The organism is Natrinema longum (assembly GCF_017352095.1).
GTDB lineage: Archaea > Halobacteriota > Halobacteria > Halobacteriales > Natrialbaceae > Natrinema > Natrinema longum.
This window is the reverse complement of the sequence record NZ_CP071463.1, coordinates 2417629-2474017: the sequence shown is the minus strand read 5'-3', so window position 1 is coordinate 2474017 and position 56389 is coordinate 2417629. Positions and strand designations below refer to the sequence as shown.

The window sequence follows — 56389 nt, the reverse complement described above, 5'->3', positions numbered from 1 at the left end:
TCAGTAACGAGGGGAGCTACCGCATCAGGAACGGACCGCAGCACCGGCGACGCCGGCAATCGCACTCTCGAGGGCCATGATCAGCGAGACCGCGACGGCGAACGCGACGATTCCGAGCCCGGCAGCCCCGGAGATCGCCCCGCCGATCGGACCGAGCGCGAGGCCGGCGACGCCGACGGTGATGCCGACGAGCAGTCCGCCGATGATGCCGCCGAGCGAGCCGGCGAGCAATCCGTGCCAGAAGCCGCTCCCGAGGCCGCCGCCGGCCATGTAGCCGGCGACGAAGCCGCCGATCAGCCCCGCGACGAGCTGGCCGATTCCGGGCACGACGAGGCCGACGATTCCGAGCACCGTCGCGACGAGAAAGCCCACGAAGACGGCACGCCAGTTTGTCATACGGGATCGGACGACGGCGACGGCAATAAGCCCGCGGTGGACACTTGCCGCCCGAGCTGACGGACTGCTCCCGGAGACACACCGCCGGGATCGACACACCGACCCATAACGAACGCCCTTTATGATCGGGGGCTCTAGTCCGGGACATGATTTTCGAAGACCTTCCGACGACGCCCACGTCGGAAGAGCTGATCGACAAGGCGTTTTCGCGGGCAGCGCGGGCCGGCAAGGCCAAAGGCGGCCTCGAGGCCCAGCAGTCGATGCTCCAGACGGCGGCCAACATCATCTCCGACAACCTCGAGAACGTGGTCACGGCGTGGCCGGACTTCGAGTACGAGGACGACGTCCATCCGTTCTACTACGAGCTGGCGGACGCGATCGTCGACGTCGACCGGCTCCGACAGGCGCTGTCGGAAGTCATGTGGGCCAGCCGGAAGGCCCGCGAGATCCACGAGGAGTACCAGCCCCGCCTCCGGAAGACCGACGTGGACACCGCGCGCAAGCACCGCAAGCAGGCCTTCGCCCGACTGGCCGACATCGTCGAGCAGGTCGACGACCACCTGCTGTACATCAACGAGTCGCGCAACGATCTACGCGACCTGCCCGAGATCAACCCCGACGAGCCGACGATCGTCGTCGCCGGCTACCCCAACGTCGGCAAGTCCTCGTTCGTCAACGACGTCACCAACGCGCGCGGCGAGACCGCCTCCTATCCCTTCACGACGAAGGGGATCGGCGTCGGCCACTTCGAACGAGACCACATCCGCTACCAGATCGTCGACACCCCCGGCCTGCTCGATCGCCCGCCGGCGGACCGAAACGAGATCGAATCCCAGGCCGTCAGTGCCATCGAGCACCTCGCCGACTGCATGCTCGTGATGGTCGATCCCACCGGCGAATGCGGGTATCCGATCGGCCCCCAACTCGAGCTCCGGGACTCGATCGCGGCCCAGTTCGACGCCGTTCCCGTGTACACGATCGCGAACAAGTCCGACCGCTTCGAGGAGGACCTCGACGAGGCCGTCGCGGCCGACTACACCATGAGCGTCGAAACCGGCGCGAACGTCGAGACGGTACTCGATGCCGCCGTCGAGGCGATCGGATACGAGCCCGAATTGCCGTTCGACGGCTAACGTGCGTGCGAGCCGATGAGAGGGGCCGGTCTCCGCTGGATGCGCCAGACGGCCGCGGGACTGTCGACGACGGGACCGATCTTCGTCGTCGGCGTCGGATTCCTCCGGAGCGGACGGCGCGTGGCCGGACCAGGGTTTTGTTGCTCGGTGTCGAGACGCGCTCTTTCCCGACCTCTCTCGACCGTGTTCGCCGATAACGGACCCCCAGCACAACCCACCCCATCTCGAGCACCCGGTCGCAGTCTCCCCGTCACTGCGAACGCCCGACTCACGATCGGCCCGTGGGAGTCAGCCGTCGACGGGACCGGTGGCTCCGCTCGTCCTACTGGTTCCCCCGCTCGAGGACCCCGACGTACCTGACCTCGACGTTGATCGGCTGGTCGGCGTGGCCGTTGATCCGCTCGTGGAAGGTGTCGGCCAGTTCGGGTGCCGATTGATCAGGCGGGCCGCCGATCGTCACGATCACCCGCTCGGCGTTCCGGAACGGGTAGTTGTCGTCCATCACGACCTGGAACTCGAGGAGCTGATAGTTCTCGTACCGGTCCTGTGAGAGGACCGTCTCCACTTCCTCGCGAGCGTCCTGTTCGAAGTTCCCCGACTCGTAGGAGGCGTACGTGATCCCGCCGAGGAACACCGCGAAGATCAGGACGATGACGACGAGGCCGACGATCCGCTGGCGAAGGCGCTGTTCCGTTTCGCCGAGGTCGAACAGGTTCTCCGGGCGATACCCGGCGTACCACAGCGTCAACAGGCCCGCGAGGTTCACGGAGAGCAGGTTGACGAGGACGAGTACCGTCGCGCCGATCGCGGCCGTCGGCTGGCCCCACGCGAGCGTGATACCCGCGACGCCGGCGGGCGGAATCAACGCTGCCGCGATCATCACGCCGACGAGCGCAACGGACGTTCCCGTCGCGATGCTCACGACCCCCGCGACACCGGCACCGAGGGCGATCGCGAGCGAAAGCAAGTCCGGCGCGAGCCGTTCGGATATCTCGCCGACGCTCGAGAGGACGAGGTCCGGCGGGACGATGTTCAGGGACCGAACTAGCACCGCGAAGATCGCCGCCGCCGCGATCGCGACCACGACGCCGACGATCTGGTACGTGACGCTTTCGACGAACAGTTCCTCGTCGTCGATCACCGTGCCGACGCTCGCCCCCAGCGCCGGACCGATCAGCGGCGCGATCACCATCGATCCGACGACGACCGCCGGCGAGTCCAGTAACAGCCCCGCGGTCGCGACGACCGCGCTGATGACCGTCATCACCACGTAGACGGGGAAGCTCGGCGTCAGATCGTCGGCCTCCGCCTGCAGCTCCTGGCGTGAAATCCGGTCCGATCCGACGTCACCGTCCTCGTACTCGTCTCGAAGTGCCTGAAATCGCCTGGAAACGACCGTCTCCGCGTCGACGACGACCGTGTACGCGTCCTCCTCGATCCCGGCGTTCTGTATCTCGTCGAGTACCGGCTCGACGGCGGCATCCGGCAGTGGGAAGTAGACGACCGCCGTATACTCCCGGCTGCTGATCTCGTCGGTCACGACGTAATCGATCTTCCGCTCGTCGAGAATCTCGAGGATCGTCTCTCGCTTCCCCGTCGGCACCGTCAACTGTACGAGACGCACGTCTCGATCTGAGACGCCCCTGGGTCATAACTTCGGGGCATTCGCTCCACGCGAGTCGCCCGCTTTGGCTCGAACGTGGGATCGTCTCTCGAGTCAACTTCTTGTATCAAGCCGAGAAACGGCACGTATGAAACGGCGGCTCGCCTCGCTACTGGGCGTCGGTATGCTGGGACTCGTCAGCGCGTCTCTCGCCGCGTTCGGTTCGAGCGTACTCACCGGTCCGCTGGCCGGCGCGTTCCTCGCTGGCTTCGCCCTCTCGGCGATCCTACTGCTCGTCGGCGGACTCGTCGACTCGATCACGGTCGTCGGGCGGCCCGTTCCGTGGAACGTCGTCGTCGGAATCGGTGATATCCTCCTCGCGGCCGTCGTCACGCTCTCGGCGATCCGTTCCGCCCTCGTCACGGACGACGCGTGGTCGTGGCTCTTCGCCGGCGGAGTCGCCATCGGCTGTACGTCGCTGGCCTGGTTCGGCGTCCAGACCGCCCGCGATAGTCGCCACGTCGATCTCGAGGCGACGCCCTCGAGCCGCCGGCTCGTGGCCATCGCCCTGCTCGTCGCAGCCTCGTTCGGAATCGGGGTGTTCGTCGCGACGAGCGTGTAGCGCCACGGGACCACGGGGGGACGCCGACCGAGCCCACTGGCAGCCGACTCCCGTTACAGTGCGTATAAAGGTCGGTCCACCCTACAGTCGGCTATGATCGATTTCGATACGCGGCCCAACCGAGACGCCGAAGTGGCACTCGTCGGGCGCTCGAACGTGGGGAAATCCACGCTCATGCGCGAGCTGACCGGCCACAGTTTCGATACCGGCGGGAAACCCGGGGTCACTCGCTCGCCCAACCACTACGACTGGGCACCCGAGGACTTCGTCATCACCGACCTCCCCGGCTTCGGCTTCATGAGCGGCGTCGACGAGGACCTCCGCGAGGAGATCAAGACCGAGATCGTCCACTACCTCGAGGAGTACGCCGACGACATCCTCGTCGCGATTCTGGTCGTCGACGGCAAGAGCGTCGTCGATATCATCGACCGCCACTCGGGTCCCGACGAGATCCCCTACGACGTCGAGATGTTCCACTTCCTGCGGGAGCTGGACGTGCCGACGGTCGTCGCCGTCAACAAGATGGACAAGGTCGACGACGAGGACGAACGGCTCGACGATCTCTGCGACCGCCTCGGCCTCTACCCGCCGTGGAAGCAGTGGCAAGACACCGTCGCCCCCATCAGCGCCAAACGCGGCCAGCTCGAGCCACTCACCGAGGCCGTTCGATCCCACCTGCACGAGCAACAGCGGGACGATCTGTTCAAGTTCTTCTAACGAAATTTTGCTCTGCGGGCGCGGCGAAGCCGCACCCTCGGCAAAATTTCGATCAAAAGCACTCCGCCCTCCGTTCTGGCCCCTTCGGGCCCTCCACATCGGTCGTCGGCCCGCTCGCTCGGCCTGCGACCTCGCTCGCGGTGCGTGTCGGGTAAGTGCCTGCCCTCCCCCGGGTTGCACGACCCTCGTGATACTCGAGTCGTGCGCCCGGCCACCACGCGTTCCGTCTAATATCGGCACTTATTCGAGAGCCCCACTGCCTCGAGTCAATCCCTGATCAGACCACGCGGTTGTGGAATTCCGCGCCGTCCGCGAGTCGATCGACGTTCTCGCGGACGATATCGCCGGTGTCCCGGAAGTAGTCGCGGGTGTAGGCGGCGCAGTGGGGCGAAATAATCACCTCGTCCATCCCCCACAGCGGTGAGTCCTCGGGCAGGGGCTCCGCCTCGAAGACGTCCAGAGCGGCTCCCGCGAGCGCGTCAGCCTCGAGGGCGTCGATCAGCGCCGGTTCGTCGACGACGGAGCCTCGGGCGACGTTCACGAAGTAGGCGTCGTCGCGCATGGCGTCGAACGCCTCCGCGTCGAAGAGGTGGTGGGTCTCGTCGGTCAGTGGGACGGTGACGATCACGAACTCGGCGTCGGCGATCGCCTCGAGGAGGCGGTCGGTCGTGTAGATTTCGTCGAAGCCGGGGACGGGGTCGCCGGAGCGTCGAACCCCGGTCACGCGGACGCCGAGCCCGCCGAGGGTTTCGGCGACGCCCTTGCCGAGAGTCCCGGTGCCGACGACGCAGGCCGTCGACCCCGGTAGCGTGAAGGCCGCGTCCCACTCGGGGCGGTCCCACCGGCGCTCTTGCTGGTTCGCGACGTGATCGTGCAGCCGCCGGGCGAACATGAGGAGATACCCCGCGACCGTCTCGCCGACGGTTCGGTCGTGAATGCCCGTGCTGTTCGTGAGAATCACGTCGTGGTCCTCGAACTCGTCGAACGGGAACCGATCGACGCCCGCCTGAATCGAGTGGACCCACTCCACCTCGAGGAAGGCCTCGCGGTGCTCGAGCGTGACCACTGCATCACAGCCAGCGATTTCGTCGTCGCCGATTACTGCGACCTCCGCCGGCAGGTGAGAGAGAGACGCCGCCAGTTCAGCCGGCGGAAACACCGCTTCGACTGACTCGTGGACGCCGAGTCGCTCGAGTTCGAATCGCATGGGTGTCGGTACGCGCGAATCACGGTTGAAGGTTTGGCAGCGCTACTGGGACGACGCGACGGACGTCTCTCAGGTCGTCAGAACGGTGGTGGCTCGGTGAAGGCTTTCATCACAAGGGGCTAAGCGGGGGTAACTTTCGTCATCGCCACCTGGCAGTCGTAGACCAGTCGGACGCAAAAACCTCACGGACGGGAGCCAGCCTGTGGCCCATCGCACCGAGGGAACGGCCGATTACCACTCCTCGAGGTCCCGCAACTCCGCAGCGACCGCACCGATATCGACCGGGTCGAGCGTCCCGCGCTCGGTCACGAACTCGGTCACGCACTCGGCGGGTGTCACGTCGAACGTGGGGTTCAACACGTCGAGGGACGCGTCGCCGTCGTACACCGCGGATCGCTCGCCGGACTCGAGGGAGACACCCTCGCGGGTCGAGACCTTGTCCGTCGTGGCAACGACGGACACCGGGATCCCCTCCCGGTCGGCGGCGACCGCCAGTGCCCGCGTGCCCGTCTTGTTCACGACGGAGCCGTCCGGGAGGACGGTATCTGCGCCGACCGCTACCCGATCGATGTCTTCGCGTGCGAGCACGTGCGCGATCGCTGCGTCGGTGTGGACCGTGACGGTGCTTGGGGTTCGTTCGGACAGCCGTTCGGCGACGTCGATCCCCTCGCGGGCTGGCCGCGACTCGGCGACGAACACGCGTGACGGCTCGCCCCGCTCGAGCGCCTCGAGGACGGTCCCCGACCGCGAGAGGGTCGCGACGCTGTCCTCGAATCGCTCGCTCGCGGTCGCTGCAGCGTCCTCGTCGGCGTCGAGTGCGAAATCGATCGTCGAGATCGCCGACTCGAGGACGGCCGCCCCATCCCCGGCCCCTCTGTTCGCATCGGCCATCACCCGATTGGTCCGATTCCGGAGGACGGCCATCGACGGTCGGGCTTCGAGTATCCGGCCCGCGAGTTCGGCGAGTTCGTCCCACTCGCCGTCCGGATCGGCCCCGAATTCCGTGCGCTCGGCGACGAGCACTCCGGCCCGATCGCGAAGCACCTCGAGCGCGCGCAGCGACAGGTACGCGGCCCCGTGCTCGCCGTCGGCGGCGATCGACCGAACGGTCGGTGCCACGCGCTCGTAGGCAGTCCAGAGTTCGGGGACCGTCTCCCGGTCGTCGCCGACCGACGCGAGCATCGCGGTCGGCGGAACCCACTCGAAGGCATCGTGTTCGTCGCTCAGCCGGATCTCGTGGGTCTCGCAGTCGAACAGATACGGGTGGACGGCCCACTCGCGCTCGAGAGCGGGGTCGGCGAACGTGATCGGCCGCCCGGAGCGGACGAGCGAGACGTCGTCGGCCTCGAGGCCGGTTTCCTCGCGGATCTCGACGCGGACCTGTTCGTCCGGCTGGCCCTCGGCGAAGCCGGAGACGCCGCCCCATTGGCCTCTGTAAGTGCCGACGGAATCGCTCCGGCGGAGCAACAGGACCTCCCCCCGGTTTCGGAGGAAGGCGGTAACGACGTGACTCGTCTCCCCGTCGTCGCTCCCCGGGTCGTCGGAGGCTACCGGTGAATCGCTCATACGTGACCGACGTCCGCCCGCAGGGAATCGCTTTCGGGATTCGAAGCCGTCGCCCCGACCGGACGACGGATCGAGTGCGTGAACTATACCTACCTCGGCCCCCCGCCTGTGACCATGACACAGCGCGTGGCGGTATCGCTCGACGAGGATTCTGACACGCTACTCGAGGGACCAGCCTGGGATGACCAGTGAGACGCCGCCAGTCGATGGCGACACGCGCATCGGCGTCGACGTCGGCGGCACCTTCACCGACGTGGCCCTCTCCGTCGACGACCGACTCGTCACCGCGAAGGTCCCGACGACCGACGACCAACACATCGGCGTCCTCGAGGGACTCCGCAAGGCCTGCGACCGCGCCGGCATCGAACCCACCGAAATCGACGGCTTCGCCCACGCGATGACCGTCTCGGTCAACGCCCTGCTCGAACGCGACGGCGCGAAGACGGCGCTCGTGACGACCGAGGGCTTCCGGGACGTCATCGAGATCGGTCGCCAGGACCGACCCGATCTGTACGATCTCGAGGCCGAGAAACCGGAGCCGCTGGTCCCCCGCGACCGGCGGTTCGAAGTCGACGAACGGACGACCGCCGACGGGGTCGAACGACCGGTCGACGCCGAGGCAATCCGCGATCTCGCAGCGACGCTCCGGGAACGCGACGTCGAGGCGGTCGCGGTCTGTCTGCTACACGCCTACGCCGATCCCGAGAACGAGCGCCTCGTCGCCGAGACGCTACGCGAGGAACTCGAGGCCCCGGTCTCGGCCTCCCACGAGGTGCTCGCGGAGTTCCGCGAGTTCGAACGCACGTCGACGACGACGGTCGACGCCTACGTCCGGCCCGCGATCGACCGCTACGTCGGTCGGCTGGTCGAGGAGGCCCGCGAGGCCGGGATTCCGACACCGCGGATCATGCAGGCCAACGGCGGTATCGCCGATCCCGAGACGGTGCGTGACCACGCCGTGACGACGACGCTGTCGGGGCCGGCCGCCGGCGTCGTCGGTGCAGCGGCCACCGTCGGCGATGATGCCGTCGACGGACTCGTGACGTTCGACATGGGTGGCACCTCGAGCGACGTGAGCCTCGTCCGGGACGGACGGGCCGAGCGGACGACCGACGCCGAGGTGGACGACATACCGATCCGGACGCCGATGGTCGACGTGACCACCGTCGGCGCGGGCGGGGGCTCGATCGCGTGGGTCGACTCGGGCGGCGCGCTCCGGGTCGGGCCGGAGTCCGCGGGTGCAGCGCCCGGCCCGGCCTGTTACGACCGCGGTGGCACTCGACCGACCGTCACCGACGCCAACGTCGTGCTCGGCTACATCGGCCCCGAAACCGCGCTGGGCGGTGAAATGACCCTCGACGTCGACGCCGCACGCGAGGCCCTCGACGAACTGGCCCAAGAAGCCGGCCTCGCGGGACCGCTCGAGGCGGCTCGTGGCGTCTTCCGGGTGGCGAACGCGACGATGACGCGGACGATCCGGTCCGTGACGGTCGAACGGGGCCACGACCCTCGCGACTTCGCGCTCGTGGCCTTCGGCGGCGCGGGGCCGATGCACGCCGCGGCGCTGGCCGATTCCCTGTCGGTCGAGCAGGTCGTCGTCCCGCGGCCGAGCGGCGTGCTCTCCGCGTTCGGGCTGCTCGCGGCCGACGAGAGCTACGACGCCGCCAGGACCGTCGGCGTCGCGCTCGACGGAGCGAAGCCAGCGGCGCTCGAGGACGTGTACGACGACCTCGTGGCCGACGTGCTCGCGGACGCGTCGGCTCCGGACGCGGCACGCGTCGAGCGGGCAGCCGACTGCCGGTACGCGGGCCAGAGCTTCGAACTGACCGTTCCCGTCGACGATACGTTCGACGCGAACGCGGTCGCCGACCGGTTTCACGACGTCCACGAGCGGACCTACGGCTACGCGATGGACGAATCGATCGAGGTCGTCACCCTCCGCACGACGGCGACCGTCCTGGGATCGGAGCCGGCGATCCGCCACGACGGCGAGGGCGACGCCGTCCTCGGGACTCGTGACGCCACCTTTCCCGACGCTGGCCGGCGGGAGACGACGATCTACGATCGGGAGCGGCTCGCGGCGGGCGCGTCGATCGCGGGCCCGGCGGTTCTCGAGCAGGCCGAAAGCACCACCGTCGTCCCGCCGACCTGGGCGGGGGAGGTTCTGGCCGACGGAACGCTCGTCGCGACGCGAACGGAGGAGAACCGACGATGACGACGGACCCGACAGACGAGACGGACGATCGCATCGATCCAGTGACCCTCGAGGTCGTTCGCAACCAACTCGAGAGCGTCGCCGAGGAGATGGGACAGACCCTGATCCGGGGGGCGTATTCGCCGAATATCAAGGAACGGCGGGACTGCTCGACGGCGCTGTTCGACGCCGAGGGGCGGATGATCGCGCAGGCAGAACACATCCCGGTCCACCTCGGCGCGATGCCGGCCGCGGTCGACGCCGTACGCGAGCACGATCCGAAACCGGGCGACGTGTTCGTTCTCAACGACCCCTTCACCGGCGGAACGCACCTGCCGGACGTGACGATGGTCTCGCCGATCGCGCCCGGGCATGACGGGAGCAGCGGGAGCGACGACGAGGATGACGCCCGATCGATCGTCGGTTACGCCGTCTCTCGAGCCCACCACGCCGACGTCGGCGGGATGACTCCCGGTAGCATGCCCGCCGGCGCGGAGGAGATCTATCAGGAGGGACTCCGGCTCCCCCCGATTCGGCTCGTCGAGGGCGGCGAGCCCCGGGAGGACGTCCGCTCGCTCGTTCTCGCGAACGTCCGCAACCTCCGCGAACGCCGGGCGGACCTCCGCGCACAGCAGGCAGCGAACGAACGCGCCGAAGCGCGGCTCGGGGCCCTCTTCGACGAGCACGGCCGCGGAACGGTCCTCGAGGGGTTCGACGCTGTCATCGACTACTCCCGCGAGCGGATCGCGGCGGAAATCGCGGCCCTGCCCGACGGCACGTACGAGGCCACCGACGTCCTCGAGGGCGACGGCGTGACCGACGAGGACGTCGAAATCGCCGCGGCCGTCACGGTCGACGGCGGGACGATCGACGTGGACTTTTCCGGAACCGCAGCGCAGGTCGCGGGGAACCTCAACGCGCCGCTGGCGGTCGCGACGAGCGCGGTCTACTTCGTCGTGCGCTGTATCACCGATCCGGAGATCCCGCCGAATCACGGCTGCTACGAGCCGGTGAGCGTCGCTGCCCCCGAGGGATCGCTGTTGAACCCGAACCCGCCCGCCGCCGTGGTCGGCGGCAACGTCGAGACCAGCCAGCGGGTCACCGACGTCGTCTTCACCGCGCTCGCACAGGCCGCGCCCGACCGCGTCCCCGCACAGGGCCAGGGGACGATGAACAACCTCACCATCGGCGCGCGCGACGGCTCGTTCGCCTACTACGAGACGCTCGGCGGCGGCTTCGGCGCGCGCGCCGACCGCGACGGGATGGACGGCGTCCAAGTCGGCATGACGAACACGCTCAACACGCCCGTCGAATCCCTCGAGACGGAGTACCCGCTCCGGGTCGAACGCTACGCGCTTCGGGAGGGCAGCGGCGGGCGCGGCCGGTTTCGCGGGGGCCTCGGCCTCGAGCGGTCGGTGACCGTCGAGACGCCGGCGACGGTGTCGCTGCTGACCGAGCGCCGCCGCCACGCGCCGAAGGGCGTCGCCGGCGGCGGGGACGGCGCGACCGGCGAGAACCTGATCGACGGCGAAGCGGTTCCCGCGAAGACGACGGTCGACGTGACGGCTGGGACGACAGTTACCGTCAAAACGCCCGGCGGCGGCGGGCACGGCGATCCGGGCGAGCGGAACGCGGAGTCGGTCGAGACCGACCGAGCCGCCGGAACGCACCGCGAGTCGATCGACCGAAACGGGTCGTAACCGACACGCAGTAGGGTGTTGACTGTATATTCAGCCACATATTCCGAACGGCGGGAACGTTTTAGAGGGTACACACCATGCCTAGTGGTAGCATGGAAAAACGGAGTGTCGACGACATCGAGAACGTCCCCCATTTCATGGGCATCAACAGCCACCGCAAACCGCTCTCGCGGGCCATCGACGAGATGGGGTTCGCGATGGTCCACTTCGAACTCGAGCCCGGCGAGTCGTTCTCCGGCGGCCACCACACGCACCACGATCAGGAGGAGTTGTTCTACGTGATCGATGGGACGGCCACGTTCGAGGTGAAATCGGGGCCGGGTGCCGAGCCCGAAACCCACGAGGTTGGCTCCGGCGAAGTCATCCACTTCGAGCGCGGCGGTTCCTATCAGACCGGCGGTAACGAAGGCGACGAACGAGTCGTCGCCGTGGCGCTCGGCGTCGGGGAGCCCCGCCACGGATGGACAGACACGAAGGTGCTGTTCGACTGTGCGGACTGCGGACGAGAAACGGTCCACGACATCGAAGCGGTCAATCCGGAAGACGAGCGGATGCCCGAACCCGACGAGATGGTCATCTCCTGTCAGGACTGTGCAACCGTCGCGGAGCTATAGCCCGTCCATCGCTGGCTCCATTCTCCGGTGACGGTGCGTTTTTGACGCCGCTTCCCCACCCACCAGTATGGAACTCAACGGCGTGGCGGATCTGCCCGAAATCCGCCCCGGCGACGACATCGCCGCCCTCGTCGCGGATCGGGCCGCCCTCGAGCCCGGCGACGTGCTCACCGTCGCGAGTACGATCGTCTCGAAGGCCGAGGGGCGAACGGCGGACCTCGAGGAGTACCCCGTCAGCGGGCGGGCCGAGGAGATCGCCGACCGGATCGAGGCGGTCGCGGGCGAGGAGAAGGACCCGCGGTTCGCACAGGCGGTCTTGGAGGAGAGTTCGGAGCTGCTGATCGATTGTCCGTTCCTGCTGGCCGAGACGCGCTTTGGCCACATCGCGCCGAACGCGGGGATCGACCGCTCGAACGTGCCCGGTCACGACATCCTCCTGTTGCCGCGCAAGCCCAGCGAGAGCGCCGAGCGGATCCGCTCGGGACTCGCGGCGCGGGGCCACGAGGACGTCGGCGTCGTGGTGACCGACACCTGCGGGCGACCCTTCCGACACGGCCAGACCGGCGTCGCGATCGGCTGGGCCGGGCTGCCCGCCAGCCGGGACTGGCGCGGCGAGGCGGACCGGGACGGCCACGAACTCGGCGTCACCGTCCAGTCGGTGATCGACGAACTCGCCGCCGCCGCGAACCTCGTCACCGGCGAGGGGGCCGGCGGGACGCCCGCCGTCGTCGTCCGGGACTGGGAGTTCGGTACCCACGAGGGCAGCGACGAACTGTTCCGGTCGGTCGAGAACGACCTCGTGCGACAGGCACTACGGGACTGGAGGGTCGACGAATGACAGATCACACTTCCACCAGCGGCGAGCCGACCTGGGGCATCGAACTCACTCCCGAACACCCGCCGGAACGTGTCGCCGGACTGGCCGCACTCGCCGAGGACGAAGGGTTCGAGATCGCCTTCGCGAGCAGCCACTACTTCAACCGCGACCCACTCGTCGTGTGCTCACGGATGGCCGACGCGACCGACGAGATCCGGCTGGGGCCGGGCGTCGTCAACCCCTACGAAACCCACCCCGTAAAACTCGCGTCGGGAACGGCGACGATCGACGAACTCAGCGACGGCCGAGCGGTCTTCGGCGTCGGCGCGGGCGATCGCTCCTCCCTGTCGAACCTCGGCATCGAACGGGACAGCCCGCTCCGACGCGTCCTCGAGACCTTCGAGGTCGCTCGTGACCTCTGGGACGGCGAGACGGTGACCCACGAGGGAACCTTCACCGCGCGGGACGCGGCGCTCAACCTCGATCCCCCGTCCGATCGGATACCGGTCTACGTCGGCGCACAGGGCCCACACATGCTCCGGATGAGCGCGAAACGCGCCGATGGAGTGTTGGTCAACGCCGCCCATCCGCGGGACCTCGAGTGGGCCGCGGGCCAACTCGAGCAGGGACTGGCCGAACGGCCCGACGACCACGACCCCTTCGAGTCGCTGGCGTTCGCGAGCGTCAGCGTCGCCGGCGACGAAACCGAGGCCCGGGAGGCGGCCCGGCCGCCCGTCGCCTTCATCGTCGGCGGGGCCGCGGAGCCGGTCCTCGAGCGGCACGATATCGACCGCGACGCGGCACGCGCGGTGAGCGAGGCGCTCGAGCAGGGCGATCTTCCCGAGGCCTTCGGCCGCGTCACCCCGGCGATGATCGACGCCTTCTGTATCGCGGGGACGACCGAGACGGTCGCGGAGCGGTTCGCCCGGGCGCTCGAGTACGTCGACGGGATCGTCGTCGGCTCGCCGCTGGGACCGGACCTGGAAGACGCCGTCGAACGGGCGAGCGAGGCGCTCTCGCGTGCGAGCAGTCGGGATACGTAAGTCGCAGAAGGAGGTCTCAGTTCGCGGTGAAGAGGTTCCCGACGGCACCGAGCGTGAGGATGCCGAAGACGCCCATCGAGACGGCGACGAGAAGCGCCCCCATCAGGACCAGCAGCGGTGCGAGTCCGGCACCCATTGCGACGTCGCTGAAGAGGCCGATCATTTCCACGATGTTGTCCACGATGATGTTCAGGGGTGTGACCGTAACCATATACGGGGGTTGTTACCGGCCCTACTTGGCGGTGCCGGTCCCGCATGCGGACGGTTAAGTCCCGTCCGTTCGTATCGGTGCCCGTGCCCGACGACGCGACGCTCTCGGATTTCGGTTCCACCGACGGCGATGACGATCGGACGACGGGAGCCCCATCTCGAGACGGCGGCGAACCGAGTGACGACCCGGATGGCGGTTCGATCGGCGCTGACCGCTCGACGTACGCGTGGGGCGACTACACGTGTACACGCTGTGGGGGTCCGACTGAGCGGGTCTGGCGAGCCGACGGCGACCTGGTCTGTCCCGACTGCAAACAGTGGTAATCGGCTATTACCACCGATACGAGACGTTTTCTCGGGGATGAGCCTGCGAGTGGGCCCCGAAGCTTTATACTTTCGTCGTGGCTTTGTTCAAGTGCAATGGCGAAAGGTACGGTTGCGTTCTTCAACGACACTGGCGGCTACGGATTCATCGAAACCGACGACGCGGACGAGGACGTGTTCTTCCACATGGAGGACATCGGGGGTCCTGACCTCGAGGAGGGCCAGGAACTGGAGTTCGAGATCGAGGAGGCCGAAAAGGGGCCACGCGCGACGAACGTCGAGCGGCTCTAGGCTGTCCTGGGAGTGGTATCGGTTTCCGATCGACATCGATAGCGGCTGCAACGGTCTGACCGTCGGCTCACGGAGCGCCGACGCGTCGTCCACGCTCACGAGCGGCCGCTCTCCTCGCGGACGTACGCTGTCGGGCCCGGGCTCTCGTTTCGCTCGAGCCACGCGAATCGGCCGCTCGACGACGACCCGACACGTCTCGAGAAGCGAATAACTCGTATGACACAAAACATATGTTCCGCAGAACCCGATGAGGATGTGAAGAACGGTTCGTCCGGTCCCCGCGGACAGCCTCGAGACTATGACTGATGCCAACCCGACAGCGGAAGCGAGTACAGAGCCGGCGGCCGACAGCGCTCCCCTCCGAATCTCGACGATAAAGCGGTTGTGCGACGATATCGAGACGAACGTCTCGCGCGTGATCGTCGGCCACGACGACGTGATCGAACACGTGATCACCGCCGTCCTCGGACGCGGCCACGTCCTTCTCGACGACGTGCCCGGCGTCGGCAAAACGATGCTGGCACGCTCGATCGCCAAATCCGTCGACTGCACATTCAGCCGCGTTCAGTTTACGCCCGACCTCCTCCCCTCCGACGTCACCGGCGTGAACGTCTTCAACCAGAAGAGCCGCGAATTCGACTATCAACCCGGCCCCGTCTTCGGGAACATCGTGCTGGGCGACGAAATCAATCGTGCGCCGCCGAAGACCCAGGCGGCGCTGCTCGAGGCCATGGAAGAAGAACAGGTCACCGTCGACGGCACGACGCGCGAACTCCCGACGCCGTTTACCGTGATCGCGACCCAGAACGCCGTCGAACCGAACCGTACCTACGACCTGCCCTTCGCCGAAGTCGATCGGTTCATGAAGAAACTCCATCTGGGCTACCCCGACGCCGACGAGGAAGCCGACCTCCTCGGCCGGACGGTCGGCGACCACCCCATCGAGTCCCTCGAGTCGGTAACCGATCGCGACACGCTCGTTGCCGCCCGCGAAACCGTATCGACGGTCCAGGTCGCGGAGCCGGTCCGGACGTACGTCACGCGACTCGCGGCCTACACTCGCGAGAACGCGCGCATCGGTGTGAGTCCCCGCGGGACGATATCGCTGCTCCGAGCGGCCCAGGCTCGCGCCGTCACGAACGGTCGGGACTACGTGATTCCGGACGACGTACAGACCGAAGCGCCGGTCGTGATGAGCCACCGGATCAAGACGACCGGTCGCGACCGGGACGGCACCGCGGTCGTCGAGGACGCACTCGAGCACACCGCCGTCGAATGAGACTCACACGCCGCGGCTGGATCGTCGTCGCCGTCGTGCTCGGGGCCGTCGCGTTGAGCTGGCAGTTCGGTCCGCGGGCGCTAAACGCCGTCGTCGTTCCCCTCGTCGTCGTCCTCCTGGCCGGCCTGCTCACGATCGGCCGAGTCAACCGACCGCGAGTCACCCGCCAGCCCGTCCCCGAGGGATTCATCGGGGAACAGCGACGGGTCGAACTCACGATCGAAACCGATCGCCCCGTCGCCGCGACGGTGCGCGATACCGTCGGCGACGGCCTCGCTGCAGCCACGGACCCGGTCGCGAAAACGACCCTCGAGGGCGACGAGACGTTCACGTACGACGTTCGACTCGAGGAACGGGGCGAACACCGAGTCGGCCCGCTGTCGATCACCGTCGAGGACGTCGTCGGACTCGTCGAACGGCGGTTCGAGGACGAGGTGACGACATCCGTCCTCGTCTATCCGCGGGTCCGAGAGCTGGGTCGCGGTCCCGCGGCCGATGTCCAACTGCTCGCGAGCGTCGCGGATCGCCACGCTCACGACGAGTTCGATCACCTCAGGGAGTACCGGCGCGGGGACCCGCTACGGGAGATCCACTGGAAGAGTGCGGCAAAACGGCCCGACGACGACCTGGTCGTCACGGAGTATGCGGACGGCGAGGAGGCCGGGGCCGTCACGGTCGTCGCCGAATGTCTCACCGACCGCGACGGGGAGATGGCGTCGGCCGCCGCGACCGTCGCGACCGACCTCCTCGAGCGGGGTGCCACGGTCGGACTGGTTCTCCCCGACGGGAGACGGCCCCCGGGATCGGGCCGGGCCCACCACCGCGAACTCCTGGGAATGCTTGCCGTCGCCGGGCCCGGGACGCTCGGGGAGCAGACCCGACGGAATGCGGACGTGGTGGTCCGGACCGAGACCGACGGGACGACGGTCGTCATCGACGACCAGGAGATTCCGTTCGACCGGCTCCGCGGTCGCGACCGGGCGGAGCGGACGGACAAGCCCAGCGAACGGAGCGGAAGCGACGATCGAACCGACTACGACACCGGTGACTCCCCGGGGGTGACCGTATGAGTACGCAATCGTCCAGTCATGCCGGCGATCGAACGGTCACCCTCGACGGGGATCGCCGGGTCGGCTCCGACGTCCTCCGCCCCCTGGCACTGGGCTGTGTACTGGTTCTGACGGCCTCGTACGTGAGCGTCCTGTACGGGATAACGCAGGTCGTCGGCGGTAGTCGATCGCTGTTCGCGATCGTCGGATGCATGCTTCTCACGGCGACGCTGTTCGCACGGGTGATCCGTCCCTGGACCGCGGGTGCCCTCGCGATCGTGGCGGCCGGCTTCGGGTTCGCCTACTATCTCACCGCTGCCGGCGTCGAACTCGGCGTCGTCTTCACGGCCGGCGGTGCCCTCATCTCCGATACTGTCGCGCTCGCGACCGGGCTGCCGGTGCTTCGAATGGTCCAGGCGGGGATCTGGACGCTGGGATTCGTGCCCGCCCCCGTGTTCCTCTCGTGGTATCTCGCCGTGCGGGGCCGGTACGCACTCAGCGTCGTTCCCGGCGGGATCGCGCTTGGCTTTCTCGTATTGACCGGCGACGCCGGGACGCTCACCACCTTGATCGGCACGCTCGCCGCCATCGGGACCATCGCCGTCGGCGAACTCGAGCGTCGTGGCGGTTCGATCGCGCAAGCGGACCTGCTTGCGGTCCTGTTCGCGGTGATCGTCGCCCTCTCGCTGTCGGTGACGGTCGTCCCCGGTGAGCCGACGGGGCCGACACACCTCGTCCAGGGCGAAGACGGCTCGCTCGAGGCGACGATCGATTCCGCCCCGCAGCGATCGGGGATCTCCGGGCAGGTGGATCTCTCACCCGAAGTTCGGTTTACGGTCGAGTCCGATCGACGGTCCTACTGGCGAACGGGCGTCTACGACCGCTTTTCGGGCGACGAATGGATCCGGACCGGACAGAGCAACCGGTACGACGGCCGACTCGCGAATCCCCCCGGGAACTACGAGACGGTTCGACAGACGGTCACTGCCGAGACGGAACTGGGTATCATGCCCGTCGCACCACAACCCCTAGCCCTCAGTGGTGACGTGACACAGCGAACGACCGTCTCCAGGGACGGTCAGCCACGGCCCGAAACCCCCCTGCAGGAGGGTGATCAGTACACCGTCGAAAGCGCGGTCGTCGATTCGAGCCCGACCGCACTCCGAAACGCGGGGACGGACTACCCCGAGGAAGTAACCGAATACTACCTCCAGACGCCGGAAGAAACCTCGAGCGAGTTCCGGGAACGCACCGCGGAGATCACGGCCGACGCCGAGAACCCATACGAGAAAGCCATCGAGATCGAGCGACACCTCCGTTCCTCGAAGGGTTACTCGCTGGAGGTCTCCCAGCCCGCTGGCAACGTCGCCGACGGATTCCTGCTGGAGATGGACGAAGGCTACTGCGTCTACTTCGCGACGACGATGACACAGATGCTCCGGGAAGAGGGGGTTCCCGCCCGCTACGTCACCGGCTACACGAGCGGCCAACAAGTCGACGACGACGAGTACGTCGTTCGCGGACTCGATGCTCACTCCTGGGTCGAGGTCTACTTCCCCGACCACGGCTGGGTCCGGTTCGACCCGACGCCCGGCGGCTCACGCAGCGAGGTCCACACCGAGCGTCTCGAGGAAGCCCGTGCGAACGGTAACGAGGACGCGGATACCGACGAGAGCGAGGATGTCTCGATCGGCGACGAAGACGAGAACGACCCCCTCGAACCGTCCGCTCCCGATCCAAACGACCCGAACGACCCAGCCGACGATCCGGACAACGGAACGGAGCCAGCCGACGATCCGAACAACGGAACGGAGCCAGCCGACGATCCGAACAACGAATCGAACCCGTCGGATTCCGGTGACCGAACCGACGGAAGCACGGCCGACGATGACAGCTCACTGATCGAATCCCTCCATACGGTTACCCGCGAGACGGCCGTACTCGGACTCGTCGTTCTCGTCGGCCTCGCCGCCGGCGCGCGCCGAATCGACGCGACGACCCGTCTCCGTCGCGAAGTCGGCGTCTACTGGCACGGGTCCCGGGCCGATCCGGATCGAGACGCCGAACGCGCCTTCGACCGCCTCGAGCGACTCCTCGGACGCCAGTACCGCCCCCGCAGTCGCGGAGAATCGGCGCGGGCATACCTGCAGGCACTGTCGACGCCAGCCCGGACGGACGGGGACCGACTCGATCCACGGGCCCAGCAGGTCCTCGAGTACTACGAGCGAGCGACCTACGGCAACGGGGTTAGCCGAGCCGAAGCCGACGAAGCGATCGCAATCGTCGACGACCTCGCTCGGAAGCGACTCCCGGGTATCGGTCGCCTCAGATAACCCGCCCGACCGAGACGAGTCCGGCGACCCGCAGTTCGCGTCCGTTCGACGACGGCCAGCCACCGACAGAACCCGTCGGGTCCTGAAAAAGAACCACGCGAAGGCATGCGGGTCCCGATAGTGTTTAATATGCCCGTTTCATAGCAACGAACGTAATGTCGGAAGTCTGCTCGACGTGCGGGCTGCCCCAAGAACTCTGCGTCTGCGAGGACGTGGCCAAGGGCCAACAGCAACTCAACATCCGCATTGACGAGCGCAGATACGGGAAAGAGGTAACGATCGTCGAAGGATTCGATCCGAAGGACGTCGATCTGGACAGTCTCTCGTCGGATCTCAAGTCAAAATTCGCCTGTGGCGGGACCGTCGAGGACGACCAGATCGAACTCCAGGGGAACCACACCGGCCGCATCGAGGAGTTCCTTCGGGACCGCGGCTTCAACGTCGCCTAATGCCCGCAATGCTCTGAGACGACTTCCGAACCCACGACCGCGCCGCCGCTCTCGAATCGTTTCTTATTTCGCATCTCGACCAGTCGCGACCCTCCCGGAGAGTCGCGGTCGCTCGTCTCACAGGTAGTCGATCACCCTCGCAAGGAGCTGGCTCGAAACGACGGCGTGACCTCCGCTCGGGGCGTCAGAACGGGGATTCGCGTCCGGCCGGTTCGTCCTCGTCTTCCGCCTCACGGACGAGCCCGAACTTCATCCCGTACTTGTCGAGACCACCCGCCATGCTCTCGACGCGTGCGTCGGCGGTCCCCTCGTAGGAGCCGATGAGCTGTGCAGCCTGCACGCTCGCCTTCCCGTGGGGACAGACGGTGACGATGTGGTCGTCGTCCTCGAGTTCTTCGATGCGCTCCGTGAGTTCGTGGAAGGGGATGTTCTCGCTGCCGGGAATGTGGCTGTGTTCGAAATTCCGCTCGTCTCGGATGTCGACGATGCGAACGTCGGCATCCGCCTCGAGAAGTTCCTTGACCTCGTCGGTGGAGATTTCGCCGTCCATTACCGTGACAGTGGGTATCGACGTGAATAAGAATACGGATTTGGCCCCCTACTGGAGCCGCTGGCAGTTCGATTACGGCTCGTCGGCTATCGATCCCGTAGCCAGAACAGAAAACATATATTGGAGTTGTCGTCTCTTTCACATACTGGTCCCAATGAGTGTACTCGTTCCGATGCAAGGCGGTGGCGGTGCGATCGTTCTGTTCGCGCTCGTGTTGTTCGTCATCCAGATCGCGGCGCTGGTGTGGGTGTACACCGACGCCCAGACGAACAGTCCACACAGTGCAGCGCTCTGGACGCTCGTCGTGTTCTTCGGCGGGCTCCTCGGCCTCTTACTCTACGTCCTCCTCGGTCGTGGACGGACCGGTGGACGGTCCGGGCACGGCACCCAATTTTAGGGGCGAACGCGGTCTCTCCCCCTGTGGAGGGCTGCCGACATCGGTCGCAGGTTAGAGTACCCCGTCCGCTTGTGCCACCAACAACCCTCCTAGCGTCGCATCGTTCGACGGCTGTTCGCGAGCGCGCTCGAGGGCGTCGCCCACCGGCACCGTCGTCACCTCGAGGAACTCGTTGCTGTCGAGTTCCCGGTCGCCGGGCTCGAGCCCCTCGGCGTAGACGATCGCGCGATCGTGTCGTAAGACGCCGGTCGCGACGGCGTACTCCTGTAGCAGGGCCGTACTCGACGGCCGAAAGCCGGTCTCCTCCTCGAGTTCTCGGGTGGCCGCTGTCGTGTATGACTCCCCGTCCTCGACGATTCCCGCGGGCAATTCGAGATGGGTCTCGCGGATCGTCGGTCGGTACTGTTCGACGAACAAAAGACGGTCTTCGTCCGTCCCGGTCCCAGCACCGCCGTCGTCACTCCACTCCGCGTCCGCGAGGACGCGTCCGTCGATCCGCGCGACCACGACGACGGCGGCGGGCAGGTCCGCCCAGTAATATCGCTTCTCGCTGCCGTCGGGTTGTCTGAGGAGGTCGTAGCCGCCGTCGTACCAGCCCGTCTCGTACTCCGTCCGCTCCTCGAGTAACTCCCAGTCGTCGGGTACTGTCATCGGGCGAGAGTGGGGGCTCGAGGGGATAATAGGTGATGGTCGCCCCATCACTACTGGGATCGGTCACGAACGCACTGCTCGCTGGCAACCGGTTCAGTCACCTCGAGCCACTCACGGATGTCACCACCACGTCGTCCAGTCGTTCCCGCCGAACCGGTCCGGGTCCGAACCGTTGAGGTCCGATCGGCGTTCGAACTGTCACCTATACCAGGTCGCGATACAAGCGTCCGAACGCCTGCCGCCGGAGCGTCGCCACCGCCGCCGCTTCCTCGTTCTGGAACGTCGCCGCGACGGCCTCGCCGTCCGGTCCCGCATGCCAGACGACGTGGTCGACGTCCTCGTGGCCGACCGTCGTCACCTCGCCGTCGTAGGAGTCGCGCCAGTCTTCGAACTCCTCGCGGTTTCCGACGCGGACCTCGAGGAGGCTCGCGAAGAGGGCGTCCCGGGCGGTTTCGACAACCTCGCTCGTGACACGGTCGTCGTACTCCGCGCGGTCGAACGCCATGGCCTTCGTGACCTCCCGGACGACCGTCTGGGCCGCGGGGCCGACCGACTCGTACTGTGCTCGTGCGTCCGCGGCCGATTCGAACGTAAACGTCCCCACCGTGTGCATACCCGAACAGTCGGTGGACGGGCAGTTACGCGTTTTCGTTCCCGCCGGGGTCGTCCGGATCGTCAGCGTCCGATTTCGCTCCGTCGGCCTCGTCACTCGAGGACTGCATTTCGCGAGTCAGTTCCGCGGCTTCCCGTAGTACGGTCTCGGTTTCAGTCGTCATCGATCCGCGGCCTGGTTGGCGGCTCTGGCGGGCGATTCCATCCTCGAGCGAATCGGGTCGACCGGGCTCGTGGCCGTGGTCGTGGCCGTGACTCCCCGCTTCGAATTCGGGGGTGTCGATCTCCGTCGCGTGTGGACTGACGATCTCGCCGAGTTCCTCGGGGGTACACTCGCCCCAGTCGGGGGCGTGTTCCGCGAGCCACTCGCGGTGTTCCTCGCGACCGAGTGACGCAGTTATCGCGAGGTGGTTCGCGAGATGAACCGCGTCAGCCTCTTCGACAGCACAGACCGGACAGGCGTATCCCATAGCTCGACGTACGGTTGCAAACGGGAAAACGTCCCGCAACTCGCTATCCTAACTTGCGAATCATGACGATCGCGTCCTCGCCGTCGCCGTAGTACTCGGGGACCCGACGGAGGGGATCGAAACCGAACTCCCGATAGAGCCGTTTCGCCCCGTCGTTCGAGCACCGTACCTCGAGTTTGACCGTCCCGACACCGTGGGCAGCAAGCACGCCGAGCGATCGAGACAGAAGTCGCGATCCGACGCCGTTCCCGCGGTGGTCGGGATGGACGGCGATGTCTTTGACGTGGCCCAGCGCACGGCCGATCTGTTGGGTCACGTCGGCGACGACGTAGCCGGCGACCTCGCCGTCAGCCTCCGCGACGAGAAACCCCGGCTCGCCGAGGAACCGATCGAAGGCATCGTGTGGCCAGGGTTGAGAAAACGAGGCGTTCTCGATACGAACGACCGCGAGGAGGTCCGCACGCTCCGCGGGTCGGATCGACAGCCCCTCACCGTCCTCCGGTACGGGCGTTGTCACACGTGACAGTTACGCGTCGAACAGTAAAAGCCGTACGCGTCCCGGCAGCCTCGAACCAGAAACCGATTACCGGCCTCGAGCCGGCGCGAAACGGACGGTTGAACGGAACTACTCCTCCTCGAATCGTTCCTCGCTCCCCTCCTCGCCGATGGTAGTCGTCGACTCCTCGTCTTCACCAGCGTACTGGATCTGTTCCTCGCCGTCCACGGCATCGCTGTCGTCGACGATATGGATCACTCCGCCGGGATCGCCGCCATCTCGAACCCTTCAGTCAACTCCTTGCGCTCGTCGAGGGCAGCCTATTCCTCCCGAAGGGTTTCCTCAAGCAGATCGGTCGCCTCGTCCATACCGAGTTGGTCCGCGAGCGGAATCAGGTTGCCGTAGGCAGCGCTCTCGTAGTGTTCGGTCTTTTCGGCGGCTGTGATAGTCCATCACCTCCTGGGCGGACTCCATCGACGTGAACTCCTCGAGTAATCCTTTGATACCTCACACTCCTCTCGGGTGGCTCGCCGAACACGTCGAAGACTTCCTCGAGACGGTCGATCTGACCCTGGGTCTCCTCACAGTGCTCGGAAAACGCCTGTGAGATGTCGTCGCTCTCGGTATCGCACTCGAGGAACTCGAGTGCGTCGACGAGGTGGTCCTCCGCGTGATAGATGTCCTCGAGGCCGTGCTGGAACAGGTCCTGAATCGTGTCTATACTCATGGTATACCCAGCTCCGCCGTTCAGCCGCCGAGTGAAAAAGCCGGTCGTCTGCGACGGGAGGTGCCAGCGGCCGAATCGTGACGCCTCGAGACCAACAGGAGCCACTGAAACGATTTCCACACGGATCGCAACGCTGTCGTGCGGTCAGGTGTGCAGTGACTGTCAGTGGCTGCTATCGCCCCCAGCGTCTTCGACACGGTCGGCATGCGTTTCGAGATCAGCGGCCACCGCACGAGCCTGTGCCGGAGTCAATTCGAGTTCGATCATATGCTTCGGGAGGTGCGCCTCCGAGAGGTTGTCGAGTTCGAACTGGAGACGAACACCGTCCGGATTCTCGCGGTCAGCGGTCGCGTTCACGACGGCGACCGACTCCCACTCGAAACTCTCGCCGATCGCTTTCCCCTCGACGTAGTCCAGCGTCGTCCGCGCGTTGACCGTCATCAATCGATCGGACATGTCAGTTCGATCCTCGCACCCCGATCACTTATACTGGCGGCCGTCACGAGTCGTCGAAACCGGACTTCGATCGAACCGTCTTCGACTCGACTCCCACCCGAGCGTCCCCGGATACACCCAACCGTATCATATATTTACTATCAACTCCGAAAATCACCGACCCGAGTGCCACACGTATCGGCCTATTTTGCCACAACTCGATCGCCCTCGAACGACCGCTTCCTTGAGCGGGGCGACGAACCGACGATTTGACGACGGACGGTCCCGACCGCGACTCGTCTTCGATCGCTCTGTGTCGTGCGATGATCGCGGTCCCCATTGATTCGGACGGACGAATCCGTTCGTTCCACACGAATCGATCCCGGAGCTATCGGTCACGAGCGGACGACTCGAACGGTCCCCACTCGTCACCCGGACGTGTCAAAAGGAAAATCCGTCAGAGATAGCGGCATAATCCTCCCGTAAGACCGAGCAGGGGTATCGCTTGCGGCCGAAGCGATACTTATGATGGCGGGATTCGAACGGCTATCTATGAGTGATGCAGCCGAATGCAAACCAGAGCCGATCGAGCAGGAAACCGAGGAGCGTGACGACGCCCACCTCGACGATATCGAGGAAGGGGCCGGCTGTACGGAGATCTGGGAGCACCTCGCCGAGCAGCGCGAGGAGTAACACGAGCGTTTCGCCACGGCAACGACCTTTTGACAACGAACCCCGTACCGAGAGCCATGACTGACAACCGGCCCGGTGATCGTTCGCCCCGCCGTGGCGAGACCGGTCGATCGATCCCGACGGACCGCGAATCCCCCGTCGGTGCACCAGTTATCCGGGGCGACGAATCGGTCGCCGGGACCCGTGCTCGGGAAGCCGTCCAATTCGATCCCGATAACCCGGAGAGCCTCGCGGACGCCGCCGAAACCGTCCGTCAGTTCGCTGCCGGGAACACCAACGACGACCACCTGTACATGCTCCGCGGCGCAGCCGCCTGTGCCGCCCTCGTGCGCGGCGAAGGCTCCTACAAAGCCGCCGCCGAACGCGCCGGCGGTGACGCCACCGTCTCGTTTATCCGCAAGTGGGCCCGCGTCCACGATCTTCCCCGATCGGTTCGCAAACAAGTCGCCCTCGGTCGGATCGCTCCGACCGCCGCCAAACACATCGCCCGTGTCGGCGGCGAAGCGCGTCTCCTCCTCGCATGGGCCATCCTCGACGGCGACCTTACCGTCCGCGACGTCCGCAGCGCCGCCAGCGCCATCAACGACGGAACCCCCATCGATCAGGCCCTCGCAGAACACGATGTCGTCCTCGGCCGACTCGAGATCACCCTCTCACCGACTACCTACCGTGATCTCCGCCGACGTGCCTCCATCGACGGAATCACTCCCGGCGAACTCGTCACCGACGCACTCGAACAGTACTTCGAGTAAGACAGTCTCTGACCGATACCCTCTCTCGGCAGCGGAGAAAGAAACGTTTAACCGCGACTCCCCGAAAAGGGAAACCACGGGGCCGGTAGCTCAGTCTGGCAGAGCGTCTGGCTTTTAACCAGACGGTCGCGTGTTCAAATCGCGCCCGGCCCGCTTTCTGACGGCGAACAAATTCGTGAGCCGTCAGCAACGGATCCGAAGGGATTTGAACGCAGGGAACACGCAGTGCGAGCGACCGTGTGTTCAAATCGCGCCCGGCCCGCTGTTACTACGAGCGAACTCGCGGGTGACAAAACGGCTACGCGTGATTTGAAGCAGATGAGTCGGAGCCCAGAAGTGAGCGAAGCGAACGAACCGGAACATCTCGGCGCGTAGTTCGAACGCATCCGGCACGCTTCTGAGAGGAACAACCCGTGACGAGCGTAGTGATCGCGACGGTTGGTCGTAGTCCAGAAATGACGTGATGCGGGGGAACGGGCAAGCGTACGACGTGTTTTGCTCCCTCCGCTCGTCATCAATACGACGAACTAGATGATGGATCGAGGGCTAGTTCGTGACGAGTTTAAAAACTGTTATCCGGGAAAGCACGATCGAAGCAACGACTAGCGGTATTACTCTGCAAGAGAGAACCGAGTGAAGCCAAGGGCCGGATTTGAACCGGCGGTGGGCGGCTCTGCAGGCCGCTGCGTTCGGCCGGACTCTGCCACCTTGGCGCGTTTTATCGTTGTTACTGCGTTCGTTTAAGCATAGCGGTACGGCACAATCGTTGGGAGAGGAATATACTGCAAGTATATGCAGAAAACCCCACACAGCCGGCGCTGTGTGGGGTTGAAAGTAGTATGAGTGGTGGCGGCGAAACGGATTTCCCAGAGGGTCGCCCACTCCAGTACTCACCGTAACGCAGGCGAGCTTATCTTCCGTGTTCGGGATGGGTACGGGAGGTTCCTCGCCGCTGTGGCCGCCGTAATGCCGATCAACGGAATCGAACCGTCGTCATTCCAATATCGGTCGGTGTGTCCAAGACCGTAGTATACGTGTAGTCCAGTTTGCGTCCGGACCCGTTCTCGCGTCACGGATCCAATGCGATGTAGTATGAATGTGTGGCTCGATCGATTAGTGCTCGCGGGCTCAACACCTCGTTGCCTTGGTGCGTACACCCCGAGTCTATCGAACTCGTCTTCTACGAGTGATCTCTGTGGTATCTCTTTTTCAGGTGGGTTTCGAGCTTAGATGCGTTCAGCTCTTACCCCGTGGTGCGTCGCTGCCCAGCACGTGCCCTTCCGGACAGCTGGTACACGAGTGGCACCCAATCGTAGTTCCTCTCGTACTATACGATCGTTCCCGTCAGATACCGTAACACCCCCAATAGATAGCAGCCGACCTGTCTCACGACGGTCTAAACCCAGCTCACGACCTCCTTTAATAGGCGAACAACCTCACCCTTGCCCGCTTCTGCACGGGCAGGATGGAGGGAACCGACATCGAGGTAGCAAGCCACCCGGTCGATATGTGCTCTTGCGGGTGACGACTCTGTTATCCCTAAGGTAGCTTTTCTGTCAGCAATTGGCCGCATCAAGCAGCCTAATTGGTTCGCTAGACCACGCTTTCGCGTCAGCGTCCGTCGTTGTGCCGGACACTGTCAGACTTCCATATGCTCTTGCGCTCTTTTCCGCGTCTCCGACGCGGATGAGGAAATCTTGGGGCGCGCCCGATATCTTTTCAGGCGCGTACCGCCCCAGTCAAACTGCCCGGCTACCAGTGTCCTCCGCCAGGAGTGAGAGTCGCAGTCACCATCGGGTAGTATTTCAATGCTGGCTCGGTGGCCCGCTAGCGCGGGTACCTGTGTACCGCCTCCTACCTATGCTGCACAATGGCGACCACGTCTCAGTGACAGCCTGCAGTAAAGCTCTATAGGGTCTTCGCTTCCCCTTGGGGGTCTCCAGACTCCGCACTGGAACGTACAGTTCACCGGGCCCAACGTTGGGACAGTGGCGCTCTCGTTGATCCATTCATGCAAGCCGCTACTGAAGCGGCAAGGTACTACGCTACCTTAAGAGGGTCATAGTTACCCCCGCCGTTAACAGGTCCTTCGTCCCCTTGTACGGGGTGTTCAGATACCTGCACTGGGCAGGATTCAGTGACCGTACGAGTCCTTGCGGATTTGCGGTCACCTATGTTGTTACTAGACAGTCGGAGCGCCCGAGTCACTGCGACCTGCCTCTTCGCGAGGCAGGCATCCCTTATTGCGAACGTACGGGACTAACTTGCCGAATTCCCTAACGTCGGTTGATCCCGACAGACCTTGGCTTTCGCCGCCATGAGTACCTGTGTCGGATCTCGGTACGGACAGTGTGCTCGCCTTTTCACGGGCTCTGGGTAGACCTGACTTACGCGATCCTGCCATTCGAACGCTTCGTGCCATTACGGCTTCCACGCTCTTCGACAGTTCGACCGGGCGAAAGCCCGGCTCAGGCGGCCCCAAAGCGTCAGCTTTGAGTGCACACTGGCATAGGAATATTAACCTATTTCCCTGTTGTCTGCTTCGACTTACGGGCAGACTTAGGACCGGCTAACCCTCAGCTGATCAGCATTGCTGAGGAACCCTTACTCGTTCGGCCGTCGGGGTTCTAACCCGACTAACGCTGCTACTATGACCAGGATTTTCGTTACTGAACGGTCCACACGAAATCTCTTCCGTGCTTCCACCCGAACAGAACGCCAACCTACAAGATTGCGGTGTGAGCCGCACTGCTAGGTCTCGGTGGTAGACTTGAGCCCCGATCATTTTGGGCGCCTCAAACCTCGGCCGGTAAGCTGTTACGCTTTTCTTAGAGGGTAGCTGCTTCTAAGCTCACCTCCCGGCTGTCTAGGGCTTGAGACCACCTTCGATCGCACTTAGTCTACACTTGGGGACCTTAACCCAGCTCTGGGTTGTCTCCCTCACGGTACACAGGCTTACCCCGTGCACCGGACTCCCTGCGTCAAACGGCGTTCGTAGGTTCGGAGTTGGACAGGGGGGCGCACTCCTCTCGGAGTGCGGTCCCCCAATCCGTCGCTCTACCCCACGAACTACCTCGGCAGAGGTCATGCTTCGACATGTTTCGGTTGGAACCAGCTGTTTCCGGACTCGATGGGCCTTTCACCCCTACACAAAGGTCACGAGAGGGTATTGTAGGACACCAACTCTAACAGACTTCCACGTGCCTTTCGGCACGCTTCATCTTGCCCTTGCGTAGATCGTCCGGTTTCGGGTCGTGCCCGTTTGACTCCCCGCGCTTGAACACGGTGGCCCTGGTGCAAAGCACTGCGGCCATATCGGTTTCCCTGCGCCTTCCTCGATAATCGAGTTAGACTCGTCAAACAGGCACACTCCCTGGTTCGTTTTTCAAAACGTACGACAGAACACCGGCTTCCCAAACTTCCTACTAGAGGCTCGCGCCTCGCTCGTTTTGTCCGGGACCTTGTGTGCCCTGTCGCTCCATCGCCAACTGATTTCACGCCCTATTGCACCTCCCTTCGTGGGGTGCTTTTCAGCGTTCGCTCACGCTACTTGTTCGCTATCGGTCTTGAGGAGTGTTTAGTCTTCGCGGTCGATGCCCGCGATATTCACGAGGGATATCCAACCCCCGATACTCTGGAACTGACTCGTCTCTTACTCGTCGACAATACGGGACTGTCACCCTGTTTCGTGCTCTATTCCAAGAGACTTCGTGTCGGCTTTCGGAAAGTGATCGTCAGTCCGAACACCACATTGCCCGTGAGGGCTTCGGTTTGGACTCTGTCGCGTTTATTCGCCATTACTAACGACATCGCGTTTGCTTTCTTTTCCTGTCGATACTAAGATGTTTCAATTCTCGACGTTCCCCATTGCGCGAAGCAATTGCGGTGGGGATTCCCATTCGGAAATCCTGAGTTCTTCGCCTCCGTGCGGCTCCCTCAGGCTTATCGCAGCTTGGCACGTCCTTCATCAGCTCTCAAGCCGAGCGATCCACCAGCTGGCACAGTAGCCACGTTCATCGGATCGGCAGTCGTAACGGATGTTACAACCACGTAGTGACCCGGGAACGGGTCCAGTGGACGCCTGGACTACACGTACACACGGTCTCATCTGCACGCCGTAGACGCGGCATGCATTAACCCTTCCCACCCGCGTTTACACGGGGTGGTGCATCGGTTCGTTGTTCGGATTAGATCGAAATCGGCTAACCCACTTAAGGGGCACGATTCGATCGTCCTCCGAGACATGGACCCACAGGGATTCGAACCCTGGGCATCCTCCTTGCAAAGGAGGCACTCTACCACTGAGCTATGGGCCCACGTCCACCCTCTCGGGCGGACAGAGCGTATCATGTTAGCCTCGGTAGTTCAAAGGTGCCCGATCGGCCAGACGCTGGTCGATCGAACGTGAAACCGCTAAGGTGGGCTGGGGCGACGCCCCAGTCCCGGTCTGTGGAGGTGATCCAGCCGCAGATTCCCCTACGGCTACCTTGTTACGACTTAAGCCCCCTTGCGGAGCCCAGATTCGACCGACGTTCCGTCGGCCTCATCCGGACCCCACTCGGGTGCTTTGACGGGCGGTGTGTGCAAGGAGCAGGGACGTATTCACCGCGCCCTTCTGAGGCGCGATTACTACCGAATCCAGCTTCATGAGGGCGAGTTTCAGCCCTCAATCCGAACTACGACCACGTTTCGGAGATTAGCGTCCCCTCTCGGGGTTGCATCCCACTGTCGTGGCCATTGTAGCCCGCGTGTCGCCCAGCACATTCGGGGCATACTGACCTACCGTTGCCCATTCCTTCCTCCAGTTTGGCACTGGCAGTCTCCCTAATGTACCCAACCACCACAAGGGTGTTGCTGGCAATTAGGGACGTGGGTCTCGCTCGTTGCCTGACTTAACAGGACGCCTCACGGTACGAGCTGACGGCGGCCATGCACCTCCTCTCAATGGCTCCAGTAAGATCATCAATCTGACCTTCACTGCACATTGTCGATGCTGGTGAGATGTCCGGCGTTGAGTCCAATTAAACCGCAGGCTCCTCCGGTTGTAGTGCTCCCCCGCCAATTCCTTTAAGTTTCATCCTTGCGGACGTACTTCCCAGGCGGTCTGCTTCACGGCTTCCCTACGGCACAGCACAGGCTCGTAGCCTGTGCCACACCTAGCAGACATCGTTTACAGCTCGGACTACCCGGGTATCTAATCCGGTTCGTGACCCGAGCTTTCGTCCCTCACCGTCGGATCCGTCTTTCCAGAGCGCTTTCGCCACCGGTGGTCCGTCCAGGATTACGGGATTTCACTCCTACCCCGGACGTACCCTCTGGATCTTCCGGTCCCAAGCCACACAGTTTTCACCGGACGCCTGCGCGTTAAGCGCGCAGATTTCCCGACGAACTTGCGTGGCCAGCTACGGACGCTTTAGGCCCAATAATAGCGGTCATCACTCGTGCTGCCGGTATTACCGCGGCGGCTGGCACCGGTCTTGCCCAGCACTTATTCTGCGACCACCTTACGGTCGCAAAAAGCGAGGACTATATGCCCTCGCACTCGGAGTCCCCTTATCGCACTCGCGTGCAGTGTAAAGGTTTCGCGCCTGCTGCGCCCCGTAGGGCCCGGTATCTTGTCTCAGATACCGTCTCCGGGCTCTTGCTCTCACAACCCGTACCGATTATGGGCACGGTGGGCCGTTACCCCACCGTCTACCTAATCGGCCGCAGCCACATCCTATAGCGCCTGAACGTTTCCGGTTCACACCACTCCAGGTGTCGAACCGTATTGGCTATTAGCCTCAGTTTCCCGAGGTTATCGCCGTCTATAGGGTAGTTTGGCCACGTGTTACTGAGCTATCTGCTACGAGTCTGAACTCGTGCAACTAGCATGGCTAAATCGGACTCCAATAGCAATGACCTCCGGCAGGATCAACCGGAATGCTATATTACTCCCCGTGTGGGGAGGGTCTGTTGGCGGTGAATGTTAGTACACACTCACACATAATGGGTCCACGTTCGATGACACGGATCGTCGACCGATCGAGCGTCACCGAACTACCAAGGCTAACATCAGATCCCATCTGTACGGCGGACCGCAGGGGTGGAATCCTCATCTCTTGCGGATGTAATCGTACGCCGTCCGGGGTACATAACCCCTTCGGGTTCGATCCATCCGGGATGACGGAACGAGTTGAACGTTCCATCGATCACGTCTTCTTCGGATATATCTGTAATCGCCGACCACTACTTAAGGGCTACGAACCGTTGATCCAAAGAGAGGGAATACCACACGAGGACACGAGTAGATATACTCGAGAAGATCGATTGAGAACGGGTACGCAGCCCTTACTCCGAGTCTGAAAGACGATCGCCAACGTACTGGTTTTCCCACTCTCGCCGGGCGTCGAGTTCACGCCGGCCACGAGCCGTGATCGTGTAGTAATTCGTCCGTTGGTCGAGTTCCCCTTTCTCGACGAGGCCCTTGTCGACGATATCGTCGAGGTTGGGATAGAGTCGGCCGTGATGGATCTCTTTCTCGTAGTACTCTTCGAGTTCCGCTTTGATCGCGAGTCCGTGTGGGTCGTCCTGCCCGGCGATTACGTACAGCAGATCACGCTGGAAGCCAGTGAGATCGTACATATCAGTGCTTCGGGCCACCATAATATAAACATTCCGAGAACTGGTGGAAAAAAGAGTAGGATACAGAGAAGTCGTATCTGATACGCTAGCAAACGACCGTCGCCTGCCCGCTCACTGAAAGCGCTGAGAGTCACGTTCCAAGTGGGATATCGATCGACGTGTTCGGTCGCTCTTCGAGCAACCCGATCGGAGGAATATTTATCGTCAACGATGAATCCCGGGAAATCGACGCGATACCGTGTCGGTGGCCAAGGTAGGGTACTTTTGAGACAGTGGCCAGCTGGTCGTCTCGATGGGACGGGTATCGTAACTAATCTAGGCTCGAGGCACCGACAATCGTGTCGCGAGCGAGACGCATGAGCCATACCGGTTAGAGGTCGCTAGCCGTTCGGGAAACGGACGGCAAGGAGAGGCTTCGCGAACCCGTTGGATTCGGTAACGAGAGTCCGATTCCGGTCTACGTGATGGGACCGAACCCGGCGACAGCGCCTGCCACAGTCGAGACGGGAATCGGAGTTAGCGGTCGTACTCGGCGACCTGAACCAGTTGCTTCCCGATGTTGTCGCCCTCGAACAGGCCGAGGAACGCGTCGGGTGCGTTCTCGAAGCCCTCGACGACGTTTTCGCGGTACTGCACGTCGCCGTTCTGGACGAACGTCGAGAGCCGCTCGAGGGCCTCGCCCCACCGGGGCTGGTAGTCGCTGACGAGGAGCCCTTGGACCGTCGCGCGGGACTCGATGAGTTTGGCGAGTTTCCGCGGGCCGGTCGGGACCTCGGTTGCGTTGTAGAGCGCGATCTGGCCACAGACCGCGACGCGGGCGTCGACGTTCAACCGGGGCCAGACGGCGTCGGTGATCGGGCCGCCGACGTTGTCGAAGTAGACGTCGACGCCGTCGGGGCAGGCCTCGTCGATCGCGGCCGAGAGGTCGTCGGTCTCCTTGTAGTTGATCGCGGCGTCGAAGCCGAGGTCGTCGGTGAGCCAGTTGATCTTCGCCTCGCTTCCGGCGGTACCGACAACTCGTGCACCCGCGAGGCGGGCGAGTTGGCCGACGACGGAGCCGACCGCGCCCGCAGCGGCGGAGACGACCACCGTGTCGCCGGGTTTCGGATCACCGACGTCGTTCAGCCCCCAGTAGGCCGTGACGCCGGGCATTCCGAGGACGCCCAGCGCGGTCGAGATCGGTCCGTGGTCGGGGTTGACTCGCTGGAGTTCGTTCGCGTCCGCAACGGCGTGCTCCGCCCAGAGGAGGTCACCAGTGACGATATCGCCCTCGGCGAACCGGCCGCTGTTGGACTCGAGGACTTCGCCGACGACGCTGGCTTTCATCGGGTCGCCGACGTCCCAGGGTTCGGCGTACGATTCCGCGTCGCGCATGCGCCCGCGCATGTACGGGTCGACTGATTGATATAGCGTCTCGACCAGTACCTCGCCGTTGTCCGGTTCGGGCCGGTCGACGGTGACGAGCTCGAAGTTGTTGTGAGTTGGTTCGCCGACGGGTCGACTTGCAAGTTGCCACTGTCTGGTTTCTTCCATACCCACTTATCGAGACGGTCATAGGTGAATATTTGGCTCGCGGAACCTCGAGGCGTCGGCGCGATAGCCGTCTTCCCACGATGGGACACTGGGGTCGAACCTTTTTCATCACCGTTCATGTAGCTCGAGTATGGGAACCGATCGCGATACCCTCGAGCGGTTACTCGCCGGCAACCGCCGCCACGTCGAGTCGCTGCCCGAGGAGTACTTCGCGGACGTCCAGACCGGCCAGCACCCGTCCGTCGTCGCGGTCTGTTGTTCCGACTCGCGGGTCTCCCACGAGGGAATGTGGGACGTCGATCGGCCGGGAGCGGTCTTCACGCCCAGCAACATCGGGAATCAGGTCTGGGACGACGACGGCGGCGACCGGATCGTCGACGGCGGGGTCCTCTACCCGATTCACCACACCGGGACCGATACCGTCGCCGTCGTCGGCCACACCGGCTGCGGAGCCGTCACCGCCGCCTACCGGGTCGCGATCGGCGAGGACCCGCCCGGACCGCGCGGCGTCGACAAGTGGGTCGATATGCTCGTCCCCGTCGTCGAGGAGGCCCTCGAGAGCGAGTATATCGACCGCGATGCCGACGACGAGGCCGTCATCAACCGGCTCGTCGAGTACAACGTCGACTATCAGGCCCGCTCGCTGTGTGCCGCCGACGAGGTCCCGGACCGGGTCGACGTCTACGGCTTCGTCTACGACTTCCAGGGCGTCTACGGCGACGAACCGGGGCGCGCGTATCTCGTCAGCGTCGACGGCGAGACCGACCCCGACGTCCTCGCCGATCGGGTGCCGGCGGGCGACGAGTCGGCGGTGAAAAGTCTGCTGTACGGCGACGAATCGGTGGAGTGACGGCGACCGCGAGGAGCGTCAGTCGTCGGCCGTCGACTCCGCGACCGGCGTCGTCTCCGTCGGCGTCGCCGCCTCCGGGGTTGCCTCCTCGCGATGGCTCGCCCACTCGAGGTCGCCCGCGTAGTGGAACGACTCGTTATCGCGTTCGGGATCGACGACGGTCAGATCGCCGATCCACCCGTTGTCGAGCAGTTCTCGGACGTCCTCGTGGTCGCGGAGGATCTCGGTCACGCGCTCGCGGGGCGCGTGGATCACCGCGGTCAGGCGCAGCGGCTGGTGGAACGGACGCTCGTCGTCGAGTTTGAGCGACTGTAGCGGCAGGCCGGTCAGCAGGTCGCCGCCGTTGCCCTGGACGACGCCGACGTTGCCCACCGGGTTCTGGGTGACCTTCGAGCCGCTCCCGTAGACGCCGTTGTCGACCGTCGCGAAGTAGTACTGGTTGTTGATCCACTGGGTGACCACGAGCGGTCCCGCCACGATCGCCTCGAGGGCGTCGCCGTCCGGGTCGACGGACCAGTCGTAGGAGTGGAGGAACGCGCGGCCGTCGAGGTTCCGGTCGGCGGTGAGTTCGCGCGGCCCGATGACGAAGGAAGCGTTGCCGGCCAGCCCCCACTCGGGGCGGGTCTCGGCCCAGTCGGCCGCCTTGCGCTCGACCTCGTCGACTGCCGCCTCGTCGTCGGCCGACGCGGTGCGCTCGGCGGCGGCCCCGGTGCGGGCGCGAGCGAGGTCCGCGCGCAGGGACTCGAGGTCCTCGCGGTGGCTCTCGGGCACGTCGTCGTCGAAGAGGGTGATCTCGTCGGTCGTCGTGTTGTGTTCGCCCGCGAGGAAGACGGTGTCCTCGGGGATGTCGATCCCGCGCTCACGGAGCGTCGCTCTGACAGAGGTGTCGTTACAGATCGCCGCGAGGACGCGGGCGTTGGGCCCGCCGGGGTTGCCGGCGCAGGCCCCGCAGTCGAGGCTCGAGCCGAAGGGGTTGTTCGTCGTCTCGCTGGCGTGGCCCGCGAAGACGACCAGTCGGGCGAACTCGGTCCAGCCCATGAGTTCGAAGGCGTTTTGGGCGTACTCGACTTTCGCCTCGTGGCTCAGCCCCTGCGGGAGGTCGTGGTCGGCGTGGTCGTGATCGTCGTACGCGTCGTAGTCGACGGCGGGCGCGGCGGCCTCGTGGCGGCTCGGGACGCGCTCCGCGATGGCGGACTCGAGCGTGGCGATCGTCGACGGCGACAGCGTCCGGGCCGCCATCGCCGAGCCGTAGGCGCTGCCGGCCCCCTCGACGAAGGTAAAGGCGGCGACGAGGTTGGACTTGAGCGTCGTGAAGTGGTTGCGCGCGGCCGTGGCGAGCCCGGTCCAGCGGTCGCGGGCGGTGGCTGACTCGGCGTCGGCGGGTCGGTCGACGACCCGGTGTTCGGGGTCGACGATCGGCGGGCAGGCGTCGGTGTCGGCCGGGGCCTCGTAGCCGCGGTGGCGCATCGGCACGCCGAAAAAGCCCGCGTAGCCGTGGGTTTCGTAGGGACCCTGCGCCTCGATGTGGCGGCGGATCACCTCCGAGCGGGTGTCGATACAGAACACGAGCTGGGCAGCCGGATGGCCGCCGTCCCCGGCGGTTGCGGGATCGGTCACGGCGTCGTCGATCCCCTCGAGGAGCCGCTCGCGGTAGCTCTTCTCCCAGGCGGTCAGCCAGATCTCGGGCAGCGGGACCGCGTCGGCGTCGTCGCCGTCGGTCCCGTCGCCGGCGTCGAGATCGATCGGCGCGTCGAGCAGGTCCGCGATCGTCAGCCGCACCGCGAGGTACTGGGCCAGCGTGATCGGGTACTGCGCCTGCCACGGGTCGACGTCGTCGTCGGTCCGCTGGACGACGAACCCGCTCCAGCCCGGCAGCGCCGCGAGGTGGGCCTCGAGGATGTCGACCCAGCGCCCCTCGGGGTAGTCACCGAGGACCGACTCGAGCGCGTCGATGGCCGTCTCGGGGAGGTCGTCGGCGTCGGCGGGGCCGGGCACGTCGCCGTCGTGGGGGGCCACCGCGCGCCACGCTCGGTAGAACCCGTCCTCGCGGTTGGGCATCGGCCACTTGGCCTGGCCCTCGTCGAGGAAGGCCGCGAGCCACTTCGAGAGGACCCGATCGACGGCCTCGGTCGCGTCGCCGGGATCGGCCGCGTCCCGGGCCGCTTCGGTCTCAGCCAGTTCCTCGAGCAGCGTCTCGGGGTCGCGGTCGATCCCGTGGGCCGCGAGTTCCGCTCGGAGCGTCTCGGCGTCGATCCGGCCCGACTCCCAGGCGCGGCGGAAGACCGACGGGTGGGGGTAGCCCCGCCCGCCGAACAGTTCCTCGGCCTCCGCGACGGCGCGGTGGAACGGCTCGTCCTCGAACCCCGAGAGGGGGTTGGCCGTGACGAACGAGTGCAGCGGCCAGACCGAGCCGATGCGCTCGGCCGCGCGGTCGATGCTCGCTTCGATGCGACGGGCGTCGTCGGTGTTACGCGTCATTGTATTCCTCCGTGCTGGTGAGGACGGTCGACGGATCGGGTTGGGAGACGTTCAGCAGGGCGACGTAGAGGCGTTCGCTCGAGCGATACCAGCCCAGTTCAGCGACGAGATACGCCCCGACGAAGAGGGCGACGACGAGGTAGTGGACGACGGTCATCTCGGTCGAGACGTGAGTCATCGGGACGCCGGACAGCATCGACGAGACGGCGTTGAACATCACGGCGTAGCCGCCGATGGCGGTCAGGACGACCAGCGGGACGCTGACGAACCTGACCGACGTCGGCAGGGTCGAGCGCCGGAGGATGTCCCGGGCGGCGGTCAGCGTCGTCAGGACCACGACCAGCGTCAGGACGGTACCGCTGTTCAGCGTCAGGCTCGTCGCCTTCCCGGTGAGGACGCCAAAGAGCGCGCCGCCGCCGACGGCCGTCACGAGGCTGACGGCGATCCCGGAGAAGCCGAGTTCGGTGTGGCCCGCGTCTTTGGGAGCCGCGCGTTCGACGCCCGCACCCGACGAGAGGAAGAGATACGCCTTGTAGAAGCCGTGCAGAATGAGGTGGGCGATGGCCGCGGCGAAGAAGCCGAGCCCGCACTGGAGTATCATAAAGCCCATCTGGGCGATCGTCGAGCTGCCGAGCTTGCGCTTGACGTCGGTCTGGACGAGGATCATCGCCTGCCCGAGCAGGGCGCTGACCGCGCCGACGAGGACGATCGCCGACATGATCACGAGTTCGTCGCCGACCAGCGGCGCGAACCTGGTCAACAGGACCCCGCCCGCGTTGACGAAGCCGGCGTGCATCAGGGCCGACGCCGGCGTCGGCGCGGTCATCGACGACAGCAGCCAGCCGTGAAACGGCACGAGCGCCGACTGGATGATCGCCGCGAGGACGACCCCCGCAGCGGCGACGAGCACGACCGTCCGCGAGACGCCCTCGAGCCCCGCGATGATACCGGTGAGCGTCGTCGCGCCGGTCGCCCAAACCAGCAGTGCAACGGAGCCGGCGAGCAGGGCGCTGCTGGCGAGGAAGTAGCGGCGGGCGACCCGGCCGGCGGCTCCGGCCTGTGGCCAGTCGCGGACGTGGCCGATGAGGCCGGCCAGCAGCAGGCCCATCGCCAGCCACGCGGCCACGAACAGCGCGACGTGGTTCGCCGCGGTCATCGTCATGACGGCGAGGGTAAAGCCGAACACGCGGCCGAAGAACCGCTCGATGTCGCGGTCGCCGGCCATGTAGCGCCGCGAGTAGCTGTGGACGATCCCGCTGAAGAACGTGACCACGACCCACATGACTGCGGTCAGCCCGTCGATCCGCAGGAGCGTCGAAAACTCCCAGCCGGCTCCCCCTCGAACCGTCAACGCGAGAACCCCGAGGCTGGCCAGAAAGAGCGTCCAGACCGTCCAGGTCGCCGCTCGCGGCACGGCCGAACTCGGTGGCGTCGGTTCGGGGCGCTGTGCGACATCGTCGTCGATCGTTGCTGTGTCCTCGGTCATGTATCGTAGTCGACCAGCGCGGGATCGGGTCCCGTCGCGACGTATCGTTCGCGGCAACACTTGCTCAACTGGTCGTCTCTACTCCGAATATGACCAGAGCGGTTATTATAGCCTTCGGTACGAACAAATCGTTCGTCGCCCGCCAGCGCGGAACGCCACGAGGTTCACAAACGACTGCTCGAGGGTCGAACGGGCGGCTTTCGGGGAAAACACATCACGGAGTCGCCGCCGGCTGTCGATATGAGGGCCGCGAGCCCGGACTTGCCGAGCCGTTCGTCGGGATCGGCTCCCTCGACGGACTGGTTAGGAAGAGAACTCGTCGAACGAGGTCGATCGGTGGCTGCGAACGAGTACTTCGTCGGTGATCGTCAGTCCCATGTCCGCGATCCGTTGTGCGATCGGCGTGATTTCCCTGTCGTTTTCGACGACCACGGTCACGAGGAGGTTCTGCTCACCGGTGATCAATTCCTGAACCGAGACGACGCCCGAGATCTCGAGCAGGTCGTCGATGTACTCCCCCCGCTCCGGGATCGGTGCCGTACAGAACAACAGCATCCGGATCGGGTAGCCGGACTTCGTGTAATCGATGTTCGCGCTGTATCCCTTGATGACGCCCTCCGACTCCAGTCGCTGAATGCGCTTGCGGACCGTACTCGAGGAGGCGTCGGTCCGGTCGGCGATCTCGCTGGAGGAGAGGTTTCGCGCCTCCTCCTGTAACGCGTAGAGGATCTCCCGGTCGACCGCGTCCGGCTCGTACTCCGCCATACGCGTTCGTTGCCGCGGCGGCTATAAGGTACTTCGGCTCCCAAAACTCCGAATACTTATACTGGGAGCCGAAAGGGGCAGGCATGCGCGAACGACTCGAGTCGGACATCGGCTTCTACTACGCCATCGGCGGCTTCATCACCGCCGTGTTCGTCGTCGGGCTGGCGGCCTTTGCCCTCATCGATCCCGACGGCGTGGGAACGGTAGAACTGGTCGGGCTCTCGGTCGGATTCTTCCTGTTCATGCTCGTGTATTTCATTGCCATCTCCGTCCAGCGACTCGAGGGCGGGGATGGCATCTGATTCCGCCACACATCGCGGTATCTGTCGACTGTCACGCACTGTATCGACCGATTTCGGAGCTCGTCTCGAGTCGCAGGGTTTATCACTCCCCGGCCGTTCTCTTTAGAAGCAATGGCGAAAGGAACCGTTGATTTCTTCAACGACACTGGCGGCTACGGATTCATCGAGACTGAGGACGCGGACGACGACGTGTTCTTCCACATGGAAGACATCGGCGGCCCGGACCTGGAAGAAGGGCAGGAGCTCGAGTTCGACATCGAGCAGGCCCCCAAGGGCCCGCGCGCGACGAACGTCGAGCGCCTGTAAGGCGGAATTCGTAAACGGTATCGGCACTTGACTGCAGTATTTTATCCATTTCTGAGCGACAGCACTATCACCGGGCCGGCGAGCCGGACGACGAGCAGCGTCGCCTCGATCGCACAGTAAGCAGTTGGAGATCGGCTCCGCGCCGGCGGTCTGTCGGCTGCGGCGGTCGTCCCCGTGCGTCAGGCGGGTCCTCGAGGCACCGGGTGTGTGCAGTGTGAGCTGCAACCGGACAGTTTTGGGGCTCGAGAACCGACTTGGAGTATGACTGAGCCAGTACTGCGGCGCAGCAACGAAATCGAATACGAGACGGTCGACGCTGCCGAGGCCCTTTCGAAGGGCGTCCTCATCGCCGACGACCACGGCGCGCCGAACTTCGCGATTCGTCGGTTCGTCCTCGAGCCCGGTGGCGAGGTACCGAAACACACCAACGACGTCGAGCACGAACAGTACGTCCTCGAAGGGGAGTACACGGTCGGGATCAGCGATGCGCCGGAGGCGCATCGAGCAGACGGCGAAGCCGTCGACGGTGACGAGGAGTACGAGGTCGAGCCCGGTGACTCGCTGTTGATTCCCGCCGGGACCGTCCACTGGTACCGCAACGAGAGCGACGAGCGGGGCGCGTTCATCTGTGCCGTCCCGAACGGAGACGACGAGATCGAACTGCTCGAGTGAGTCGTTCAGTGGGTTAGAGCCGGTCGGGCTGGCCGACCTCTCGATCGTTCCTCGCGAGCCACTAGCACGGCGTCACCGGACCACAACTACTATACCTCTTTTAGGGATACCTAAACAAAGATGGCAGAAGCAGCATCGGTCAGTGGGCACGCGACGACTGGACAGCGAGACGGCTGGGTAACGGGGACCCTTGTCGTCTTCTGTCTGGCGAGTACGGTCGTTACGATCGTCGCGGGTCTGATCCAGGTAAGCTTCGGGGAGTACTCGATGACGTTTTTCGAGGCCTGGAAGGCGGTGTTCAACCCCGCAGTAATCTTCGATCTCAACGCCTGGGCGTCGTTCCTGTTCGGCACCGAGCGGCCGGACATGAGTACCGACAGCATCGTCGTCTGGGACCTCCGACTACCGCGGGTGTTCGTCGGGATCATTACCGGTGCGACGCTCGCGGTTTCGGGTGCGGTGTTCCAGGCCGTGACGCGAAACGAACTGGCGAGTCCGTTCATTCTGGGTGTCAGTTCCGGGGCCGGGTTCGCCGTTTTGGCGACGCTCGTCGTGTTCAGCGGCCTCGCACCGTTCCTCCCGTTGATCGCGGCTCTAGGGGGAACTCTCGCGTTCGGGATCGTCTACGTGATCGCGTGGAAAGGCGGCACGAGTCCCGTTCGGCTCGTACTCGCGGGCGTGATCGTCAATATGGTCTTCCAGTCGCTCCAGCAGGGACTGTTTTTCTTCGCGGACGATCTGGGTGTCGTCCAGACGGCGATCGCCTGGATAACGGGCTCGCTGACGGGCACCGGATGGGAGGAGGTCCGAATCGCAGTCCTGCCGGCAGTCATCGCGATCGGAATCGCGCTCGCCGGTGCGCGCCAGCTGAACGTCCTGATGCTGGGGGAGAACACCGCCCGGTCGCTCGGAATGCGCGTCGAACGAGTCCGCTTTTTCCTCTCCGGCGTCGCTATTCTGGCCGCCAGCGTCGCCATCGCCGTCGCCGGCGTCGTCAGTTTCTTCGGCCTCGTCGTTCCCCACATCGTCAGAAACACGGTCGGCGGCGACTACCGACGGCTGATGGTGGGCTGTGTCTTCGCCGGCCCCGCGCTGATGGTCACCGCCGACGTCGGTGCCCGGCTCGCGCTGGGCGGGACGCAGATGCCCGTCGGCGTCGTGACGGGCCTGATCGGCGGCCCGTACTTCCTCTTCCTGATGCGGAAACAGCAATCGATGGGTGAGCTATAATGGCACGCACACAGCGGGACACGGACCGGGAACGGACACGAATCACCGACGACGAGGGCGTCGAAATCGAGAGCGCGCTGGTCGGCGACGAGCTGGAACTCAGCTATCCGTCGAGCGACGGAACCGTCGTGGAGTGTGCCCGCCTCGACATCCCCGAGGAAGCGGTCACTGCACTCGTCGGACCGAACGGCAGCGGGAAGAGTACGCTCCTCAAGGCGCTCTCGAACCACCTCGAGCCGGACACCGGAACGGTCCGGATACACGGCGAGGATCTCGACTCGTTCAGTCAGAAGGAACTGGCCCGCGAACTGGGAGTCCTCTCGCAGGAAAACGATTCGCTGGGTTCGATCACCGTCGAAGACCTCGTCTATCACGGCCGCTATCCACACCGCGGGTTCTTCGACGGCCCCGACGAGGCGGATCATCGAGCGGTCGAACGGGCGATCGAGCTAGCCGGAATCGAAGGAATCCGCGACGCCGAACTCGGCCAGCTGAGCGGCGGGCAGAAACAGCTGGCCTGGATCGCCATGGTCCTCGCACAGGACACCGATGTCCTCCTGCTCGACGAGCCGACGACGTTTCTCGACGTTCACCACCAGTTCCGCGTCCTCGAGACGATCCGCCAGTTGAACGAGGAGAAGGGCGTCACCGTTTCGGTCATCCTTCACGACATCGCACAGGCGGCCCGCTTCGCGGACTATCTGGTCGCCATGCACGACGGAAGACTGTACGACTGGGGGCCGCCCGAGGAAGTCGTCACCGAGCAACTCCTCGCGGACGTCTTCGGTGTGGAAGCGACCGTGAAGTACGAACCCGAGTTACAGGTATTGCCGAAACGGGCGCTTTCCGACCGGTAGGAACGATCGATCCGAAGTACTTTGTGTTTTTAGGCCGGCCTAAAAACAATGACGAGCGATGCGCAGCGGACGAGACGAGCCGTGGTGAAGACTGGCGTAGCGATCGCGGGACTGGGCACGACAGCCGGTTGCCTCGGCGATTTCGTGTCGGGCGACGACGAAAGCGAATACTCGATGACGATGGAGCCCGTCGACACCGTCGAGTTCGACGCCGTCCCGGAGAGGTGGCTCGCATACACGGACGACTACGCCGACAGAGGCGTTGCACTCGGTCAGAGGCGACGGGCTCGTCGGAATCGGACTGCAGAGCCGGTACGCCGCTCACCACTACGAGGAGCTACCGGGCGTCGGGGTCGAAGCGGACGACCTGACCGAACTCTGGGACGGCGGGGCCGACGAGGAGGTGTTCTACGAACTCGAGGCAGACGTCCACATCGTCGATCCCAACTTCATGATCAACCGACTGGGCTGGAGTCGCGACGACGTCGACGATATTGTGGGGAGCGTCGGGCCGTTCGTGGGGAACACGATCTTCTCGGCCAGTTACGACTGGCACGACTACAGGCGGTATACCCTCTACGAGGCCTTCGAAAAGATCGCGGCCGTGTTTCAGGAGCGAGACCGATTCGATGCGTTCGAGCGGCTCCAGGAAGACGTACTCGCCGACATCCGCTCGCGGCTGCCCGACGAGCGACCCGAGGTCGCGGTTCTCGTTCCGAAGTCGGGCGAGCCGGAGGCGTTCTATCCCTACCACATCGACGAGGGGACGCAGTCCAAACACTGGAACGACCTGCGGGTCGAGGGAGCGGTCGCCGCGAACGGGATCGCCGACGCACAGGCGACCGGTGGCACCATCGACCACGAAACGCTTCTGGATATCGACCCCGACGTCATCGCGATCAGACAGCAGAGCGCGGTCTCGGAGTCGGAATTCGAACGAGGGATCGTCTCGTTCATGCGCAACCACGACATCGCGAGCGAACTTCGGGCGGTCCAGAACGACCGGGTGATCTACGGCGAAATGACCTACCAGGGGCCGATCATCCACCTCTTTCAACTCGAGCGGGCGGCGCAGGGATTATACCCGAACGAGTTCGACGACGAGGAACTCTTCGATCGCGGACGCGTCGCCGCCATCGTTACCGGTGAGTACTGAGATTGACCGGCAGAGGGAGTGTACTTCGGAACACTTTTCAGTTTTTAGGTCAACCTAAAATCCGATGAGTGAGAACCGGACTTGGACGAGACGCAACGTGCTTCGAACGGGAGGGGCGATGGCCGGCGTCGGTGCAACGGCCGGCTGTCTCGGTTCCCTCGGATCGTCCGATAGAGAGGCCGCATACACCGTGTCGATGCCGCCGGTCGGCGAAGTCGAGTTCCCGGGCGTCCCGGAAACGTGGGTCACCAACAACGGAAGCTGGGCCGATATGGGGGTCGCACTGGGCCAGGATCCGCCGGAAGGCGTCTGGCTGCCGTCCCGATACCACACGCAGTATTACGACGAGATTCCCGATGTCAGCGTCGACAAATCGGGGATGACGCGGATCTCCGACGACGGCGTCGATCCGGAGACGTTCTACGAAATGGACGGGGACGTCCACGTCATCGACCCTAACTTCCTGACGAACCGGTTCGGCGACGATGTCACCGAGAGCGACGTCGAAGACATCGAAAACGACATCGCGCCGTTCTTCGGGAACAGTATCTTCTCGACCGGCTACTCGTGGCACGAAGACTACCCGTACCTGTCCCTGTACGAGGCGTTCGAGAAGCTCGCCGAGGTGTTCCAGGAGAACGAGCGCTACGAGGCCTTCGTCGAGGTCCACGACGAGTTCCAGTCGAACGTCGAAGAAGTCGTTCCGGCCGAGGACGAGCGGCCGGAGGTCGCGATCATGTGGGCCGTCGAGAGCGAAATGGGCTCGTTCTCTCCGTATCTGATCGGCGAGGGAACGAGCTTCAAGCAGTGGCGCGACCTCGGGGTCGAGGACGCGTTCGCCAACACGGACGTACGCGACTTCCACAGTACGCGCGGTGCGGTCGACTACGAAACGCTCCTCGAGATCGATCCCGAAATCATCCTGTTTCGCGGACAGGAAGCCAAGACCGCCGAGGAGTTCCAGGACGCGATCGTCTCGCAGATGGAAGACGACGACACCGCACGGGAGCTAACGGCCGTCCAGAACGGCAGCGTCTACCGCGGCGGCCCCCTCTACCAGGGCCCGATCACGAACCTCGTCGTCACGGAACGCGCGGCCGAACAGGTCTACGGCGTCGAGACGGAACTGTTCGATCGGCAGCGGGTCGGCGATATCGTCAACGGCGACTTCTAGACGGTCGAACACCGCAAGTTGCTCTCCTCACGAACTCGGTGTCGCCACCACCCGTCCGAGTCCGAATCGCTCAAGTACGCCACCCGTCTATCAGATATCGTGTCGAAGCAGGTCCAGCAGGTCGAAACGATCTTTTGCCACGAGACGGGCGACGACTATCTCGTGGTCGTCGAGCGCGACGGCAAACGGCTCTTCCGCGCGAAACTCGGGCTTTCGGAAACGTCCGCCGGGCCCCGCCCCGCGAAGTTCCGACTGAAGCAGGGCTCGAGCGAAGAACCGCGCCAGCCCGACGAGTTCGTCGAGCTCGCCCGCCGAGCGAAGCGGCTGCGCATCTCCGAACAGACCTCCGCGCAGGGACGGCGCGATCTCCGGGAGATGTTCGAGGGGTACCAGCTCGAGGACAAGGTCAAGACAGTCCGGACCTGCCGGTACTGCGCCTCAGCGGGCCGGTACTCGCCGATCACGACCGAGACAGCTGTCAAGGACGACAACGACTGGATCTGCCGGGACTGCGCTCGACAGGAACTCGAGCGCCAGCTGTCCTTTTCGGGCGGCGGCAAGGTCTCGGGTGCCGCAAAGGATCGTCTCGAGGACCTCATGATGGAGGTTCAAGATCTCGAGCGAATCGTCAACCTGCTCAAGGGACAGCTCGATCCGGACCTGACGAAGTTCGATACCATCTCGGCGACGACCGACGAGGTCGACCCAGTTCGGACCGACTCGCTTTCCCTCCATCCCGGCCTGCAGAACCTGCTCGAGGATCGATTCGATACCCTGTTGCCGGTCCAGAGCCTCTCGGTCGAACACGGCCTCTTCGACGGCGACGACCAGCTCGTCGTCTCCGCGACGGCGACCGGGAAGACCCTCGTCGGCGAGCTGGCCGGTATCAATCGCGTGTTGAACAACAAGGGGACGATGCTCTTTCTCGTCCCGCTGGTCGCGCTGGCCAACCAGAAGTACGAGGACTTCACCGAGGAGTACGGCCACCTCGTCGACGTCTCGATTCGCGTGGGCGCGAGCCGCGTCGCCGACGAGGGCGAGCGGTTCGACCCCAACGCCGACGTCATCGTCGGTACCTACGAGGGGATCGATCACGCCCTGCGGACGGGCAAGGACATGGGCGACATCGGGACGGTCGTCATCGACGAGGTCCACACCCTCAAGGAAGAGGATCGGGGGCACCGGCTCGACGGCCTGATCTCGCGGCTCAAGTACACCTGCGAACAACGCGCCAAGCGGCGGGACGACTACGGCGGCGCACAGTGGGTCTACCTCTCGGCGACCGTCGGGAACCCCCAACAGCTCACCGAGGCGCTCGAGGCGACGCTCATCGAGTTCGAGGAACGGCCGGTACCGATCGAGCGCCACGTCACCTTCGCGGACGGCCAGGAGAAAGTCCGCGTCGAGAACAAACTCGTCAGACGCGAGTTCGACAGCGAGTCCTCGAAAGGGTATCGTGGCCAGACCATCATCTTCACCAACTCACGGCGGCGGTGTCACGAGATCAGCCGGAAGCTCGATTATTCGGCCGCGCCCTACCACGCCGGCCTCGACTACAAGCGCCGGAAGGAGGTCGAACGCAAGTTCGGCGAGCAAGAACTCTCCGCCGTCGTCACGACCGCCGCGCTCGCGGCCGGGGTCGACTTCCCGGCCTCGCAGGTGATCTTCGACTCACTGGCGATGGGCATCGAGTGGCTCTCGGTCCAGGAGTTCCACCAGATGCTCGGCCGCGCGGGTCGGCCCGACTACCACGACAAGGGGACAGTGTACGTCCTCGTCGAACCCGACACCGCCTACCACAACTCGATGGAGATGACCGAAGACGAGGTCGCGTTCAAGCTCCTCAAAGGCGAGATGGAGTCGGTCATGACCCACTACGACGAGGCCGCCGCCGTCGAGGAGACGCTGGCAAACATCACGGTCGGGGGCAAGGCCGCGAAGGCGCTCAACGACCGCATGCTCGGCGAGGTCCCCACGAAACACGCCATCGGGAAGCTTCTCGAGTACGACTTCATCGACGGCTTCGAACCCACGCCGCTGGGACAGGTCGTCACCGAACACTTCCTGGAACCCGGGCAGGCCTTTACCATCCTCGACGGCATCCGGAAGGACGCCCACCCCTACGAGATCGTCGCGGACCTCGAACTTCGCGACGCGGATCTCTAGGGTCTGGCTCCGTCATCCGTCGACGAAATCGATATCGTGGATGTCGAACCGTGCGCCGCCGTGCTCGCTCTCGGTGACCGAGACGTCCCAGCCGTGGCCCTCCGCGATCTGTTTCACGATCGAGAGCCCGTATCCGGTTCCCGCCTCCCGCGTCGAGTAGCCGTGTTCGAAGATGTCGCTCCGGACCGAGTCGGGAACGCCCGGTCCGTCGTCGGCGATGTAGATGCCATCGCGGTCGGGGAGTCGACCGACGCGGACGATCACGTCCGCTCCGGCGTGCTCGACGGCGTTCCGAAAGAGGTTCCCGAGGAGTTCTCGGAACCGGCTTTCGTCCGCCCTGATCGTCCCGATCGGCGTTTCGATTCGCAACTCCGCGTGCCGTGTTTCGACGGCCTGCCACGATTCGCGGACGCCGTGTTCGACACTGCACGGACCGAGTTCCCCGACCGTCTGTCCGGTCTTCGAGAGCACCAGAACGTCGTCGACCAGTTCATCGATGTGATCGAGTGCGTCCGAGATGTCTGCTAACACGGGCGCGTCGTATGTCTGTTTGGCGACGTCCGTGTACCCCTGTGCGACCGAGAGCGGGTTTCTGATGTCGTGAGCGAGGATCTCAGCGAACTGGTCGAGCCGTTCTTTCTGTTCGTGAATCTCGTCTTCCCGTTCTCGCCGTTCCGTGATGTCTCGAACGATGCCAGTGAAGTAGCGTTCGCCGTCGTGCTCGTGCTCCCGGAGGCTAATGAGCGTCGGCACTTCGTGCCCGTCTTTGTGTAGCGCCGGGAGTTCGACGCCGCTCCAATCGATGTTTCGGTCTCCCGTCTGGACGTAGGACTCGAGCGCCCCAGCGTGGACTGGACGGAGGCGCTCCGGAATGATCTTCATCTTGGTACTCCCGACGAGTTCGTCGGGCGTATATCCCAGAATATCTTCGATAGCCGGATTCGCGTACACGATCCGGCTGTCTTCGTCGATCGTCAGCATTCCCTCGGCGGCGTTTTCGACGAGCGTTCGATAGAACTCGGCCGAACTCACGGGAAGCGTGTGGGAATCCATTCACTCATCAGCGGTCACTTTGGGAGCAACTGCCGAATAGCTTGTTGCTACTATAGACCGATCACACGCGGGACCGTGAATTGGAGGGGCGGCCCCATACCGTATCGACAGTCTCCCTGCGAGCCGTGGATCCGAAACGGGCTCGAGGGGTCGCTACTCGCGGCGTGGGACTTCGTGGCGACCGAAGCCGTATCGGAGTCGATTCGCGAGTCGCCGCGAGAAGCGGCCGTCGTCGGCCCGCGAGCCGAACCGTTCGGCGAGCGCGGTGTAGATCAGTGGCAAGGGAACTTCCTGCTCGAGGGCCTCCTGGACGGTCCAGGTCCCGGTCGAGCCGCCCTCGATACGGTCGGCGACGGTGCCGAGGTCGGTGCCCTCCTCGCGGAAGGCCTCCTCGCAGAGCTCCAGCAGCCACGAGCGGATCACCGCGCCGTTGTTCCAGACCGAGGCCACGTTCTCGAGATCCAGATCGTACCGGCCCTCGTGGAGCAACTCGAAGCCCTCACCGTATGTCTGCATCAAGGCGTACTCGACGCCGTTGTGGATCATCTTGACGTAGTGGCCCGAGCCGGCGGGCCCCATCCGACCGTGGCCGTCGGGACCTGTCGCGACCGCATCGAAGACCGGCTCGAACTCGTCGTAGGCCCACTGGGGGCCGCCGACCATCAGCGAGAAGCCGAGTTCCGCGCCGGCGGGGCCGCCGGAGGTGCCACAGTCGAGGTAGGCCGCGGGACAGGACTCGGCCCGGCGGACCGAGTCCTCGAAGTAGGAGTTCCCGCCGTCGACGACGACGTCGTCGCCGTCGAGGTGAGCCTCGAGTTCCTCGAGGGTGACGTCGACCGCCTCGCCGGCGGGGACCATCAGCCAGATGCGTTTGTCCGCGCCCAGCCGGTCGACGAGGTCGTCGATCGAGGCGGCCGGGGCGGCACCTGCGTCAGCAGCCGTCGCGACGGCTTCTTCGTCCAGATCGAACGCGACGACATCGTGGCCCGCTGCGAGGGACCGCTCGACGACGATCTGTCCCATCCGTCCGAGTCCGATTACGCCCAGTTGCATGGATAGGCGTCGGCCGGCCGCTGTCGTAGTGGTTGCGGTTCTTCGATGGAGCCGGTGACGACCCGCTCGTGGCTCGAGGGCAGTCCGAGCGGCGGTCTGCCGTCCACGAGTCAAACGGTTTGCTGTCCCGAGTTCCCGGTGGGACCGCGGGGCGGTCCCGGTCCCACCGGCACTGACGGACAGGAGACCGTCTCACGCCGAGTCGGTCGCATCCGTCGACGCGGCCTCGAGGGCGATTTCGACGCGGCTCCCGCCGAGCGTCGACTGTGCAAAGGAGACGGTGCCGCCGTAGCTGTCGACCATCCACCGAACCAGCCAGAGGCCGAGTCCGCTGCTATGGGTGAGCTGTGTGATATCGCTCTCGCCGGTGATGACGCCGATTTCCGCGGGCGGAATGCCGGGGCCGTCGTCGGAGACCGAGAGCCGAACCCGATCGCCCTCCCGAACGACAGCGGCATCGATGGTCGGTTCGGGTCCCGTGTGTCGGACCGCGTTCTCGAGGAGGTTGTCGACGACGAGCCCTAATCCGGGATCGGCCCAGGCTCGGCAGTCGCCACGCGTCGTGACCGTGAGGGTACCGCCGTCGAGATCCGCCTCGTCGGTGGCCACTTCGAGGACGTCGGCGACGTCGATCGGCTGGAGGTCGCTGTCCCGGTCTAGCGCGTACTGGATCGCGCGCGTCTTCTCGCTGGTGTGGGCGAGCTCGGTCGCGGTCTCCCGGAGCGTGTCCGCGGCGGTCGCGAGCTCCGGATGGTCGAGTCGTTCACAGAGGAGTTCGGCGTAGCCGATGACGACGGTGAGATCGTTTCGGAGGTTGTGTCGGAGGACCCGGTTGAGCACCTGGAGGTACTGTTCGCGCTCCTTTCGCTGCGTGATGTCCCTGACGACGCTGACGGTCCCACGAAACGTCTCGGACTCGATCTCCGCCTCGTCGCGGGGTAACAGCGACCACTCGATTTCGACGGGAAACCGCTCGCCGTCGGCGGTGACGTAGGTCGCCTCGAAGGGAGCGTTATCGCACTGTGGCTCCGCGAGCAATTCAGCGACGCGCTCTACTGCACGCTCGTAGGATTCGTCGTCGAAAACGAGCGAGACGGGTTCGCCGATGAGCTGCTCGCGGTCGTATCCCAGCCGCTCGGCGAGCGGTTCGGTCACCAGCGTCAGTCGTGCGTCCGTATCGACCGCGTACACCATCCCTTCGAGTGTCTCGAGGACCTGTTCGTAGCGCATGAGTTCCTCGCGGCGGTCGGATCGCTCGAGTGCGGCAGCCGCGCTGGCGGTCAACAGCTGTGCGAGCTCGACGTGGTAGTCGTCGAATGCGCCGCTGATCGGCGAGCCGACGTTGAGGACGCCCAGGGACCCCATCGGAACGCACATGATACTGCGGAACAGCTCGGTCGCCCACTGTGAACCGAACGAGCGAGGCGGCCCGTCATCGATGACGACCGGCTCCGAGTTGCGAAACGCCTCTCCCATCACGCTCTCGTGAGTCCCGACGCGTTTGCGTTCGTCGAACAGTTCGCTAATGGGATCGGACGCGCCGGTCAAGACGAGCTCCGCCGTGTCCGCATCGAAGAGCCGAACGGTGACGACGTCGAACCCGAGAACCCGCTCGGCGGCGTCGACGACGACATCTGCGACGGCCACACGGGACTCACAGGAAAACAACGCTCGCGTCGTCTCGAGCAGTTCGGTGACGACGGCCGCATGGCGGGGGCCGACGATCGCATCGCTGGGAGTGATATGCCCGCCAGCAGGGTGTTCGCGATCGGGTGACGTTGGGTCGGTCGATCCGGTTGCGAGCGGGTCGGGCGACAACGCTACGACGCGATCGACGAGCGTCACGTCGGTTGTCCGGACCAGATACTCGGTCGCCCCAGCACGCGTCGCCGCGGCCGCAGCGGTTCCGTCCGGCCGCGCCGTCGTGTAAACGATCGGGACCGACGGTGCAGCCTCGTGGATCGCCGCGACGGTATCGACGCGATCGGCCTCGGTTCCGTCGACGACGACACAACTCACGGCGGTCGCTTCGAGGGAGTCGACGGCTGCCGTTCGATCACGCACTGCGACCACGTCGAACGCGACCGCGAGATCGCGCGGCAGCGTCGCGTCGGCACCGACGAAGACGACACGTTGGCCTGAGCGGCTCACTGACAGACCAACGGAGGTAGCCGGTGGTGATTAATGTTACGACGGGTGAGACGTCACCGTCAGGACCGCACAGAAAGCTACGCGATGGGTTCCTCGAGATGCGCCCAGCCGATCGCATCGAGGACGACGATTCGATCGTTGTACTGGACGTAGACGCCGTTGTACTCGTCTTCGTCGGCGTCGTAGTAGGGTAACGTCTGCCGGATGCGGTCGACGATAGACCAAGCGCCATCGCGCTCGAGCGTGACGTGTTCCCACTCGTCGCGTGCGCTGTTGTGGATCGCCCGGTCGAGTGCTTGCCGCGCGCCGGGGATCTCGCCGAGGCGTTGTGCGGACGCGTCGATCACCGTCGCGTCCGTCGGGACGTCTTCCGGAACGATGACGCGTGCGCCGAGGTTCGCCTTCGATCGCGATGTGCGGGCCGTTGACCGTTCCGATCGGAGGACGTAGCCAGCCACGGCAGCCATCCCTACCGCGAGAAGCGACAGGGTCAGATCTTTACCCCTAACCATTACCGACTATCTTACAGCAACTGACTAAGTATCTTTCGCAAGAATGTTGATTTCGAACGGGTTCGGCGTCGAAACACCGGACAGCCGTCTTGCATGTCACAGGAGGAGGCCGACGTTGGCCGAGAGCAGGCCTGCAACGACTAACAGTGCGATCGCCGTAACGGCTGCCGCCCGAAACGTCGGCAGCGAATCGCGAGCGGGCTCACGAATCTTCTTCCCGGTGAGCCCGGTTTCGAACCGCTTCGTGCCGATCTCGACGAGCGCGGTCAGGAGCAACCAGAGCGCGACCATCGCGACGACCAGCCGACCGTTGGTCGTCCCGAAGAGCGACCCGAACGTGTAGGCGTTCCCAGCGAGGTGGCCGCCCGAAAGCAAGAGAACGACCGAACTCACCCGCGAAATCGTCGTCAACTTCCCCGAGATGACCTCGAGCGGGTGGGTCGTGTTGAACGCGCCGTCGCGTGCCAACGGCAGAACGACGGCAGCAACGAAACAGACACTGCCGGCCCAGAGGGCCGCAACGACCAGGTGTATCGTTCGAGCGGCGAGCACGTCGACCATACGGGATCGCTTGGCGAGCGGGCGTATCAGCGTTCCGACTTCCAGACGAGAGACAGTCGTCGTGACCGACGGGTCGGCCTCGTAGTCAATCGAGCCAGTCGGGCGTCCAGGCAACCAGGCGACGACGGAACAGTGCGTAGACCACCGAGACGGCGAGGCTCCCGACGACAACGGCAGCGAGCCAGCCGTCGAAGACGACGAGCGCCGGTATTCCGAGCGCGGCACCGAGGACGGCGTCTTCCGGAGCGCCGTCGTAGCGAATCCATCGCCGTGGTCGAATCCATCGCCCGCGGACGTGGTCGTAGACCGCACGCTCGGTCCGCTCGTTCCACGGGTCCATTTCGGGGCCGCCGCCGATCGCGTCGCTTGCAGCGTGTAGCCAGGCGGTCCCGGCGAAGGCAGCGACGGCGAGGGTCGTCCTCGAGGGAGCGACGGCGGCGACGACGACGGCGGGGCCGGCGACTGCGAGCCCGCCGACCGGAAAGTGAAGCGTCCGCCGGTGTGTCCCGACGAGATCGAAATCGGGTGCCAGCCCGCCGAGAATCGCACCGACCGCGAGCGCGGCCGCGAACTCGGGAGCGACGTATGCGACCGGCGCGACGACCGCGAGCCCGGCGAACACGTGGGTAGTCGCCATCATCGTCTCGAGCGTACGACGGCGTCGAGCAAAACGATACGTGAACCGGCGACCGACGGAGGAAGAAGGACCTGTCACTGGCCCGAATCGTCTGCCGATGCCATCGCTCGAGCCACCGTGTCTTCGATCGGAACACGCCTCGCGCGGCGCGGCGAGGGGGCGAAACTGGGCGGGAAAGTCGGCGGCGTCGCCGGCCCTGCCGGCGGGTCCGTCGGGCCGGGGTGGGTGCAGTGGCCGGCTCCCTCGCTGGCACGGCGCGCGATCGGGTCGACTCGATACTGAAACCGTTCCGAGTAGCGGGGTCGACTCCCTCGAGCCGGAGCGGCTATCAGGAGCTATAAATTCCTCCTCCGGTTCCTGCCACGTATGGACAGCTACGAGCTACTCACGCGAAACGCCGAGGAGGTCGTCACCGACGAGGAGGTCCGCGACCTCGCGGAGGATCCCGCGGGGAAACGCGCTTACGTCGGCTACGAACCCTCCGGCGTGCTCCACCTCGGCCACCTCCTGACGGCGAACAAGCTCATCGACCTCCAGGACGCGGGGATGGAGGTCGTCATCCTGCTCGCGGACGTTCACGCCTACCTCAACGAGAAGGGGACCTTCGAGGAGATTCGGGAGACCGCCGAGCAGATGAAAGCCCAGTTCCTCGCCTACGGGCTCGACGAGGACAACGCCGAGTTCGTCTACGGCTCCGAGTTCCAACTCGAGGAGGAGTACACGCTCGATCTCCACCACCTCGAGCGAGAGACGACGATGAACCGCGCCCAGCGCGCGATGGCCGAGATCCAGGGCGACGAGACGGCCAAGGTGAGTCACCTCGTCTACCCGTTGATGCAGACCTTGGACATCGAGTACCTCGATCTCGATCTGGCTGTCGGTGGGTTAGACCAGCGCAAGGTCCACATGCTCGCCCGCGAGAAACTGCCCGATCTCGAGTACGAGGTCCGACCCGCGCTTCACACGCCGATCGTCGCCGACCTCACCAGCGGCGAGGGGAAGATGTCCTCGAGCGAGGGGATCACGATTTCGATGGAAGACTCGACCGCGGAGCTCGAGGAGAAGGTCAACGCGGCGTTCTGTCCGCCGACGCGAGACCCCGAGGGGGACCTCGAGAACCCCGTCCTCGAACTCTTCGAGTACCACGTCTTCCCGCGATTCGACGAGATCGTCGTCGAGCGCCCCGAGAAGTACGGCGGCGACCTGACCTACGAGGAGTACGAGGCGCTGGCCGCGGACCTCGAGTCGGGCGAGCTCCACCCCGCCGACGCGAAGGGGACCCTCGCGACCTACCTCGACGAGCTGATCGCGCCGGGCCGTGAGAAGCTACGCGAGATTCGAGACTAACCGGTCGGTCCCCTCGACGCTCGAGGTTACTCGACTTCGACGGCGTTTTTCAGCCGACGGCCTCCGCGTTCCATACGGGACTATCGACTCCACAGCACTGGCCCGTTTCTCCTTGGATAGCAAGGACAGACGCTCGTATTCGGAGACGATATGTCGCTTCTGCGAACGGTGATGCCGCGTCTGGGCTCCGTCACTGATGCCGTTTCACCGGCGCTCGCCGATGGATTGACCATCCCCCCGCCCGAGGTCGTGGTATGTCGTTTCAGCTCACCGCGGAGCAACGAGCGATCCGCGACGCGGTCCGGGAGTTCGGGGATGCAGAGATCCGGCCAGTCGCCGCGGAGTACGAAGCCGAACACCGCTATCCGTCCGAATTGCTCGCGGCAGCAGCCGATCTCGACCTCGTGGCACCCCACGTTCCCGAGGCGTACGGCGGCGCGGGGATGGATCCGATTTCGACGATCATCGTCACGGAAGAACTCTGGCGCGCCGATCCCGGGGTCGGCGGCTCGATCGCCGCGGCGGATTTCGGTACGGGAATGCTCGTCGAGTACGGCGACGAGTGGATGTGCGAGGAGTGGCTGCCGCGGGTCACCGCAGGCGAGACGCCGATCGCGACCGGGATTTCCGAACCCGCACACGGGTCGAACGTGGCGGGGATGGAAACGCGCGCCAGGAAAGACGGGACCGAGTGGGTGATCGACGGGGGGAAGATGTGGATCACCAACGGCACCGTCGCCGACGTCGCGATCGTCATGGCCAAAACGTCGCCCGAGAAGGACCACAACGGGATCACCGCGTTCCTCACCCCAACGGACGTCGACGGCTACGAGGCGACGGCGATCACGAACAAGCTCGGGATCAAAGCGCAGGATACCGCCGAGATCGTCCTCGATGGCCTCCGCGTCCCCGAGGCAAACGTCGTCGGCGAGGTCGACGAGGGGTTCTACCAGCTCATGCGCTTTTTCGCACCCGCTCGCGCCGACGTCGCCGCGCAGGCGACCGGCGTCGCACAGGCCGCCCTCGAGGAAGCCATCGCCTACGCGCAAGCGCGCGAACAGTTCGAGCAGCCCATCTCGGAGTTCCAGGCCATCCGGCACAAGATCGCCGAGATGGCGACGAACGTCGAGGCGGCGCGGTCGCTCGCCTATCGGGCGGGGGCTGCACTCGAGTCGGGCGAGGACGACCGCGCGACGCGACTCGCCTCGATGGCGAAGCTGTTCGCGAGCGAGCGAGCCGTCGACGTCACCGACGAGGCGCTACAGGTTCACGGAGGCGCGGGCTACGTCTCGGATCACCCGGTCGAGCGCTTCTACCGGGACGCCCGGATCACGAAGATCTACGACGGGACGAGCGAGATCCAGAAGGGCATCATCGCCGAGCAGTTGCTCTAGACGCGTCGAAATACGGCCGCCCCCGTCAGAACTCGACCGCCCCGATCCACGTCTCGTCCCCGCAGTGGCGACATTCGAACGTCGTTTTGTCCTCCGCACACGGCTCGTGGAGTCCCCGACCGCACGTCTCGTAGTACCGGATCTCTCCCTTGCCGATGCGCGTTTCACAGACCGTACAGCGCTCTCCGATTCTCATGGGTCTTGTTATAGTAGCAACTGAAACGATTGACACACTGATCGCAACGCTGTCGTGCGATCAGGAACGCAATGACTTTCAGTTGCTACTATAGCTTTCCACCCCGTACGAACGACCGAGTACGACCGGCAAAAGCCCAGGGACCGGCAGACAGACCGATACGTTACGACGGTGAAAACGGGGCCGGAGATCGACGGATCCCGCCGATTGAAGTACGGGCGGGCCCCTTGCGAGGCTATGAACGAGACGCGACGAGCGATCCTCGAGGCACTCGCGGACGGCCCGGTGTCCGGACCCGAACTGGCCGACTCGCTCGATATTTCGCGGGCGGCCGTCTGGAAGCACATCGAGGGGCTTCGCGAGGCGGAGTTCGAGATCGAAAGCGGGGCCAACGGGTACGAACTCACGGCCGTCGACGCCTACAACGCCCCGGCGATCGAGTTCGAACTCGAGGCACCGTTTTCGATCGACTACCACGACTCCGTGGGAAGTACGAACGACCGAGCGCGCGAACTCGCGAACGACGGAGAGACCGACGTCGCCGTCGTCGCGAACG

52 protein-coding genes, 3 tRNA genes, 3 rRNA genes and 2 pseudogenes (1 of these 60 cut by a window edge) are annotated in these 56389 nt (G+C 64.8%); 30 read left to right on the top strand and 30 right to left on the bottom strand.

The genetic code is table 11. The features are described from left to right. Window positions 1-24 precede the first annotated feature (24 nt). Complete coding sequence (locus tag J0X27_RS12210; RefSeq protein WP_207269455.1) at window positions 25-396, bottom strand: DUF5518 domain-containing protein; 372 nt, start codon at window positions 394-396, stop codon at window positions 25-27. Window positions 397-542: 146 nt separating this feature from the next. Between J0X27_RS12210 and J0X27_RS12205 the strand changes: the two genes are divergently transcribed. Further along, a complete protein-coding gene (locus tag J0X27_RS12205; RefSeq protein WP_207269454.1) occupies window positions 543-1529 on the top strand; it encodes an NOG1 family protein in 987 nt (328 codons plus the stop codon). Between the two features lie 322 nt (window positions 1530-1851). Here J0X27_RS12205 and J0X27_RS12200 read toward each other — a convergent pair whose 3' ends face one another. Next, entirely contained in the window at window positions 1852-3153 is a 1302-nt protein-coding gene (locus J0X27_RS12200; protein WP_207269453.1) for a TIGR00341 family protein, read from the bottom strand. A 127-nt stretch (window positions 3154-3280) separates the two neighbouring features. On the opposite strand from J0X27_RS12200, the gene J0X27_RS12195 reads away from it, so the two are divergent. Together J0X27_RS12195 and engB are read left to right on the top strand one after the other, a co-directional pair. Then, window positions 3281-3754, top strand: a complete 474-nt coding sequence (locus J0X27_RS12195; protein ID WP_207269452.1) for a DUF7994 family protein — start codon at window positions 3281-3283, stop codon at window positions 3752-3754. Window positions 3755-3847: 93 nt separating this feature from the next. Further along, window positions 3848-4471 (top strand): GTP-binding protein EngB, encoded by a 624-nt coding sequence (gene engB, locus J0X27_RS12190; RefSeq protein WP_207269451.1) that lies wholly within the window; start codon window positions 3848-3850, stop codon window positions 4469-4471. 277 nt (window positions 4472-4748) lie between these two features. On the opposite strand, the gene ddh is transcribed toward engB, so the two are convergent. After that, window positions 4749-5678 (bottom strand): D-2-hydroxyacid dehydrogenase, encoded by a 930-nt coding sequence (gene ddh, locus J0X27_RS12185; protein ID WP_207269450.1) that lies wholly within the window; start codon window positions 5676-5678, stop codon window positions 4749-4751. 231 nt (window positions 5679-5909) lie between these two features. Next, complete coding sequence (locus J0X27_RS12180; protein WP_207269449.1) at window positions 5910-7244, bottom strand: eIF2B alpha/beta/delta subunit family protein; 1335 nt, start codon at window positions 7242-7244, stop codon at window positions 5910-5912. Between the two features lie 181 nt (window positions 7245-7425). On the opposite strand from J0X27_RS12180, the gene J0X27_RS12175 reads away from it, so the two are divergent. The 5 genes from J0X27_RS12175 (at window position 7426) to J0X27_RS12155 (ending at window position 13612) form a co-directional block, all read left to right on the top strand. Beyond that, complete coding sequence (locus J0X27_RS12175) at window positions 7426-9459, top strand: hydantoinase/oxoprolinase family protein (protein ID WP_207269448.1); 2034 nt, start codon at window positions 7426-7428, stop codon at window positions 9457-9459. Further along, window positions 9456-11138: a hydantoinase B/oxoprolinase family protein gene (locus tag J0X27_RS12170; protein WP_207269447.1), complete on the top strand. Its 1683-nt coding sequence runs from the start codon at window positions 9456-9458 to the stop codon at window positions 11136-11138. The genes J0X27_RS12175 and J0X27_RS12170 overlap by 4 nt, the downstream gene beginning before the upstream one ends. 92 nt (window positions 11139-11230) lie before the next feature. Next, window positions 11231-11752 (top strand): cupin domain-containing protein, encoded by a 522-nt coding sequence (locus tag J0X27_RS12165; protein ID WP_207269446.1) that lies wholly within the window; start codon window positions 11231-11233, stop codon window positions 11750-11752. A 67-nt stretch (window positions 11753-11819) separates the two neighbouring features. After that, entirely contained in the window at window positions 11820-12590 is a 771-nt protein-coding gene (locus J0X27_RS12160) for a coenzyme F420-0:L-glutamate ligase (protein WP_207269445.1), read from the top strand. After that, window positions 12587-13612, top strand: coding sequence for a 5,10-methylenetetrahydromethanopterin reductase (locus J0X27_RS12155; RefSeq protein ID WP_207269444.1), 1026 nt, complete (start codon window positions 12587-12589; stop codon window positions 13610-13612). Before J0X27_RS12160 ends, J0X27_RS12155 begins: the two co-directional genes overlap by 4 nt. 16 nt (window positions 13613-13628) lie before the next feature. Here J0X27_RS12155 and J0X27_RS12150 read toward each other — a convergent pair whose 3' ends face one another. Then, a complete protein-coding gene (locus J0X27_RS12150) occupies window positions 13629-13823 on the bottom strand; it encodes a DUF8024 family protein (RefSeq protein WP_207269443.1) in 195 nt (64 codons plus the stop codon). Window positions 13824-13906: 83 nt separating this feature from the next. On the opposite strand from J0X27_RS12150, the gene J0X27_RS12145 reads away from it, so the two are divergent. The 6 genes from J0X27_RS12145 (at window position 13907) to yciH (ending at window position 19547) form a co-directional block, all read left to right on the top strand. Next, window positions 13907-14146 (top strand): DUF7573 domain-containing protein, encoded by a 240-nt coding sequence (locus J0X27_RS12145; protein ID WP_224214581.1) that lies wholly within the window; start codon window positions 13907-13909, stop codon window positions 14144-14146. Between the two features lie 96 nt (window positions 14147-14242). Next, the gene (locus J0X27_RS12140; protein WP_097380401.1) at window positions 14243-14437 is read left to right on the top strand and encodes a cold-shock protein; all 195 of its coding nucleotides are present in this window, start codon (window positions 14243-14245) and stop codon (window positions 14435-14437) included. Window positions 14438-14735: 298 nt separating this feature from the next. After that, a complete protein-coding gene (locus tag J0X27_RS12135; RefSeq protein WP_207269441.1) occupies window positions 14736-15716 on the top strand; it encodes an AAA family ATPase in 981 nt (326 codons plus the stop codon). Next, window positions 15713-16786, top strand: coding sequence for a DUF58 domain-containing protein (locus tag J0X27_RS12130; protein ID WP_207269440.1), 1074 nt, complete (start codon window positions 15713-15715; stop codon window positions 16784-16786). Before J0X27_RS12135 ends, J0X27_RS12130 begins: the two co-directional genes overlap by 4 nt. Beyond that, window positions 16783-19098 (top strand): transglutaminase TgpA family protein, encoded by a 2316-nt coding sequence (locus tag J0X27_RS12125; RefSeq protein ID WP_207269439.1) that lies wholly within the window; start codon window positions 16783-16785, stop codon window positions 19096-19098. The genes J0X27_RS12130 and J0X27_RS12125 overlap by 4 nt, the downstream gene beginning before the upstream one ends. A 155-nt stretch (window positions 19099-19253) precedes the next feature. Then, window positions 19254-19547 (top strand): stress response translation initiation inhibitor YciH, encoded by a 294-nt coding sequence (gene yciH, locus J0X27_RS12120; protein WP_006183677.1) that lies wholly within the window; start codon window positions 19254-19256, stop codon window positions 19545-19547. Window positions 19548-19731: 184 nt separating this feature from the next. Here yciH and J0X27_RS12115 read toward each other — a convergent pair whose 3' ends face one another. After that, window positions 19732-20097 carry a rhodanese-like domain-containing protein gene (locus J0X27_RS12115; protein WP_207269438.1) on the bottom strand — a complete coding sequence of 122 codons (366 nt, stop codon included), beginning with the start codon at window positions 20095-20097 and terminating at the stop codon, window positions 19732-19734. Between the two features lie 154 nt (window positions 20098-20251). Here J0X27_RS12115 and J0X27_RS12110 point away from each other — a divergent pair, with 154 nt between their 5' ends. Next, a complete protein-coding gene (locus J0X27_RS12110; protein WP_207269437.1) occupies window positions 20252-20494 on the top strand; it encodes a PLDc N-terminal domain-containing protein in 243 nt (80 codons plus the stop codon). Between the two features lie 51 nt (window positions 20495-20545). Here the strand turns inward: J0X27_RS12110 and J0X27_RS12105 are convergent, their stop codons facing one another. From J0X27_RS12105 to J0X27_RS12080, 7 genes and pseudogenes are all read right to left on the bottom strand, one after another. Then, a complete protein-coding gene (locus J0X27_RS12105; protein WP_207269436.1) occupies window positions 20546-21145 on the bottom strand; it encodes an NUDIX hydrolase in 600 nt (199 codons plus the stop codon). A gap of 202 nt (window positions 21146-21347) precedes the next feature. After that, the gene (locus tag J0X27_RS12100; RefSeq protein WP_207269435.1) at window positions 21348-21758 is read right to left on the bottom strand and encodes a DUF5809 family protein; all 411 of its coding nucleotides are present in this window, start codon (window positions 21756-21758) and stop codon (window positions 21348-21350) included. A 25-nt stretch (window positions 21759-21783) separates the two neighbouring features. Continuing rightward, entirely contained in the window at window positions 21784-22227 is a 444-nt protein-coding gene (locus J0X27_RS12095; protein ID WP_207269434.1) for a DUF5810 domain-containing protein, read from the bottom strand. 43 nt (window positions 22228-22270) lie between these two features. Further along, entirely contained in the window at window positions 22271-22744 is a 474-nt protein-coding gene (gene rimI, locus J0X27_RS12090; protein WP_207269433.1) for a ribosomal protein S18-alanine N-acetyltransferase, read from the bottom strand. A 108-nt stretch (window positions 22745-22852) separates the two neighbouring features. Then, on the bottom strand, window positions 22853-22981 hold the full coding sequence (locus tag J0X27_RS18120) for a hypothetical protein (RefSeq protein WP_277410051.1): 129 nt from the start codon (window positions 22979-22981) through the stop codon (window positions 22853-22855). Continuing rightward, window positions 22978-23450, bottom strand: a pseudogene (locus J0X27_RS12085) (DUF892 family protein). The gene J0X27_RS18120 and the pseudogene J0X27_RS12085 overlap by 4 nt, the downstream one beginning before the upstream one ends. Before the next feature lie 162 nt (window positions 23451-23612). Further along, a complete protein-coding gene (locus J0X27_RS12080) occupies window positions 23613-23906 on the bottom strand; it encodes a DUF6360 family protein (protein WP_207269432.1) in 294 nt (97 codons plus the stop codon). A 531-nt stretch (window positions 23907-24437) separates the two neighbouring features. On the opposite strand from J0X27_RS12080, the gene J0X27_RS12075 reads away from it, so the two are divergent. From J0X27_RS12075 to J0X27_RS12065, 3 genes are all read left to right on the top strand, one after another. Further along, on the top strand, window positions 24438-24578 hold the full coding sequence (locus J0X27_RS12075; RefSeq protein WP_207269431.1) for a hypothetical protein: 141 nt from the start codon (window positions 24438-24440) through the stop codon (window positions 24576-24578). Window positions 24579-24634: 56 nt separating this feature from the next. Continuing rightward, a complete protein-coding gene (locus J0X27_RS12070; RefSeq protein ID WP_207269430.1) occupies window positions 24635-25330 on the top strand; it encodes a DUF7119 family protein in 696 nt (231 codons plus the stop codon). Window positions 25331-25409: 79 nt separating this feature from the next. Beyond that, a tRNA-Lys gene (locus J0X27_RS12065) sits at window positions 25410-25483 on the top strand. Between the two features lie 484 nt (window positions 25484-25967). Here J0X27_RS12065 and J0X27_RS12060 read toward each other — a convergent pair. The 7 genes from J0X27_RS12060 to J0X27_RS12030 all read right to left on the bottom strand — a co-directional run bounded on the left by J0X27_RS12060 (window position 25968) and on the right by J0X27_RS12030 (window position 33487). Continuing rightward, window positions 25968-26043, bottom strand: a tRNA-Cys gene (locus J0X27_RS12060). A 131-nt stretch (window positions 26044-26174) separates the two neighbouring features. After that, a 5S ribosomal RNA gene (gene rrf / locus J0X27_RS12055) occupies window positions 26175-26296 on the bottom strand. Between the two features lie 129 nt (window positions 26297-26425). Beyond that, a 23S ribosomal RNA gene (locus tag J0X27_RS12050) occupies window positions 26426-29346 on the bottom strand. Window positions 29347-29574: 228 nt separating this feature from the next. After that, a tRNA-Ala gene (locus J0X27_RS12045) sits at window positions 29575-29646 on the bottom strand. A 134-nt stretch (window positions 29647-29780) separates the two neighbouring features. After that, window positions 29781-31254: ribosomal RNA gene (locus J0X27_RS12040) — 16S ribosomal RNA — on the bottom strand. Together the 16S, 23S and 5S rRNA genes with 2 tRNA genes alongside form the textbook arrangement of a ribosomal RNA operon. Window positions 31255-31660: 406 nt before the next feature. Next, the gene (locus J0X27_RS12035) at window positions 31661-31954 is read right to left on the bottom strand and encodes a PadR family transcriptional regulator (protein WP_207269429.1); all 294 of its coding nucleotides are present in this window, start codon (window positions 31952-31954) and stop codon (window positions 31661-31663) included. 516 nt (window positions 31955-32470) lie between these two features. Beyond that, window positions 32471-33487, bottom strand: a complete 1017-nt coding sequence (locus J0X27_RS12030) for an NADP-dependent oxidoreductase (protein ID WP_207269428.1) — start codon at window positions 33485-33487, stop codon at window positions 32471-32473. 130 nt (window positions 33488-33617) lie between these two features. Here J0X27_RS12030 and J0X27_RS12025 point away from each other — a divergent pair, with 130 nt between their 5' ends. Further along, on the top strand, window positions 33618-34337 hold the full coding sequence (locus tag J0X27_RS12025; protein ID WP_207269427.1) for a carbonic anhydrase: 720 nt from the start codon (window positions 33618-33620) through the stop codon (window positions 34335-34337). Window positions 34338-34355: 18 nt separating this feature from the next. Here J0X27_RS12025 and J0X27_RS12020 read toward each other — a convergent pair whose 3' ends face one another. The 3 genes from J0X27_RS12020 to J0X27_RS12010 all read right to left on the bottom strand — a co-directional run bounded on the left by J0X27_RS12020 (window position 34356) and on the right by J0X27_RS12010 (window position 39066). After that, window positions 34356-36815, bottom strand: coding sequence for a DUF2309 domain-containing protein (locus J0X27_RS12020; RefSeq protein ID WP_207269426.1), 2460 nt, complete (start codon window positions 36813-36815; stop codon window positions 34356-34358). Then, window positions 36805-38301 (bottom strand): proton-conducting transporter transmembrane domain-containing protein, encoded by a 1497-nt coding sequence (locus J0X27_RS12015; protein WP_207269425.1) that lies wholly within the window; start codon window positions 38299-38301, stop codon window positions 36805-36807. The genes J0X27_RS12020 and J0X27_RS12015 overlap by 11 nt, the downstream gene beginning before the upstream one ends. Window positions 38302-38604: 303 nt before the next feature. Next, window positions 38605-39066 (bottom strand): Lrp/AsnC family transcriptional regulator, encoded by a 462-nt coding sequence (locus J0X27_RS12010; protein ID WP_207269424.1) that lies wholly within the window; start codon window positions 39064-39066, stop codon window positions 38605-38607. A gap of 83 nt (window positions 39067-39149) precedes the next feature. On the opposite strand from J0X27_RS12010, the gene J0X27_RS12005 reads away from it, so the two are divergent. From J0X27_RS12005 to J0X27_RS11970, 8 genes and pseudogenes are all read left to right on the top strand, one after another. Further along, on the top strand, window positions 39150-39368 hold the full coding sequence (locus J0X27_RS12005) for a hypothetical protein (RefSeq protein ID WP_207269423.1): 219 nt from the start codon (window positions 39150-39152) through the stop codon (window positions 39366-39368). Window positions 39369-39479: 111 nt separating this feature from the next. Continuing rightward, window positions 39480-39674 (top strand): cold-shock protein, encoded by a 195-nt coding sequence (locus J0X27_RS12000; RefSeq protein WP_005554588.1) that lies wholly within the window; start codon window positions 39480-39482, stop codon window positions 39672-39674. 261 nt (window positions 39675-39935) lie between these two features. Beyond that, entirely contained in the window at window positions 39936-40346 is a 411-nt protein-coding gene (locus J0X27_RS11995; protein ID WP_207269422.1) for a cupin domain-containing protein, read from the top strand. Between the two features lie 120 nt (window positions 40347-40466). Beyond that, a complete protein-coding gene (locus tag J0X27_RS11990) occupies window positions 40467-41576 on the top strand; it encodes a FecCD family ABC transporter permease (RefSeq protein WP_207269421.1) in 1110 nt (369 codons plus the stop codon). Beyond that, window positions 41576-42433 (top strand): ABC transporter ATP-binding protein, encoded by an 858-nt coding sequence (locus J0X27_RS11985; RefSeq protein WP_207269420.1) that lies wholly within the window; start codon window positions 41576-41578, stop codon window positions 42431-42433. Before J0X27_RS11990 ends, J0X27_RS11985 begins: the two co-directional genes overlap by 1 nt. A gap of 48 nt (window positions 42434-42481) precedes the next feature. Beyond that, window positions 42482-43589, top strand: a pseudogene (locus J0X27_RS11980) (ABC transporter substrate-binding protein). 64 nt (window positions 43590-43653) lie between these two features. Continuing rightward, window positions 43654-44763: an ABC transporter substrate-binding protein gene (locus J0X27_RS11975; protein WP_207269419.1), complete on the top strand. Its 1110-nt coding sequence runs from the start codon at window positions 43654-43656 to the stop codon at window positions 44761-44763. A gap of 99 nt (window positions 44764-44862) precedes the next feature. After that, the gene (locus J0X27_RS11970) at window positions 44863-46929 is read left to right on the top strand and encodes a DEAD/DEAH box helicase (RefSeq protein ID WP_207269418.1); all 2067 of its coding nucleotides are present in this window, start codon (window positions 44863-44865) and stop codon (window positions 46927-46929) included. Between the two features lie 12 nt (window positions 46930-46941). Here J0X27_RS11970 and J0X27_RS11965 read toward each other — a convergent pair whose 3' ends face one another. From J0X27_RS11965 to J0X27_RS11940, 6 genes are all read right to left on the bottom strand, one after another. Then, complete coding sequence (locus J0X27_RS11965; RefSeq protein WP_207269417.1) at window positions 46942-47982, bottom strand: two-component system sensor histidine kinase NtrB; 1041 nt, start codon at window positions 47980-47982, stop codon at window positions 46942-46944. Window positions 47983-48135: 153 nt separating this feature from the next. Next, the gene (gene gnd / locus J0X27_RS11960; RefSeq protein ID WP_207269416.1) at window positions 48136-49035 is read right to left on the bottom strand and encodes a phosphogluconate dehydrogenase (NAD(+)-dependent, decarboxylating); all 900 of its coding nucleotides are present in this window, start codon (window positions 49033-49035) and stop codon (window positions 48136-48138) included. Window positions 49036-49227: 192 nt separating this feature from the next. Continuing rightward, window positions 49228-51186: a sensor histidine kinase gene (locus tag J0X27_RS11955; protein WP_207269415.1), complete on the bottom strand. Its 1959-nt coding sequence runs from the start codon at window positions 51184-51186 to the stop codon at window positions 49228-49230. A 77-nt stretch (window positions 51187-51263) separates the two neighbouring features. Continuing rightward, entirely contained in the window at window positions 51264-51698 is a 435-nt protein-coding gene (locus tag J0X27_RS11950) for a hypothetical protein (RefSeq protein ID WP_207269414.1), read from the bottom strand. A gap of 96 nt (window positions 51699-51794) precedes the next feature. After that, on the bottom strand, window positions 51795-52259 hold the full coding sequence (locus tag J0X27_RS11945) for a copper resistance protein CopD (protein WP_207269413.1): 465 nt from the start codon (window positions 52257-52259) through the stop codon (window positions 51795-51797). Window positions 52260-52344: 85 nt separating this feature from the next. Continuing rightward, the gene (locus J0X27_RS11940) at window positions 52345-52899 is read right to left on the bottom strand and encodes a metal-dependent hydrolase (RefSeq protein ID WP_207269412.1); all 555 of its coding nucleotides are present in this window, start codon (window positions 52897-52899) and stop codon (window positions 52345-52347) included. A 363-nt stretch (window positions 52900-53262) separates the two neighbouring features. Between J0X27_RS11940 and J0X27_RS11935 the strand changes: the two genes are divergently transcribed. Further along, a complete protein-coding gene (locus tag J0X27_RS11935; RefSeq protein ID WP_207269411.1) occupies window positions 53263-54243 on the top strand; it encodes a tyrosine--tRNA ligase in 981 nt (326 codons plus the stop codon). A 254-nt stretch (window positions 54244-54497) separates the two neighbouring features. Further along, the gene (locus tag J0X27_RS11930; protein ID WP_207269410.1) at window positions 54498-55637 is read left to right on the top strand and encodes an acyl-CoA dehydrogenase family protein; all 1140 of its coding nucleotides are present in this window, start codon (window positions 54498-54500) and stop codon (window positions 55635-55637) included. 25 nt (window positions 55638-55662) lie between these two features. Here J0X27_RS11930 and J0X27_RS11925 read toward each other — a convergent pair whose 3' ends face one another. Next, the gene (locus J0X27_RS11925; protein ID WP_207269409.1) at window positions 55663-55833 is read right to left on the bottom strand and encodes a hypothetical protein; all 171 of its coding nucleotides are present in this window, start codon (window positions 55831-55833) and stop codon (window positions 55663-55665) included. A 237-nt stretch (window positions 55834-56070) separates the two neighbouring features. Here J0X27_RS11925 and J0X27_RS11920 point away from each other — a divergent pair, with 237 nt between their 5' ends. Next, on the top strand, window positions 56071-56389 hold the 5' portion of the coding sequence (locus tag J0X27_RS11920) for a biotin--[acetyl-CoA-carboxylase] ligase (RefSeq protein WP_207269408.1). 623 nt of this gene lie beyond the right edge of the window; the window shows 319 of its 942 coding nt (coding positions 1-319); it begins with the start codon at window positions 56071-56073; the stop codon falls past the right edge of the window.

Bases quoted from the DNA above. Each gene is read 5' to 3' on its own strand.
- engB (WP_207269451.1), top strand. From the start codon at position 3,848: ATGATCGATTTCGATACGCGGCCCAACCGAGACGCCGAAGTGGCACTC.
- J0X27_RS12170 (WP_207269447.1), top strand. From the start codon at position 9,456: ATGACGACGGACCCGACAGACGAGACGGACGATCGCATCGATCCAGTG.
- J0X27_RS12035 (WP_207269429.1), bottom strand. From the start codon at position 31,954: ATGTACGATCTCACTGGCTTCCAGCGTGATCTGCTGTACGTAATCGCC.
- J0X27_RS12075 (WP_207269431.1), top strand. From the start codon at position 24,438: ATGAGTGATGCAGCCGAATGCAAACCAGAGCCGATCGAGCAGGAAACC.
- J0X27_RS12025 (WP_207269427.1), top strand. From the start codon at position 33,618: ATGGGAACCGATCGCGATACCCTCGAGCGGTTACTCGCCGGCAACCGC.
- J0X27_RS11950 (WP_207269414.1), bottom strand. From the start codon at position 51,698: ATGGTTAGGGGTAAAGATCTGACCCTGTCGCTTCTCGCGGTAGGGATG.
- J0X27_RS12195 (WP_207269452.1), top strand. From the start codon at position 3,281: ATGAAACGGCGGCTCGCCTCGCTACTGGGCGTCGGTATGCTGGGACTC.
- J0X27_RS11990 (WP_207269421.1), top strand. From the start codon at position 40,467: ATGGCAGAAGCAGCATCGGTCAGTGGGCACGCGACGACTGGACAGCGA.
- J0X27_RS12030 (WP_207269428.1), bottom strand. From the start codon at position 33,487: ATGGAAGAAACCAGACAGTGGCAACTTGCAAGTCGACCCGTCGGCGAA.
- J0X27_RS12165 (WP_207269446.1), top strand. From the start codon at position 11,231: ATGGAAAAACGGAGTGTCGACGACATCGAGAACGTCCCCCATTTCATG.
- yciH (WP_006183677.1), top strand. From the start codon at position 19,254: ATGTCGGAAGTCTGCTCGACGTGCGGGCTGCCCCAAGAACTCTGCGTC.
- J0X27_RS12130 (WP_207269440.1), top strand. From the start codon at position 15,713: ATGAGACTCACACGCCGCGGCTGGATCGTCGTCGCCGTCGTGCTCGGG.
- J0X27_RS11965 (WP_207269417.1), bottom strand. From the start codon at position 47,982: ATGGATTCCCACACGCTTCCCGTGAGTTCGGCCGAGTTCTATCGAACG.
- J0X27_RS12140 (WP_097380401.1), top strand. From the start codon at position 14,243: ATGGCGAAAGGTACGGTTGCGTTCTTCAACGACACTGGCGGCTACGGA.
- J0X27_RS11975 (WP_207269419.1), top strand. From the start codon at position 43,654: ATGAGTGAGAACCGGACTTGGACGAGACGCAACGTGCTTCGAACGGGA.
- J0X27_RS12000 (WP_005554588.1), top strand. From the start codon at position 39,480: ATGGCGAAAGGAACCGTTGATTTCTTCAACGACACTGGCGGCTACGGA.
- J0X27_RS12015 (WP_207269425.1), bottom strand. From the start codon at position 38,301: ATGACCGAGGACACAGCAACGATCGACGACGATGTCGCACAGCGCCCC.
- J0X27_RS12150 (WP_207269443.1), bottom strand. From the start codon at position 13,823: ATGGTTACGGTCACACCCCTGAACATCATCGTGGACAACATCGTGGAA.
- J0X27_RS12010 (WP_207269424.1), bottom strand. From the start codon at position 39,066: ATGGCGGAGTACGAGCCGGACGCGGTCGACCGGGAGATCCTCTACGCG.
- J0X27_RS12080 (WP_207269432.1), bottom strand. From the start codon at position 23,906: ATGTCCGATCGATTGATGACGGTCAACGCGCGGACGACGCTGGACTAC.
- J0X27_RS12125 (WP_207269439.1), top strand. From the start codon at position 16,783: ATGAGTACGCAATCGTCCAGTCATGCCGGCGATCGAACGGTCACCCTC.
- J0X27_RS12020 (WP_207269426.1), bottom strand. From the start codon at position 36,815: ATGACGCGTAACACCGACGACGCCCGTCGCATCGAAGCGAGCATCGAC.
- gnd (WP_207269416.1), bottom strand. From the start codon at position 49,035: ATGCAACTGGGCGTAATCGGACTCGGACGGATGGGACAGATCGTCGTC.
- J0X27_RS12095 (WP_207269434.1), bottom strand. From the start codon at position 22,227: ATGGGATACGCCTGTCCGGTCTGTGCTGTCGAAGAGGCTGACGCGGTT.
- J0X27_RS12175 (WP_207269448.1), top strand. From the start codon at position 7,426: ATGACCAGTGAGACGCCGCCAGTCGATGGCGACACGCGCATCGGCGTC.
- J0X27_RS11935 (WP_207269411.1), top strand. From the start codon at position 53,263: ATGGACAGCTACGAGCTACTCACGCGAAACGCCGAGGAGGTCGTCACC.
- J0X27_RS12070 (WP_207269430.1), top strand. From the start codon at position 24,635: ATGACTGACAACCGGCCCGGTGATCGTTCGCCCCGCCGTGGCGAGACC.
- J0X27_RS12210 (WP_207269455.1), bottom strand. From the start codon at position 396: ATGACAAACTGGCGTGCCGTCTTCGTGGGCTTTCTCGTCGCGACGGTG.
- ddh (WP_207269450.1), bottom strand. From the start codon at position 5,678: ATGCGATTCGAACTCGAGCGACTCGGCGTCCACGAGTCAGTCGAAGCG.
- J0X27_RS12160 (WP_207269445.1), top strand. From the start codon at position 11,820: ATGGAACTCAACGGCGTGGCGGATCTGCCCGAAATCCGCCCCGGCGAC.
- J0X27_RS12180 (WP_207269449.1), bottom strand. From the start codon at position 7,244: ATGAGCGATTCACCGGTAGCCTCCGACGACCCGGGGAGCGACGACGGG.
- J0X27_RS11925 (WP_207269409.1), bottom strand. From the start codon at position 55,833: ATGAGAATCGGAGAGCGCTGTACGGTCTGTGAAACGCGCATCGGCAAG.
- J0X27_RS12105 (WP_207269436.1), bottom strand. From the start codon at position 21,145: ATGACAGTACCCGACGACTGGGAGTTACTCGAGGAGCGGACGGAGTAC.
- J0X27_RS11995 (WP_207269422.1), top strand. From the start codon at position 39,936: ATGACTGAGCCAGTACTGCGGCGCAGCAACGAAATCGAATACGAGACG.
- J0X27_RS11940 (WP_207269412.1), bottom strand. From the start codon at position 52,899: ATGATGGCGACTACCCACGTGTTCGCCGGGCTCGCGGTCGTCGCGCCG.
- J0X27_RS12135 (WP_207269441.1), top strand. From the start codon at position 14,736: ATGACTGATGCCAACCCGACAGCGGAAGCGAGTACAGAGCCGGCGGCC.
- J0X27_RS11985 (WP_207269420.1), top strand. From the start codon at position 41,576: ATGGCACGCACACAGCGGGACACGGACCGGGAACGGACACGAATCACC.
- J0X27_RS11930 (WP_207269410.1), top strand. From the start codon at position 54,498: ATGTCGTTTCAGCTCACCGCGGAGCAACGAGCGATCCGCGACGCGGTC.
- J0X27_RS12155 (WP_207269444.1), top strand. From the start codon at position 12,587: ATGACAGATCACACTTCCACCAGCGGCGAGCCGACCTGGGGCATCGAA.
- J0X27_RS12005 (WP_207269423.1), top strand. From the start codon at position 39,150: ATGCGCGAACGACTCGAGTCGGACATCGGCTTCTACTACGCCATCGGC.
- J0X27_RS12110 (WP_207269437.1), top strand. From the start codon at position 20,252: ATGAGTGTACTCGTTCCGATGCAAGGCGGTGGCGGTGCGATCGTTCTG.
- J0X27_RS12205 (WP_207269454.1), top strand. From the start codon at position 543: ATGATTTTCGAAGACCTTCCGACGACGCCCACGTCGGAAGAGCTGATC.
- J0X27_RS12100 (WP_207269435.1), bottom strand. From the start codon at position 21,758: ATGCACACGGTGGGGACGTTTACGTTCGAATCGGCCGCGGACGCACGA.
- J0X27_RS12115 (WP_207269438.1), bottom strand. From the start codon at position 20,097: ATGGACGGCGAAATCTCCACCGACGAGGTCAAGGAACTTCTCGAGGCG.
- J0X27_RS11945 (WP_207269413.1), bottom strand. From the start codon at position 52,259: ATGGTCGACGTGCTCGCCGCTCGAACGATACACCTGGTCGTTGCGGCC.